This window comes from Paraburkholderia sp. BL27I4N3 (assembly GCF_003386115.1).
Taxonomy (GTDB): Bacteria; Pseudomonadota; Gammaproteobacteria; order Burkholderiales; family Burkholderiaceae; genus Paraburkholderia.
In genome coordinates this window covers 6,551,697-6,609,233 of sequence record NZ_QREJ01000001.1, presented here as the reverse complement: position 1 = coordinate 6,609,233, position 57,537 = coordinate 6,551,697, and the positions used below count along the sequence as shown (strand labels likewise).

54 protein-coding genes (2 of these 54 running past the window's edge) are annotated in these 57,537 nt (G+C 60.1%); 30 read left to right on the top strand and 24 right to left on the bottom strand.

What is annotated here, in order from left to right:
• Positions 1-695: the 3' portion of a sigma-54-dependent Fis family transcriptional regulator gene (locus B0G71_RS30020; protein WP_116146336.1), read on the top strand. 661 nt of this gene lie to the left of the window's left edge; 695 of the gene's 1,356 nt are visible here — the last part of the coding sequence; the start codon falls outside the window, past its left edge; its stop codon occupies positions 693-695.
• 24 nt (positions 696-719) lie between these two features.
• Here B0G71_RS30020 and B0G71_RS30015 read toward each other — a convergent pair whose 3' ends face one another.
• Together B0G71_RS30015 and B0G71_RS30010 are read right to left on the bottom strand one after the other, a co-directional pair.
• Positions 720-1,490, bottom strand: a complete 771-nt coding sequence (locus B0G71_RS30015; protein ID WP_116146335.1) for a PP2C family serine/threonine-protein phosphatase — start codon at positions 1,488-1,490, stop codon at positions 720-722.
• 5 nt (positions 1,491-1,495) lie between these two features.
• Positions 1,496-1,783 (bottom strand): hypothetical protein, encoded by a 288-nt coding sequence (locus tag B0G71_RS30010; RefSeq protein ID WP_116122949.1) that lies wholly within the window; start codon positions 1,781-1,783, stop codon positions 1,496-1,498.
• 470 nt (positions 1,784-2,253) lie between these two features.
• Between B0G71_RS30010 and B0G71_RS30005 the strand changes: the two genes are divergently transcribed.
• Together B0G71_RS30005 and B0G71_RS30000 are read left to right on the top strand one after the other, a co-directional pair.
• Entirely contained in the window at positions 2,254-2,751 is a 498-nt protein-coding gene (locus B0G71_RS30005) for a lecithin retinol acyltransferase family protein (protein ID WP_116146333.1), read from the top strand.
• A gap of 68 nt (positions 2,752-2,819) precedes the next feature.
• The gene (locus B0G71_RS30000; RefSeq protein WP_012425909.1) at positions 2,820-3,077 is read left to right on the top strand and encodes a hypothetical protein; all 258 of its coding nucleotides are present in this window, start codon (positions 2,820-2,822) and stop codon (positions 3,075-3,077) included.
• A 2-nt stretch (positions 3,078-3,079) separates the two neighbouring features.
• On the opposite strand, the gene B0G71_RS29995 is transcribed toward B0G71_RS30000, so the two are convergent.
• Entirely contained in the window at positions 3,080-3,952 is an 873-nt protein-coding gene (locus B0G71_RS29995) for a LysR substrate-binding domain-containing protein (RefSeq protein WP_116146332.1), read from the bottom strand.
• Positions 3,953-4,050: 98 nt separating this feature from the next.
• On the opposite strand from B0G71_RS29995, the gene bla reads away from it, so the two are divergent.
• Both bla and B0G71_RS29985 read left to right on the top strand, forming a co-directional pair.
• Complete coding sequence (gene bla / locus B0G71_RS29990) at positions 4,051-4,998, top strand: class A beta-lactamase (RefSeq protein ID WP_116146330.1); 948 nt, start codon at positions 4,051-4,053, stop codon at positions 4,996-4,998.
• Positions 4,999-5,232: 234 nt separating this feature from the next.
• A complete protein-coding gene (locus B0G71_RS29985) occupies positions 5,233-5,736 on the top strand; it encodes a hypothetical protein (RefSeq protein WP_258875694.1) in 504 nt (167 codons plus the stop codon).
• A gap of 15 nt (positions 5,737-5,751) precedes the next feature.
• Here the strand turns inward: B0G71_RS29985 and tehA are convergent, their stop codons facing one another.
• The gene (tehA, locus tag B0G71_RS29980; protein WP_116146329.1) at positions 5,752-6,768 is read right to left on the bottom strand and encodes a dicarboxylate transporter/tellurite-resistance protein TehA; all 1,017 of its coding nucleotides are present in this window, start codon (positions 6,766-6,768) and stop codon (positions 5,752-5,754) included.
• A gap of 280 nt (positions 6,769-7,048) precedes the next feature.
• On the opposite strand from tehA, the gene B0G71_RS29975 reads away from it, so the two are divergent.
• Entirely contained in the window at positions 7,049-7,813 is a 765-nt protein-coding gene (locus tag B0G71_RS29975) for an IclR family transcriptional regulator (protein ID WP_116146327.1), read from the top strand.
• Between the two features lie 29 nt (positions 7,814-7,842).
• Here the strand turns inward: B0G71_RS29975 and B0G71_RS29970 are convergent, their stop codons facing one another.
• From B0G71_RS29970 to B0G71_RS29930, 9 genes are all read right to left on the bottom strand, one after another.
• Positions 7,843-8,667 carry a citryl-CoA lyase gene (locus B0G71_RS29970; protein WP_116146326.1) on the bottom strand — a complete coding sequence of 275 codons (825 nt, stop codon included), beginning with the start codon at positions 8,665-8,667 and terminating at the stop codon, positions 7,843-7,845.
• Between the two features lie 2 nt (positions 8,668-8,669).
• On the bottom strand, positions 8,670-9,869 hold the full coding sequence (locus B0G71_RS29965) for a CaiB/BaiF CoA-transferase family protein (RefSeq protein ID WP_116146324.1): 1,200 nt from the start codon (positions 9,867-9,869) through the stop codon (positions 8,670-8,672).
• 46 nt (positions 9,870-9,915) lie between these two features.
• On the bottom strand, positions 9,916-11,352 hold the full coding sequence (locus B0G71_RS29960; protein ID WP_116146323.1) for an MFS transporter: 1,437 nt from the start codon (positions 11,350-11,352) through the stop codon (positions 9,916-9,918).
• Positions 11,353-11,555: 203 nt separating this feature from the next.
• Entirely contained in the window at positions 11,556-11,906 is a 351-nt protein-coding gene (locus B0G71_RS29955) for a response regulator (RefSeq protein WP_116146321.1), read from the bottom strand.
• 6 nt (positions 11,907-11,912) lie between these two features.
• Positions 11,913-13,388, bottom strand: coding sequence for an ATPase domain-containing protein (locus B0G71_RS29950; RefSeq protein WP_116146320.1), 1,476 nt, complete (start codon positions 13,386-13,388; stop codon positions 11,913-11,915).
• A gap of 374 nt (positions 13,389-13,762) precedes the next feature.
• Complete coding sequence (locus B0G71_RS29945) at positions 13,763-15,496, bottom strand: tannase/feruloyl esterase family alpha/beta hydrolase (protein WP_116146318.1); 1,734 nt, start codon at positions 15,494-15,496, stop codon at positions 13,763-13,765.
• A gap of 10 nt (positions 15,497-15,506) precedes the next feature.
• A complete protein-coding gene (locus tag B0G71_RS29940) occupies positions 15,507-16,646 on the bottom strand; it encodes a porin (protein WP_116146317.1) in 1,140 nt (379 codons plus the stop codon).
• A gap of 60 nt (positions 16,647-16,706) precedes the next feature.
• Entirely contained in the window at positions 16,707-17,936 is a 1,230-nt protein-coding gene (gene mhpT, locus B0G71_RS29935) for a 3-(3-hydroxy-phenyl)propionate transporter MhpT (RefSeq protein ID WP_116146315.1), read from the bottom strand.
• Between the two features lie 349 nt (positions 17,937-18,285).
• A complete protein-coding gene (locus B0G71_RS29930; protein ID WP_116122962.1) occupies positions 18,286-18,786 on the bottom strand; it encodes a MarR family winged helix-turn-helix transcriptional regulator in 501 nt (166 codons plus the stop codon).
• 137 nt (positions 18,787-18,923) lie between these two features.
• On the opposite strand from B0G71_RS29930, the gene B0G71_RS29925 reads away from it, so the two are divergent.
• The 6 genes from B0G71_RS29925 (at position 18,924) to B0G71_RS29900 (ending at position 25,711) form a co-directional block, all read left to right on the top strand.
• Positions 18,924-19,751, top strand: coding sequence for a p-hydroxycinnamoyl CoA hydratase/lyase (locus B0G71_RS29925; protein ID WP_106278740.1), 828 nt, complete (start codon positions 18,924-18,926; stop codon positions 19,749-19,751).
• Positions 19,752-19,832: 81 nt separating this feature from the next.
• Positions 19,833-21,284 (top strand): aldehyde dehydrogenase, encoded by a 1,452-nt coding sequence (locus B0G71_RS29920; RefSeq protein ID WP_116146314.1) that lies wholly within the window; start codon positions 19,833-19,835, stop codon positions 21,282-21,284.
• A 36-nt stretch (positions 21,285-21,320) separates the two neighbouring features.
• Positions 21,321-23,222: a feruloyl-CoA synthase gene (locus B0G71_RS29915; RefSeq protein WP_116146312.1), complete on the top strand. Its 1,902-nt coding sequence runs from the start codon at positions 21,321-21,323 to the stop codon at positions 23,220-23,222.
• 44 nt (positions 23,223-23,266) lie between these two features.
• The gene (locus tag B0G71_RS29910) at positions 23,267-24,151 is read left to right on the top strand and encodes an amidohydrolase family protein (RefSeq protein ID WP_116146311.1); all 885 of its coding nucleotides are present in this window, start codon (positions 23,267-23,269) and stop codon (positions 24,149-24,151) included.
• Between the two features lie 146 nt (positions 24,152-24,297).
• Complete coding sequence (locus tag B0G71_RS29905) at positions 24,298-25,344, top strand: phytoene/squalene synthase family protein (RefSeq protein WP_116146309.1); 1,047 nt, start codon at positions 24,298-24,300, stop codon at positions 25,342-25,344.
• Between the two features lie 118 nt (positions 25,345-25,462).
• Entirely contained in the window at positions 25,463-25,711 is a 249-nt protein-coding gene (locus B0G71_RS29900) for a hypothetical protein (protein WP_012425929.1), read from the top strand.
• Between the two features lie 347 nt (positions 25,712-26,058).
• Here B0G71_RS29900 and B0G71_RS29895 read toward each other — a convergent pair whose 3' ends face one another.
• The 8 genes from B0G71_RS29895 to B0G71_RS29860 form a co-directional block, all read right to left on the bottom strand.
• Positions 26,059-26,376, bottom strand: coding sequence for a DUF4148 domain-containing protein (locus tag B0G71_RS29895; protein WP_116146308.1), 318 nt, complete (start codon positions 26,374-26,376; stop codon positions 26,059-26,061).
• Between the two features lie 228 nt (positions 26,377-26,604).
• Positions 26,605-27,297: a hypothetical protein gene (locus B0G71_RS29890; RefSeq protein WP_116146306.1), complete on the bottom strand. Its 693-nt coding sequence runs from the start codon at positions 27,295-27,297 to the stop codon at positions 26,605-26,607.
• The gene (locus B0G71_RS29885) at positions 27,297-27,779 is read right to left on the bottom strand and encodes a glycoside hydrolase family 108 protein (RefSeq protein WP_106278723.1); all 483 of its coding nucleotides are present in this window, start codon (positions 27,777-27,779) and stop codon (positions 27,297-27,299) included. Before B0G71_RS29885 ends, B0G71_RS29890 begins: the two co-directional genes overlap by 1 nt.
• An 82-nt stretch (positions 27,780-27,861) precedes the next feature.
• Entirely contained in the window at positions 27,862-29,295 is a 1,434-nt protein-coding gene (locus B0G71_RS29880) for a tetratricopeptide repeat protein (RefSeq protein WP_116146305.1), read from the bottom strand.
• Positions 29,296-29,628: 333 nt separating this feature from the next.
• Positions 29,629-29,895: a hypothetical protein gene (locus B0G71_RS29875; RefSeq protein ID WP_116146303.1), complete on the bottom strand. Its 267-nt coding sequence runs from the start codon at positions 29,893-29,895 to the stop codon at positions 29,629-29,631.
• Between the two features lie 452 nt (positions 29,896-30,347).
• Positions 30,348-31,211 (bottom strand): ABC transporter permease, encoded by an 864-nt coding sequence (locus B0G71_RS29870; RefSeq protein ID WP_116122971.1) that lies wholly within the window; start codon positions 31,209-31,211, stop codon positions 30,348-30,350.
• A 16-nt stretch (positions 31,212-31,227) separates the two neighbouring features.
• Positions 31,228-32,022 (bottom strand): ABC transporter ATP-binding protein, encoded by a 795-nt coding sequence (locus B0G71_RS29865; protein ID WP_012425936.1) that lies wholly within the window; start codon positions 32,020-32,022, stop codon positions 31,228-31,230.
• A gap of 40 nt (positions 32,023-32,062) precedes the next feature.
• Positions 32,063-33,082 (bottom strand): ABC transporter substrate-binding protein, encoded by a 1,020-nt coding sequence (locus tag B0G71_RS29860; protein ID WP_106278713.1) that lies wholly within the window; start codon positions 33,080-33,082, stop codon positions 32,063-32,065.
• Positions 33,083-33,331: 249 nt separating this feature from the next.
• On the opposite strand from B0G71_RS29860, the gene B0G71_RS29855 reads away from it, so the two are divergent.
• From B0G71_RS29855 to B0G71_RS29835, 5 genes are all read left to right on the top strand, one after another.
• Complete coding sequence (locus B0G71_RS29855; protein WP_116146302.1) at positions 33,332-34,009, top strand: response regulator; 678 nt, start codon at positions 33,332-33,334, stop codon at positions 34,007-34,009.
• On the top strand, positions 33,999-35,393 hold the full coding sequence (locus B0G71_RS29850; protein ID WP_116146300.1) for a sensor histidine kinase: 1,395 nt from the start codon (positions 33,999-34,001) through the stop codon (positions 35,391-35,393). Before B0G71_RS29855 ends, B0G71_RS29850 begins: the two co-directional genes overlap by 11 nt.
• A gap of 152 nt (positions 35,394-35,545) precedes the next feature.
• Positions 35,546-36,586, top strand: coding sequence for an ABC transporter substrate-binding protein (locus tag B0G71_RS29845; RefSeq protein WP_116146299.1), 1,041 nt, complete (start codon positions 35,546-35,548; stop codon positions 36,584-36,586).
• A 66-nt stretch (positions 36,587-36,652) separates the two neighbouring features.
• Positions 36,653-38,035 (top strand): sensor histidine kinase, encoded by a 1,383-nt coding sequence (locus tag B0G71_RS29840; RefSeq protein ID WP_116146297.1) that lies wholly within the window; start codon positions 36,653-36,655, stop codon positions 38,033-38,035.
• A gap of 25 nt (positions 38,036-38,060) precedes the next feature.
• Positions 38,061-38,759 carry a response regulator transcription factor gene (locus B0G71_RS29835; protein WP_116122975.1) on the top strand — a complete coding sequence of 233 codons (699 nt, stop codon included), beginning with the start codon at positions 38,061-38,063 and terminating at the stop codon, positions 38,757-38,759.
• A 238-nt stretch (positions 38,760-38,997) separates the two neighbouring features.
• Here the strand turns inward: B0G71_RS29835 and B0G71_RS29830 are convergent, their stop codons facing one another.
• Positions 38,998-39,276, bottom strand: a complete 279-nt coding sequence (locus B0G71_RS29830; protein WP_106278699.1) for a transposase — start codon at positions 39,274-39,276, stop codon at positions 38,998-39,000.
• Positions 39,277-39,724: 448 nt separating this feature from the next.
• Between B0G71_RS29830 and B0G71_RS29825 the strand changes: the two genes are divergently transcribed.
• The 13 genes from B0G71_RS29825 (at position 39,725) to B0G71_RS29765 (ending at position 56,273) form a co-directional block, all read left to right on the top strand.
• Positions 39,725-40,498 (top strand): EAL domain-containing protein, encoded by a 774-nt coding sequence (locus B0G71_RS29825; RefSeq protein WP_241974831.1) that lies wholly within the window; start codon positions 39,725-39,727, stop codon positions 40,496-40,498.
• 610 nt (positions 40,499-41,108) lie between these two features.
• Complete coding sequence (gene wecC / locus B0G71_RS29820; protein WP_116149000.1) at positions 41,109-42,347, top strand: UDP-N-acetyl-D-mannosamine dehydrogenase; 1,239 nt, start codon at positions 41,109-41,111, stop codon at positions 42,345-42,347.
• A 187-nt stretch (positions 42,348-42,534) separates the two neighbouring features.
• Positions 42,535-43,659, top strand: a complete 1,125-nt coding sequence (locus B0G71_RS29815) for a glycosyltransferase family 4 protein (RefSeq protein WP_116146294.1) — start codon at positions 42,535-42,537, stop codon at positions 43,657-43,659.
• Complete coding sequence (locus tag B0G71_RS29810; protein ID WP_116146292.1) at positions 43,656-44,879, top strand: aspartate-semialdehyde dehydrogenase; 1,224 nt, start codon at positions 43,656-43,658, stop codon at positions 44,877-44,879. Before B0G71_RS29815 ends, B0G71_RS29810 begins: the two co-directional genes overlap by 4 nt.
• On the top strand, positions 44,876-45,640 hold the full coding sequence (locus tag B0G71_RS29805) for a WecB/TagA/CpsF family glycosyltransferase (RefSeq protein ID WP_116146290.1): 765 nt from the start codon (positions 44,876-44,878) through the stop codon (positions 45,638-45,640). Before B0G71_RS29810 ends, B0G71_RS29805 begins: the two co-directional genes overlap by 4 nt.
• A gap of 938 nt (positions 45,641-46,578) precedes the next feature.
• The gene (locus tag B0G71_RS29800; protein ID WP_116146289.1) at positions 46,579-47,952 is read left to right on the top strand and encodes an undecaprenyl-phosphate glucose phosphotransferase; all 1,374 of its coding nucleotides are present in this window, start codon (positions 46,579-46,581) and stop codon (positions 47,950-47,952) included.
• A gap of 296 nt (positions 47,953-48,248) precedes the next feature.
• The gene (locus B0G71_RS29795; RefSeq protein WP_116146287.1) at positions 48,249-49,277 is read left to right on the top strand and encodes a polysaccharide biosynthesis/export family protein; all 1,029 of its coding nucleotides are present in this window, start codon (positions 48,249-48,251) and stop codon (positions 49,275-49,277) included.
• Positions 49,274-49,726 (top strand): low molecular weight protein-tyrosine-phosphatase, encoded by a 453-nt coding sequence (locus B0G71_RS29790; RefSeq protein WP_116146286.1) that lies wholly within the window; start codon positions 49,274-49,276, stop codon positions 49,724-49,726. Before B0G71_RS29795 ends, B0G71_RS29790 begins: the two co-directional genes overlap by 4 nt.
• Before the next feature lie 39 nt (positions 49,727-49,765).
• Positions 49,766-52,012 carry a polysaccharide biosynthesis tyrosine autokinase gene (locus B0G71_RS29785; RefSeq protein ID WP_116146284.1) on the top strand — a complete coding sequence of 749 codons (2,247 nt, stop codon included), beginning with the start codon at positions 49,766-49,768 and terminating at the stop codon, positions 52,010-52,012.
• 8 nt (positions 52,013-52,020) lie between these two features.
• Complete coding sequence (locus tag B0G71_RS29780; RefSeq protein WP_116146282.1) at positions 52,021-53,370, top strand: flippase; 1,350 nt, start codon at positions 52,021-52,023, stop codon at positions 53,368-53,370.
• Positions 53,371-53,378: 8 nt separating this feature from the next.
• Positions 53,379-54,194 carry a glycosyltransferase family 25 protein gene (locus tag B0G71_RS29775; RefSeq protein WP_116146281.1) on the top strand — a complete coding sequence of 272 codons (816 nt, stop codon included), beginning with the start codon at positions 53,379-53,381 and terminating at the stop codon, positions 54,192-54,194.
• On the top strand, positions 54,187-55,470 hold the full coding sequence (locus B0G71_RS29770; protein WP_116146279.1) for a hypothetical protein: 1,284 nt from the start codon (positions 54,187-54,189) through the stop codon (positions 55,468-55,470). The genes B0G71_RS29775 and B0G71_RS29770 overlap by 8 nt, the downstream gene beginning before the upstream one ends.
• Positions 55,467-56,273 (top strand): heparin lyase I family protein, encoded by an 807-nt coding sequence (locus tag B0G71_RS29765; protein WP_116146277.1) that lies wholly within the window; start codon positions 55,467-55,469, stop codon positions 56,271-56,273. Before B0G71_RS29770 ends, B0G71_RS29765 begins: the two co-directional genes overlap by 4 nt.
• Positions 56,274-56,507: 234 nt before the next feature.
• Here the strand turns inward: B0G71_RS29765 and B0G71_RS29760 are convergent, their stop codons facing one another.
• Together B0G71_RS29760 and B0G71_RS29755 are read right to left on the bottom strand one after the other, a co-directional pair.
• Complete coding sequence (locus B0G71_RS29760; RefSeq protein ID WP_258875693.1) at positions 56,508-56,759, bottom strand: hypothetical protein; 252 nt, start codon at positions 56,757-56,759, stop codon at positions 56,508-56,510.
• A gap of 520 nt (positions 56,760-57,279) precedes the next feature.
• Positions 57,280-57,537, bottom strand: the 3' portion of a protein-coding gene (locus B0G71_RS29755) for an isoprenylcysteine carboxylmethyltransferase family protein (RefSeq protein ID WP_116146274.1). The gene runs 1,011 nt beyond the window's last position; only the last 258 of its 1,269 coding nucleotides appear in the window; the start codon falls outside the window, past its right edge; it ends in the stop codon at positions 57,280-57,282.

Here is a 57,537-nt window from a genome sequence, read left to right as displayed (position 1 = left end):
AACGCGTCGGGTCCGATGAAACGATTGCGGTGGACACACGCATCGTCGCGGCGACCAATCGCAATCTGCGGCAGCTCAGCGAAGAGGGCAAATTCCGCGAGGATCTGTTCTACCGGCTTAGCGTGATTCATGTGACGTTGCCGCCGCTGCGCGAGCGTCGCGACGAAATTCCGTTGCTGATTTCGTGGTTCGGCGACGAAGCCGCCGGCACGTTAAAGCGCAGGCCCGTGCGATTGACGCCGCGTTTGCGGGACTTTCTGCTGAACTATGCGTATCCAGGCAATATCCGCGAGTTGCGCAACGTGATGTATCGCGTGTCGTGCCTGGCCGGCGATATGGCCGACGTCGATCATTTGCCTGTGGATATGCGGCCGGCGGCGCCCGGGTCGGCGGCGGCGTCCAACGCCGCGACCGCAAGCGGGCAGGAGCCGATCAGCGTGGCGAACCTGATGTCGCTGAGCGACGCGAAACGCGCCGCCAGCGACGACGCCGAAAAAGCCTTCCTTGAGCGCGGCCTTCGCGAAGTGAGCGGCACCGTCGCGGAACTGGCCCGTCGTATCGACATGAACCGTTCGCATCTGCAAATGCTTCTGAAGAAACACGGCTTGCATTCGAAGGATTTTCGCAATCGTAATCAGTCGGCCGCGAACAAGAACGGCGCTGAAGACCGCGACGATGAAGACAACGAGACCTGAGGCCGCGGCGTCACGCCAATAGGTTCATGGCGCCGGGTTGAGCAGCGTTTTGTCGGCCGCATTGGGGTCTTCGGCGCGCACGACCACGGCGGTGATGTTGTCGCGGCCGCCACGCGCGAGCGCCATGTCGACGAGTTCTTCAGACGCGTTCGCGCTTGCCGCATTGCTCAGCACAGCGAGCATGTCCTCTTCGCTGACTTCGTTGCTCAGGCCGTCGCTGCAGAGAAGGAAGACATCGCCGTCCGCGACCTCGATCGCATCGTCGTCGAGTTCGAGCAGATCGGTGGCGCCGACGGCGCGCGTGATCATGTGTTGCGCCGGATGATGCCGCGCCTCTTCCTCGGTAAGCACGCCAAGCGACTTCAGCGCTTCCACCTGACTGTGGTCGCGCGTGAGTTGCCGCAGGCTGTTTTCGCGCAGCAGGTACAGGCGGCTGTCGCCGGCCCAGATGTAGCCGCAGAAGCGATCACAGGCGAGCAGCACGACGACCGTGCTGCCGATACGCTGCACCTGGCGGCGCGCGGCTTCTTCCCGCAATTGGCGATTGGCGGTTTGCAGGCGCGCGCGCGCATCGGCGACGAAGGATTTCATGCTGACGGGCGGCGTCAGCCCGCTGAGCGCGTCGATCACCAGACGGCTCGCCAGATCGCCGACCGCGTGTCCGCCCATGCCGTCGGCGACGGCCCAGCGTCCGAGCGCGGACTGGTCGAGGCACGAATCTTCGTTGATTTCGCGGACGCATCCGGCGTCGGAACGCGCGGACGACGTCCAGCGAAATTGGCTCGCACAGGTCACAACGTTTACACCATGTCGTTTGTGCTGCGTGCGTCGGGAGAGACACGGATGTTCGAGTTCGCGCCGGTGTTGCGTACATCGACCGACTGGAACGTGTTGATCATCTGGTTAGCATAGAAGTTGTTGGTGACGTCGTACAGGTTCACGACGGGTCCAATGCTCGGCGTATCGCGCACGTAGGGCTGAATCCAGCCGTACACCCACGGGGCGCCGCCGCCGCCGCGGATCGCCGCCATCGCTTTACGGTCTAGCGCGAGGTTCAGCGAGAGGTCGCTCACTGTAATAGAAGCCATGTCGTTTCTCCGGTTGGCCGCGTGTGTAACGCGCGCGGTGACGCGCGGTTAAGATGTATCTGGCCGTTATAGTGCAAGTGCTATGCCAATTTGCGAATGATTCGTGCGCTTTGTCGTAGCGCCTTGATTGCCGGGCGATTCCGAGCGTCTGCTTATGCAGTGCATGGACGCGCATGAATTCATCGGTCGGCTGGCAGCCAACATGCCCGCACTCGAACCGATGCGCGACCCAACACATTTCTGCTGTTCGTCACACCTCTTCAACCCGAAGTACTTTCCCCATCTACAGCGCTAAAAATGAGCGCCGCTCGCCGACACTTCGGCGGGATTTCTGTCGGGCCGCAACGCACACTCGTCGCTTCCAGAATCCCGCCATTTCCCGCGAAGCCCTTTAAATGAAGGCTTTCGCGCACATGGCCCGGATGATGCGAAAGATCTCGCAACAGTGTTGGAATCGAAGCGAGACAGCCATGAACACGAACCAAACCAGCAGCGAACACAGTGCAGACCGCTGCGACGCCGCGTCCACCATCGACCTGCCGATCGGCGCGCATCTCGTCACGCAACGTCGCGGTTACGAGCACCACGGCATTTATGTGGGCAATGGACGCGTGGTTCATTACTCGGGCTTCGCGGGTTCAGCGCATCGCGGCCCGGTTGAAGAAGTAGAACTGGAACGCTTCGCCGCCGGCCATCCGTTGACGATTCGTCCGACCCCATCCGCCCGCTACGTCGGCGACGAAGCCGTACGCCGCGCACGCTCCCGTCTCGGCGAAAACCATTATCGGCTGCTAACGAACAACTGCGAGCACTTCTGCGCATGGTGCCTGATTGGCGAAAGCCGTAGCGAACAAGTGCATTGCTGCCTGCGCCATCCGCGTACCGGCATGCATGCGCTGGTGTGCCTCGTGAAGGCCTTTGTGGAAAGCAGCGCGAAGGGCGTTCACGGCGCCGCTCAGTTGGCGTGAACCGACAGCGTCGAACTTCAACGACTCGTTTCAGTAATTCAACCGTTCAAGGATTCAAGGAGAACATCATGGCCGCAGCGGAAAAGACCTTGCATTGGGCCGTAGACAAATGGCTTGCCCCGACCCCGTCGATGCCCGCACGCGTCGTGCAGTTCTGCCACCGTGCGTCGCAACATCAGCGCTATGTATGCGTGGAGGCCTTGCGTCCGGGTGGCATGCTGTCGATCTTCTTCTTCCGTCACGACGACGGCTCGTGGAATGTGTTTCCGCCGCAAGCCGAACGGCCTGCCATGAACGGACATCGCCGCGCATTGCTGGCTGCCTAGTTCTACGTCTGCGCAGACGCTTCCTTGATGATCCATTGATTGAACAGCAGCATCGCCGGTGTCATGGTTTTGCCCTTCAGCCATGTCAGCCAGTAACTGCCGGCATGAACCTCCACGTCGAACGGGCGCACCAGCCGGCCTGTGTTGATCTCGTGATCGAACATCAGCGCGGGCGCGAGCGCGATACCCGCGCCCTGCATCGCCGCTTCCACCATCAGCCGCGACGAATCGAACACCGGTCCGCGAATCGGCCGAGGCGGAATGCCCGCGGCGCTGAACCAGCTCATCCAGTCATCGGTGCGATAGGAGCGCAGCAAGGTTTCGTCGACGAGATCCTCCGGCTTCGACAGGCGCGCGGCGATCTCCGGTGTGCACAGCAGCGCGAGCGGTGCGTCGAGCAGGCGCGTCGCGAGCGAACCGGGCCACGTGCCGTCGCCGAAACGGATCGCCAAGTCGAGGCCTTCGGTGGCGAGATCGACCAGGTTGTTGTTGGTCAGCAGCCGCAGTTCGACGAACGGATGCGCGTCGCGGAACGACTTGAGGCGCGGCATCAGCCAGCCGACCGCGAAGGTGCCCACCACGCCCACCGTCAGGACCTCGTGAAAGTGGCCGCCTTCGAATTGTTTGAGCACCGCTTCGATGCGATCGAATGCATCGGTCAGCACCGGACGCAGCGCGAGGCCCTCGTCGGTCATGGCGAGGCCGCGCGGCAGACGCTTGAACAGCGTGGTGCCAAGCCGCTCCTCCAGGGTTCTGACCTGCTGGCTGACGGCGGCCTGGGTGACGTTCAGTTCGAGTGCCGCGCGCGTGAAGCTCAGATGCCGCGCGGACGATTCGAAGGCGCGCAGCGCGTTCAACGGAAGGTACGGTCTCATGGCGAAGGCATAAGATTTTCTTGGGAGTAGGCTAACTTATCATCGTTTGTCAGCGACCGGCGGAAAACCGATAGTGGCGGCTTCACAAAGGAGCGGCGATGATCACGAGACGGAAGTTCGCGGGTGCGATGCTGGGTGTTTCGATAGCTGGGCTTGCGGTTGGCAGTGCGGGCGCGCTTGGCAAGGTATCCGGCAAAGTGGTGAAAACGGGCACGGCGGAGCAAGGGGCCGAGTTGGCGAAGGCGGATGCGGTCCGCCGGCGGCTCGTTGAAATCGAAGCGGCGAGCGGCGGCCGGCTGGGGGTGTCGATCGTCGATACGATGTCCGGCTTGCACGCCGGCTTGCGGACCGACGAGCGCTTTCCCATGTGCAGCACCTTCAAGATGCTGGTGGCGGGCGCTGTATTGGCGCGTACGGATCGTGGCGAGGAAGACTTGCAGCGGCGCGTGGTGTTTTCACAGAGCGACGTGGTGTCCAATTCGCCGGCCACGAGCAAGCACACGCGCGAACTGACCGGCAATGCGGGCATGAGCATCGCCGAACTGTGCAAGGCGGCGATCACGCTCAGCGACAACACCGCGGCGAATCTGTTGCTGGCCACGTTTGGCGGCCCGACGGGCTTGACCGCGTTCGCTCGCAGTCTCGGTGACGGCGTCACGCGGCTGGATCGCATCGAGCCGATGCTGAACGAAGGGACTCCCGGCGATCTGCGCGACACCACCACGCCCAACGCCATGCTCGGCAATCTGCGCGAGCTGCTGCTCGGCGAGCGGCTGTCGTCATCGTCGCGGGCGCAACTGTTGGCGTGGCTCGCCGCTAACGAGACCGGCGGCGCGCGGATTCGCGCCAAGCTGCCGAAGGATTGGGGCGTGGGCGACAAGACCGGCACCGGCGATCACGGCACGGCCAACGACGTAGCGATTCTCTGGCCGCCTGGACGCGGTCCGGTGCTGGTGACCGTGTACCTCACCGAAACGGATGGCAAAGCGGCGCGCAGCAATGCGGCGATCGCGGATGTGGGCGCCTTGGTGGTGGCGTCTATCTGATCCCGGCGGGGACAGGCACACACGCGTTCCACGCAACGCGATGCGAGGACGAAGCGCCGATCGAAGTGTGCGACACTAGGGCCACACCGAAAGGAGCCAACAGCGAATCGGCCTCGATGGATGCGGTGAGAAGTTGACTGTCCATGGAAATGCTCGACACCTTCTGCCGACGTTCGTCCAGGTAAGCCGTCGGCTTGATCAACCACGCATCGCTGCCTTGATTCGGAGTCCCCTATGTCTGTCTATGTGCTGGCATTGCTGATCGGCGTCGTGGCGGGTCTTCGCGCGATGACCGCGCCCGCCGCGGTCAGTTGGGCGGCGCATCTGGGCTGGTTGCCGTTGCAAGACACGCCGCTGGCCTTCCTCGGCTTTACCGCCACGCCGTATATCTTCACGGTGCTGGCCATCGTCGAACTGATCACCGATCAACTGCCGAAAACCCCTAGCCGTACCGTGCCGATGCAATTCGGCGCGCGTCTCGTGCTTGGCGGCTTGAGCGGCGCGGCGATCGGCGCGGCGCATTGGCGGAGTGGGGAACGGCCTGATCGCGGGATTGATCGGCGCCGTGATCGGCACCCTGGGCGGCGCGAGAGTCCGCGGCGCGTTGGCGCGTGCCTTTGGGCGGGACCAGCCGGCCGCGTTGATCGAAGACGCGGTGGCGATCGTCGGCGCGGTGCTGATCGTGATGGCGTTGCGTTGATGCGCTTCGGCGAGACGGGACGCGCCTCGTCTCGCTGACGCAGTTCGGGCGCTTCAACCGACCCGTGCAATGCGTGAATCGGCGGATGCCTGCGGTGCCGGCAGGGCACTTGTACCCGCAGTGGCGGGAATCAGCTTGCCGCGCGCTAGCAAGCCCAACGTCTTCCCCGCCAGAATCGCGATGATCACATTCGCCGCGATGAACAGAACCGGAGCGGCGTATTCGACCGGACCCGTCGCACCTCGTTCGACCATCCGGAGCGCCATCGTCGGCAATGCGGCGACGCCGAAGCTGAAGGCCCAGTAAGCCGGCGCGAAGGCCTGTTGGCGAATCCACGGCAGCAAACGCAGGAGCAGCAGAGCCTGGTACAAGCCATAACCGAGCAGAATCGTGGCGAACAGGTCAGGAGTACCGCTGCTCAGACTCAGATAGGTCACGCCCCCGACGACCGGCGGTGCGAGCTGGATGCCGAGCACCGGGCGCAATGCGTCGGGCAGCGGTTCATGCACGGCGGCGCGGTGCAGGATCAGCGATTCGATCGCGAGCCAGGACAGCAAACCTGCTCCGAAAAAGAGTTCGCCCAGTTGGTGAAAGCCGAACGCGGCCGAAGCCGTGCCCGCCACGAAGCTCGCGCCCACGGTCGGCAGATAGATGGCGGGCGTCACCAGTTCGGGCTTGCGGCCGCCTTGCCAGAGCCGTCCATGCAAATACGCTCCGAGCGCGAGTTGCGCGACTACGGCGACGCCGAACAGCGCGAGCGCCAATGTATGCGCGTAAGGCTGCAGAAGCTGGGCCGCGAGCAGGCTCGAAATAGGAGCGAGCGCCGCAAACGACGATTGCACCGGATGCTGCATTTCCGCTCGCGCTTTGTCGGCATGCGTTAGCCATTTTTGCCCGTAGGCCGCCAGAATCACGAGCCACACGACGAGCGCGGCTACCGTCATCACGTCGCCTATCACCGTGGGCAGGTGCCAGAGCCTGATCGCCACGCGCCACAAATTGGCGAACGCCAACACGCCCACCGCGATCCCGAAGAAAGCAACTGGAATCGTGCCACGATTGCTGTTCATCACCGATCCTCCGAAAGTTGCGTCGCGCGCCGTTGTTCCGGCTCTGCGCGATCGATGACGTACTGTAAAAGGCGGCGGCCAAACGCTGAATGCTGGGAGCGCTCAACAAATCGCGCGATCGTCTCAAGATGCAACGTGATGCATCCGGCCGGCGTTTGCGCAGCGGTGGCCGCTCGAGTTCGGCATTCCGCGCGGAATCAGCGCCAAAGCGCCTGTGGCGGGTATGACAGCCCCGCTTCATGGCGTAAAATTTCCGCTTCCCTATGAAGTCATGCCATCCATGCCAACGCCTGCGGACAAATCGAACACGAAGGAAAGCGAAGGTGTGGCCGTCATCGATCGTGCTTGCGCCATCCTGTTCGCGTTCCGGCCAGACGACGACGCGCTCACGCTCGCCGAACTGGCGGCGCGCACGGGGCTTTACAAGAGCACGTTGTTGCGGCTCGCGGGCTCGCTGATCCAGCACCGCTTGCTGCTGCGTCTCGACGACGGCCGCTATCAGCTCGGGTCCGCCACCTTCATGCTGGGCGCGCTATACCAGCGCAGCCTGAACCTCGGCGATATTGTCGTGCCGCTCATGCGCGATCTCGCGGAAACCAGCGGCGAAAGCGTGTCGTTCTATGTGCGTGACGAAGCGGTGCGTGTGTGTTTGCATCGGGTGGATTCGAAGCACGCGGTGCGTTTTCACGTGCGCGAAGGCGACGTGCTGCCGCTGGAAAGCGGTTCGGGCGGCCTTGCATTGCTCGCCTTCGGTGGCATGCCGGGCGCACCGTACGAGAAGATTCGCGACGACTTCTACTGTGTGTCAATTGGCGAACGCGACCGGGAGACGGCGGGTATTTCCATGCCGGTATTCGGCGTGCGCCAGAGCCTGCGTGGCGTGCTGACGCTGGCCGGTCCGAGCTCGCGTATCGATCAGGCATTCCTCGAACGCAATCTTGGCGCGCTATTCGATTGCGCCGCGCGCGCCACTGATGCCCTGGGCGGCGATTCGCGTGCCATGCGCAATGCGCAGCGGCGTGCGGCCGAAGTTCAGGACAAGTAGTTCAGGGTGATCGGTTCAACGCGGACGGCTCAAGGCAAATGCCGCTCGGGCTTGCCGGTGTACGTGTAGGCCATCTGGCGCGGCATCGGACCTTTGTTGCGCTCCTTGCGGCCGCGCTGTTCCCATGCATGCGACAGAATGCCGACCGCGCGCGACAGGCAGAACACGCCGCGCGCCAGTTCCGGCGCAAAGCCGAGTTCGGCATAGATCACAGCGGTGGCGCCGTCGATGTTCATCGGCACGGGCTTGCTCTTGCGGCTCATCAGCAGCGCTTCGATGCCGCGCGCAATCGCGGCATAGCGTCCGCTGATGCGCTCAGTACGCACGTTCTCGTCGACCAGCGCAAGAAGCCGCGGCGCGCGCGGATCGACCGGATGAAAGCGATGCCCGAAGCCGGGCAGATATTTGCCGTGCGCCGCGATGAACGTATCCACACCTTGTACTACGGCGTCTTCCAACACGGCGCCCGCCTGTATGCGCGCATCGATCGAGTCATACAGTTCGACCGCCTGTTGACCGGCGCCGCCGTGCACGTCGTCCAACGCGTTAATCGCGGAGGCCATCGCGCCGTTTAGCGGCAAACCGCAACTGGTCGCCATCCGCGAGATCGCAATCGAGGGCGCATGCGGCCCATGATCCACCGACGACACCAACGCCGCTTCGAACAAACGCGCCTGCTCGGTGTCGGGCAATTCGCCGCGCAGCATCAGCCAGATCATTTGCGGAAAGCTGATGTTGCCGATCAACTCCTGAATCGGGAAGCCGCGCACGTTGATCGAGCCTGGGTGAATGTCGATGATCGAGGTGCTCCAATAGTCGGCAGCGAGCTTCGCTGCGTCGAGTGCATGCGTCATGTTCAGATCACTCCTTCGGCGCGTAGTTGATCGATGTGTGCGTCGTCGTAACCGAGTGCGGCGAGCTGTTCATGTGTGTGGGCCGAGAGAACCGGCGCTGGCGTGCTCGGCGCCGTGTCAGCATCGTGCAGACGAAAGCCCGCGCGAGTCACGCGCTGACGATCCGTATTGGCATCGGCGGCAAATTCGCGGATGAAGCCGCGCGACTCCAGATGCGGATGCGCGAGAATCTCCGGCACCGACATCACGCGGCCGGCCGGCACGCCGGCTTCGAAGAAACGGGCCTCCCAGTTCGCGGCGCTGTCACGCGCGAGTGCCGCTTCGATTTCCGCTTTCAACGCGGCGCGATTCAACTTGCGCGCGTTGCGCTCGGAAAAACGCGGATCGTCGAGCAGATCCGCTCGGTCGATCAACTGACACAAGCTCGCGAACTGTTTGTTTTCGTTAGCGGCGATATTGAGCGGGCCGTCGCCGGTTTTGAAGGTGCCCGAGGGCGCGGCGGTGAAGTTCTCGTTGCCCATCGGCGTCGGCGTGACGCCGGCGTTCAGGAAGTTCGAGACGACCCAACCCATCGTCGCGAGCGTGGCTTCGAGCATGGATACGTCGAGCATGCGGCCATGTCCCGTGGTGCGCGCGTCGAGCAGCGCGGCGCAAATGCCGAACGCCGCCGTGAGGCCACCCACCGTGTCCGACACCGGATAGCCGACGCGCAACGGGGCGCTGTCGGCATCGCCGGTCACGCTCATCACGCCGGAAACGCCCTGAATGATCTGATCGTAAGCAGGGCGTTTCGAAAACTCGCCGTCCATGCCGAAGCCGGAGATCGCGCAATACACGAGCTTCGGATTGACCTCGCGCAGCGCGTCGAAATCGAGGCCGAGACGCGTCATCACGCCGGGCCGGAAATTTTCCACCAGCACGTCCGCGGTTTTCACGAGATCGCGCAGAATCGCCTTGCCGCGCGGGTCTTTCAGATTGAGCGTGACGGATTGCTTGCCCGCGTTCACGGCGACGAACGAGGCGCCCATGTTGCGCGCCGACGCCTCCTTGTCGGCGCCCAGGCGCCGCGCCAGATCGCCGCCTTCCGGATGCTCGACCTTGATCACTTCGGCGCCGAGCAACGCGAGTTGATACGCGCAAAACGGCCCGGCCAATACATTCGATAAGTCCAGTACGCGGATTCCAGCCAACGGCAGCGTCATGTTCAAAACCTCTTGTTCAGAATGCGATGCAATGCGTTCAATGCCTTCAATGTGAAATCTCGTCGAGATTGCGATGGTTGGTCCGCGGCCCGAAGATACCGATCGCGCCCATCACCATCACCATCGACGCGCTGATCAACGCGAACACACCGCTTACGCCGAAGTGACGCAGCGCGAACGCGATCATGAAGCCGGAGAACATGGCCGACAGACGCGACATCGAGTAGACGAAGCCGACAGCCCGCGCCCGCAAACGCGTCGGGAAGAGTTCGGTCTGGTACGCGTGATAGCCGACCGAGAGCAGCGTGCCGCTCAGCGTGATCATCACGCCGAGCGTCATCAGCATGGCAGGCGAGGTTTGCGTTGCGAACAGGCTGCCGAACACGGCAATGCCGAGTGCCGACAGCACAATCAACGTCTTCCGTTCGATGCGGTCCGCGATCGCCATGCCGATCAGCGGTCCGAACGGATTCGACACCGCGATCACGAACGAGTACAGCAGACTGTGTGTAATCGTCACGCCTTTGGAGACGAGCAGCGTCGGCACCCACGAGGCGAAGCCGTAAAAGCCGATTGCCTGGAACAGATTGAAGACGAGCATCGTGATTGCGCGTTTGCGATACGGCGGTTGCCAGATTTCGCGGAAGGCGGCCTTGGTGGTCGCCGGTTCGACGGTCGGCACGGCGGGCGGCAGCGGCTTGCCGTATTGCGCGGCGACTTTCGCTTCCAGCGCCCGCAGCACCTGCTCGGCTTCGGCGGCGCGGCCCTGTTGCGCGAGCCAGCGCGGACTTTCCGGCAGGCGTCGGCGAATCGCCCACACCACCACCGCGCCCAACGCGCCGATGATCACAACCCAGCGCCAGCCGTCGAGTCCGAACGGCGTGAGCGGCACCAGCCACCACGCGAGAAACGCGACCGACGGCACCGCGGTGTACTGCACCAGATGCACGAATGCAAACGCACGTCCGCGCAAATGTTTAGGCACGAGTTCGCTGACGTAAGTGTCGATTGTCACCAGTTCGACGCCCACGCCGATGCCGGCGATCAGGCGCCACAGATTGATGGCGGGCGCCGTGCTTTGCAGCGCCATGATCAGCGTCGCGGCGGAGTACCACAGCAACGACACGGTGAACACAGTCTTGCGGCCGTAGCGGTCGGCCATGCCCGCCAGAAAAAACGTGCCGATGAAGAGCCCGGCAAATGAAGCCGCCACGAACGCGCCAAGGCCGGACACGCCGAAGAACGACGCGGTGGTCGTCGAGTAAACCCCGCTTTTGACGAGGCCGGGCCCGACGTACGCGGTGAAGAACAAATCGTAGAACTCGAACCAGCCGCCGATCGACAGCAGGAACACCAGCATCCACACCGCGCGCGTCGCGGGCAGGCGGTCGATGCGCGCGTTGACGCCGGGCGCGAGCGCCGGCGCGTCGGCGCTTGAGTGGGGCGACGCGCCTGACGCGTCGTCGATCGGCAGGCTTGACATGGAATTCCTCCTTCGGTGTCTCTCGTCAACGTCGTTCTACTAGATAGAACGACGTTCTGTTTGATGGGTGTGCCGAGAGTAGTCGGTGTGGCAAGTGCCAGGAATTCGGGGTTTTACCTAGAGGGAGGAATTAGCGTTTGCGGATGGACGCTTGCGCCGGTCTGTCGCACGGGCGTTCCGGCGCTCCTACTCCGCTCCTACTCTTACGCGCCCATACGCTGAAGCATGGCCAGCAAGGCATCGAATGAAAGCGGCTTGCGCGCATATTCAATTCGAGGATTCGGCTGCACGGGGATATCCGCAGCAGCGCTGCACAGGATGATTGGAATGGCGCGCAGATCGGAATCGGCATTCAGCTCCGCGCACAACTGCAGCCCCGACATGACCGGCATCATGCAGTCCGACACGACGATGTCGGGCCGGGTCTTGCGTATCTGCTCGAGCGCGGCGGCCCCGTTCGACGCCGTCAGCACGGTATAGCCGTGCCGCTCCAGCAGCAGCCGCCAGACTGTCAGGATGTCGAACTCGTCGTCCACGACCAGAATGGTTTTCATGGTCGGCTAGGTATTTCGTCGCGGCTGGAGTGTGGCCGAAAGGCCGGCCGGCGCATGCAGGCTGGCCACACTCGCCGGGTTTTCGTTGACATCGAGACCTTGAGACGAAATCACTAGCTCGCGCAAGGAAGTGTCGTGGGCGCTTTCACGCTGCTTGACCACCGAAATCATGCGGCGCAGACCCGTTTCCGTTTCGGCGTAACGCAGCAGCACGAGGTTTTCGGTCAGCGCCGAAACGCGCACGCTCTTCGCGTGGCCGGGATCGGCGTAAAGCGGCAACTCTTCGGTGAGCAGCGTGGTGATGCAGGCTTCGCGAAGCTGGTGTAGCAGCGCATTCAGGAACAGGCCGAAGCGCTCGGTGCGCAACGCGGAATCGCGGAAACCTTCCACGCCGTCGATAACGATACGCGACGCGCCGATTTTCTTGACCGTTGCGAGCGCGGTGGCGGCGAGTTCGTCGACGGCGAGTTCGACGGCCGGCTGCCATTGAATCAGGAGGCGGCCGTCCGCATACGCGTCCGCGAGTCCGATCGACACGGCCTCAGCTTTGCCGACCAGCCGCTGCGGTCCTTCGTAGAACCCGAGGTACACGCAACGCTCGCCGCGCGCGATGCCGGCCGCGAGAAACTGCAGACAGAGGAGGGTCTTGCCGACGCCCGACGGCCCGATCAGCGTAGTTGTAGAGCCTTGCGCAAAGCCGCCGCCGAGCAGGGCGTCGAGATGCGGCAGGCCGAAGCCGAGCCGCGTTTTCAGATCCACCGGACCCGGCGGCAGGGCGCCCTGCGCTTCCAGGCGGGGGAACATCAGGAGCCCGCTTTCGGCGATGCGGAAGAAATGCTTGCCCATCAAATGATTGCGCGCGCGCATCTTGTGGACTTCGATTTCGCGCGCGCGGCGCATGCCGTCGCTGTAGCGGTTCAGTTCGATCAGGCCGTCGACGAGCGTATGTTCCGGATGCGGTTCGTTCCCGGACAGCGGCGCGAGCAGCAAGGTCGTGCAATCCATGGCCGCGACCAGTGCATTCAGTTCGTGGATGAACTTGGACAGCGACAGCTCGGTCTCGCTAAACTCGCGCGCGCTCCGAAACCCGTCGATGATCATCAGGCTCGGGCGGTAATCGTAAATGATCGAGGCAATCAGCTTGAGGAAGCCGTCGAGGCCGTCGTTCATCAGTTCGTGATAGCCGGACACGAACAGCATCTGCTGGGCGACCGCGCTTTCGTCGAAGAAGCTGAGACCCTTGAGATGACCCAGCAACTTGTCGTGCGATTCGGCGATCAAGGTCATGTACAGCACCTTTTCGCCCTGACTTACACGATGAAAACCAATCTGGCTCGACAGGATGGTCTTGCCGGCGCCGGCCATGCCTTCCAGCAGATACACGCCGCCGCGGACCAGACCTCCGCCCAGGATCTCGTCGAGACCGGGGACACCCGTTTCCACGTTAGATCGGGGAGACGTCTGAGATTCGTGGTTAGTCATTGTCGAAGAGTCGTTCAAAGTGCTGAGAAGCGATGGTTCGCACAGGAACCGTCCATTGCTCAAACTACCATTGTCAGCAATTCGCGTTCCCGCTCCGGGCGGCGACGCTGTGCGTCGGCATGAGATGCAGGGGATTCTAACTGGCGCCGAGGCGCTTGGCGAACCGTAAGTCGGGCATAGGTGCGAGGCGCGCGAGGAGAAACAGTGCCGACCGCCGAATCGCGGTGATTTTTTCAACGCGATGCAGGGATGAGGAGAGACGGGGCCGCGCCTCGCGCAGGCGGTAGTACACAAGCACATTGCATGCGCGAGGCGGGACAGCGAGGCGGGACAGTGAAGCGGACCGACGGCCCGCTCCTGATTCAGCTACAAACTCAGCTGCAAGCGAAACTACTCGCGGCGTTGACGTCGCCGCCCTGATAGCGCGCCACTTTCGGATACGGGCAAAGCGGCCGCGTGCGTCCCGCGCCCCAGGCGGCGGGCACGTCCGAGTTCGGCACGACATTGGCTGCGTCGCGCGCGGTGGCGACCACGCTGTCCGGCGCCTTGCCCTGTTCGACCCATGCGACGAGCGGCGTGAGCATGTCGAACTGGTCGGTGCTCGGACCGCCGCTGCAATGGTTCATGCCGGCAATCGTGTAAAGCCGCGCGAAGTTCGACGCGTCGCCGCTATTGGCGGCTGTGAGCCGCTGATACCAGTCGGTCGTGTCGTTCGATGAAAACACCGGGTCGCTCGTGCCGTGATAGACCATCAGCTTCGCGCCGCGCTGCTTCAATGCGCTCAGATTGGTTTCGTCGGGCGGCGTCATGAACGACCAGGCCGACTCGCTATACGCGCCGCTGGTGGCGAAGATCTTCGGCGCGTCGGTGTCCATGCTGAAGTTCAGCGCGTACGCGGACAACTGGCTCAACACCGAAGCGGTTTGCGGCGGCGTGGTGAACGTGAAGGCCGCCGCGGCCGGGTCGAGTGTGATCGAGTTGCCCTGCTTCCATGCGGACCAGCCAGGGCCGAGTCCCGCGTCGTATGGGAAGCTTGCATAGAGGGCCGTGCCCGCACTGTTGCGCGCGCCGGAGAACACATTGCCGACGGCGTCCTTCTGCGCGCTCGTCAAACACGTGCCGTCGCGGACGTTGTTCGTGCAGGTGGGGACATCGGTAGCAAGGCTGAAGTTTGCCTGGCATGCCTTGATATCCTGAATGAGGCCGTCGCTGACGCCGTCGAGCGCATCGCACTTTGACAGTATTTTCGACGCCACCGTTTGACGTTCCGCGGCGGTGAAGCCGGTCGTGATATCGGGCAGGCCGTTCGAGGTCGTCGCTGTTGCCACTTTCGCGAGCTGCTGCGCGCTCCACATTTCCCCGACGGCCGCCTTCGGCAAATGAAAGCCCGGATCGCCCGCAATGATGCCGTCATATTCCGCCGACGAGCGTGCCGCCGCGACCATTGCATGACGTCCGCCGTTAGAACAGCCGTCGAAATAGCTGCGATCCGGCGCCTTGCCGTAAGCGAGCTTGATGACCTGCTTGGCCATCGGCGTGAGCGTGGCGACTGCGTTGTAGCCGTAGTCGATCCGCGCCTGCGGGTCCAGACCGAACAGCGGATTTTGCGCCGAGCTATGCCCCGCATCGGAGCTGATGACTGCGAAGCCCATGTTGAGCGCGTCGCTGGTGGGACCGCCGCCGCCGATCTCGCCGGTGGCCGTGACCACATTGCCGTCGAGACCGCCGTTGGCCTGATAGAAGAACCGCCCATTCCACGCAATCGGCAGGCGCATCTCGAAGCCGATCGCATAGGTCTTGCCGTCGACGCTGCTGACCCGCTGGTTCATGCGGCCTTGAATCAGGCAATGTTCGGCGATCGGCTTGCCGGCTACTTTGAGCGTGCCTGCCGCGACATCCGACACGGTGGTGAAGACAGTATTGGCGAAGCTGAGCTTCGCGGCGAGTGCGGCGCAATTGCCCGCAAGCGTACTTGGCGTGGCCGCGCTCAGTTGCGGCAACACGGAGCTGTTGGCGCTGCTGTTGGCGGCGCTGCCCAGATCGTTGCCGCCGCACGCGGCGAGTGTGAGCGCTGCGGCGGCCGCAAGCGCGATCGAGGTGCACTTCATGCTCTGTCTCCTAGAACGAATGACGAACGCCAACCATCACACCTGTCTGGCCGTTGCCTGCTGAGGGCGTCGTGCCGCCGCCGCCGGCGCTGACGGAGTAGCGCGCCTTCGCGCTGTTGGCGAGATACGAGCCTTGGGCATACACAGCGGTGCGCTTCGAAAGCAGATAGGTGGTGCGCAGCGTGCCCATCGTGGCGCGCGTGTCGTGCTCGCTATTGGTGATGTGATAAACCTCGCCGTCGACGATGAAAGCGGGCGTCACGTTGTACGACGCGGCGACGAAGAACAGATTCGAGCGCACGCTGGCAATCGTTTCCGCCCCCGGTTCGACGCGGCGGTTGAGCCATCCCACGCCGAGCTTTCCTTTGCCGAGGTTCGCGTAGGCGCTCACATGCGTGCGGATGTCCTTGTCGGCGGCGCTGGTGAGCGGAGTCGGCGCGATGCCGTCGAAGAAGTTCGCCGCCGCGGTGCTGCCGCCACGCTGCTCTTCATACGACGCCGCGACGCCGAACAGCGGCGCGTCGTACTTCAGCATCACGGACCATTCGCGGCATTGAGTCGCCTGTCCGGCGACCGACCCCGTACACGTGCCCTGGCCCGGCGAGTTGCCGGTGCCGGCCGAGTCGCGGCCGAACGAGTAGTTCGCACCGAACGTCACGCCCGCATAGCTGCCGAGGTACACCACCGAGTTGTCGGCGCGGGCATTCGGCACGTAGGCGTCGAGCGAACCCAGGCCGTAGATGTCAGGGCCGATCAGGTCCGCGCCCATCAGCGCGAGGTACGTCATCGTGTACTGACGGCCGAACGAGACCGTGCCGTACGGACTCTTGATGCCGACGAACGCCTGACGTCCGAACAGCCGTCCGCCCTGACCGAGATCGCCGGCGCGCACGTTGAAGCCGCTTTCCAGCGTGAAGACCGCGCTATAGCCGCCGCCCAGGTCCTCGTTGCCGCGCAGGCCCCAGCGCGAAGGCAATTCGCCCGTGACCGACGGCATGCGGAACACGCTCTTGCCCGCGGCGTTCGCGTGCGAAACGTATTCGATGCCGGTATCGATAATGCCGTAGAGCGTCACGCTCGATTGGGCCGCTGCGGCGCCGCTGACGGTGCACAGTGCGCCGCAGAGTAATAGACGTGCGGATGCTTGCATGAAGGGTGTCTCCGAACCGTTGAATGAATGTGTTGTTGTTGGGTCTTCTTGTGCCGACGGTCAGTCGTCGGCGCGTGGGCGGCGCAACAGGAGCAGCGCGGCGGCTGCCGCGATCAACGTGACGGGGATGCTCGCGCCGATCACGGTCGACGAACTGCGGCCCATCGCCAGCAATTGGCCCGCCGCGAGCGGCCCGACTACCGAGCCGATGCGGCCCACCGCCACCGCCGCGCCCACGCCGGTGCCGCGCATGGCCGTCGGATAGAACGCGGCGGAAAGCGCATACAGCACCGATTGGCCGCCGATCACGAACATCCCGGCGAAGAATGCAGAGGCCGCGAGCGCGCCGAAGCCGTGCGCCGTCGAAAGCGTCGCGAGCGAAGCGATGATCCCGACATACATGCCGGCCACTACCACGCCCGAGCGCATGCGATCCATCAACATGCCGATGCACAGCGCGCCGATCCCGCCGCCGATGTTGAAAAAGATCTGCACGTAGCCGACTTGCGCGCGCGTCAGACCGCTCGCGGCCATCAACGAGGGCAGCCAGTTGAGCAGAAAGTAGAGGACGATCAGCGTGCAGAAGTAGCTGACCCAGATCTGCACGGTGGAGAGCCCGCGCGTGCCGCCGAACAGGATTTCGCTGACCGGTGCGGGCTTGGCTTGTCCGTCGCGCGATGCCCTGGTGAACGCCTTCGAATCCGCGAGGAATGCGAGCAGCAGCGGCACCAGCACGAGCGGCCCCGCACCGCCGACATAGAAAATGTGACGCCACTCGGTGTCGCCCGCACTCAACACGCCGATCACCGACGCGATCACGCCGCCGAACGGAATGCCGCAATACATCACGCTCACGGCTGTGCTACGCGAGCGCGGTTCGACCGCTTCCGACGACAACGCGATCAGATTCGGCAACGCACCGCCGAGTCCGATACCTGTCAGCACTCGCACGATCACGAGCGTGTGAAAGTCGCTCACCAGCGCGGTCATGATCGACAGCAGGCCGAACAGGCAAGCGGATATCACCAGCACGCGCTTACGGCCGATGCGATCGGCGAGCCGTCCGCCGAACATCGCACCGGGCAGCAAACCGAAGGTGCCGGCGCTGAACGCCAGTCCCATTTGCGCGACAGAAAGGCCGAACTCGCGTGCCATGCGCGGCGCGGCGACGCCGACCGACTGCAGGTCGAGTCCTTCGAGCAGGGCGATGGCAAAGCACAATCCAAGGGTGACGAAGGCGCCTGTCCGGCTCGGCGTCGCCGGGACCGCGGTGGCTTCGGTCGAATTCAATATTCCGGCTCTTTTCACGTTAGTGATCCTTATTAAATGGCGTGGTTTCCCGGTTTCGCTGAAAGACAGCAGATGCCGAGTCGCTGTCCTGCGCGACAGACAGGTTCGGCAAGCGGGCGTCAGATCATCGGCGAGGCCGCGATGGAATGCCCGGCAGCAGCGCAGCGAACCCCGCCGCGCGCGGCGCATCGTTTCGATGGCCAGACGACGGTGCATTTGCTTCGAGGCGAGGCGGCGCGTCTCCACACGCTGCATCGTGGACTGGATTTAATATCAGGTAGGCTGATAACACAAGCGCAAATCGTTCGGTGAAAACACCTAGCGACTCGGCGGCGTGGCGTGCGCGGATCTAGCCGCGCAGATTACGAACGAAAGTTTCGAGGTGAGTTTGAACCGCGCCGGCGGCGTCGAGTTCGATGCCTTCCATCATCTGCTTTTCGATGGTTTTCACGGCCTGCTCGCATTCGCGCAATACGGCGCGCCCTTCGTCCGTGAGTTGCAGCAGCACGATGCGGCCGTGCGTCGGATCCGGTTCGCGGCTCACCCAGTTGCGGGCGGCCATCGCGTTCATCACTTCATTGGCCGATTGCGGCGTGATGAACGAACGCTCGGCGACCTGCGCATTGGACGCCTGCCCTTTGGCTTCGAGCACGGAAAGCGCGGTGAATTGCGCGAGCGTCAGGCCGAGCGGCGCGAGCGCTTCCGTCATGCGGCGTCGCAGGATGCGGTCGAGACTGCCGATCACATAGGTCAGGCGCAGGCTGGAACGGCGAGTGCGTGTGGCGGCAGGCTCGGCAGGCGTATTTTGATTTTTGCTCATCGTGGGCAGGAGGTTCGGTCTATCCGGCATCTTAGCGTGCCTCGACCCGAATTTCGCTGCTAGGGGTTTGCACCGAGCTTACGAATTTCCACTTTACATATCAGGCAGCCTGATATTAAATGCGTTCATCAGGCCGCGGTCGCGGCCAACGTTCACGGAGAAAACAGATGAGTTATGAAGGCCGTTGGAAAACCGTCAAGGTGGATGTCGCGGAAGGAATCGCATGGGTTTCGTTCAATCGGCCCGAGAAGCGCAACGCCATGAGCCCGACGCTGAACAAGGAAATGATCGAGGTGCTCGAAGCCGTTGAACTCGACGCCGAAGCGCAGGTTCTGGTGCTCACGGGCGAAGGCGACGCATGGACAGCCGGCATGGACCTGAAGGAATACTTCCGCGAAGTCGACGCCGGCCCCGAGATCCTGCAGGAAAAGATTCGCCGCGACGCGTGCCGCTGGCAATGGCAACTGCTGCGCATGTACGCGAAGCCGACCATTGCGATGGTCAACGGCTGGTGCTTCGGCGGCGGCTTCTCGCCGCTGGTGGCATGCGACCTGGCGATCGCCGCCGACGAAGCCACGTTCGGTCTCTCCGAAATCAACTGGGGCATTCCGCCGGGCAATCTGGTGAGCAAAGCAATGGCCGATACCGTCGGGCATCGTCAGGCGCTGTATTACATCATGACGGGCGAGACCTTCACCGGTCAGGAAGCGGCGCAGATGGGCCTCGTCAACAAGAGCGTGCCGCGTGCCGAGTTGCGCGAGGTGACGCGTGCGCTCGCCGGCAAACTGCTCGAAAAGAATCCGGTGGTGTTGCGCGCCGCCAAGCATGGATTCAAGCGTTGCCGCGAATTGACGTGGGATCAGAACGAAGACTACCTGTACGCCAAGCTCGATCAGGCGCAGCTGCGCGATCCGGAAGGCGGCCGCGAGCAGGGCCTCAAGCAGTTCCTCGACGACAAGGCGATCAAGCCGGGTCTGCAAACGTACAAGCGCTGATCGGTCGCATCGGCGTGGATTTCAATTCACGCAGACTACGGCGAGAGATGCAGCAAGACAGACAGCGAGGAGACGACAGACATGCATGAAGTGACTTTGTTGATTGACGGCGAAAGCCGTGGCGCAGCGGACGGCAAGACCTTCGAGCGGATCAATCCCGCGAGCGGCCAGGCTGCGTCGCGCGCGGCGGCGGCCACGCTGGCCGATGCCGACGCCGCGGTCGAAGCGGCGTCGCGGGCCTTTCCGGCCTGGTCGGCGCTGGCGCCGACCGAGCGCCGCAAGCGTTTGCTGGCAGCGGCCGATCTGATGGATGCCCGCACCGCGCAGTTCATCGAAACCGGTGTCGCCGAAACCGGCGCGATGCCGAACTGGTACGGCTTCAACGTCATGCTCGCCGCCAACATGCTGCGCGAAGCCGCGGCCATGACCACGCAGATCGACGGCGACGTGATTCCCTCCGACGTACCTGGGAATCTCGCGATGGCGGTGCGCCAGCCATGCGGCGTGGTGCTGGGCATGGCGCCGTGGAACGCGCCGGTGATTCTGGGCACGCGCGCCATTGCCATGCCGCTCGCGTGCGGCAACACGGTCGTGCTCAAGGCATCCGAAGGCTGTCCCGGCGTGCATCGACTGATCGGCAGCGTGCTGCAGGAAGCCGGTCTCGGCGACGGCGTCGTCAACGTGATCACGCATTCCGCTGAAGATGCGCCGGCGATCGTCGAGCGGCTGATCGCGCATCCGGCGGTACGCCGCGTGAATTTCACGGGTTCGACGCGAGTGGGGCGCATTGTCGCGCAACATGCGGCGTCGCATCTGAAGCCTGCGTTGCTCGAACTCGGCGGCAAGGCGCCGGTGGTCGTGCTCGACGACGCCGATCTGGACGCGGCAGTGGCCGGCATCGCGTTCGGCGCGTTTTTCAACCAGGGGCAGATTTGCATGTCGACCGAGCGCGTGATCGTCGACGGGAAGATTGCGGATGCGTTGGTGGAGAAACTCGCGGCGAAAGCGCTGACATTGAAAGCGGGCGATCCGGCCGCTGCGGATTCCGTGCTCGGCTTGATCGAGAGCGCAGCCGCCGCGCAACGCATCAAGACGTTGATCGAGGATGCGCACGAGAAGGGCGCCAAGTTGCCAGTTGGCTGCACTGTGGAAGGCGCCGCGATGCAGCCGGTGATCGTAGATGGCATCACGCCTGCCATGAAACTGTATGCGGAAGAATCGTTCGGGCCGGTAGTGACGGTGCAGCGCGTGGACGGCGACGAGGAAGCGATTCGAATCGCCAACGACAGCGAATATGGACTCTCGGCAGCGGTATTCAGTCGCGATGTGTCGCGCGCGTTGAACGTGGCGAAGCGTATCGAATCTGGCATCTGCCATATCAACGGTCCGACGGTGCACGATGAAGCGCAGATGCCGTTCGGCGGTGTGAAGAAAAGCGGTTACGGGCGATTCGGCAGCAAGGCGTCGATTGCAGAGTTCACGGATCTGCGTTGGATCACGATTCAAACCGGACCTCGGCACTATCCGGTCTGATCGTTGCGATCGGGCTTTTCACAGAGGAGACAGGCTTTGCATTCCGAGCCGATACAACCGAACACCCCCGATGCGCCGAAGCGCTACCGGGCGACGACGATCGGCGCTTCGTCGTTGCACACGCAGCGGCAGGGCGACACGTGGTATTTGCGTGCGGCCGAACCGCTCGGCGCGCATCCGCAACGTATGACCGAACGGCTCGTGAGCGGCGCGCAGGCGCATCCTGAACGATGGCTGGCGGCGCGTCGCGGCAGCGATGGTCAATGGATCGGCCTGAGCTACGCGAAGGCTTTGCAAAGCGCGCGCGCAATCGGCCAGGCGCTGCTCGCACGCGATCTGTCCGCTGAGCGGCCCGTCGTGATTCTGTCGGGCAACGATCTCGAACATCTGCAACTCGCGCTCGGTGCGATGTGGGCGGGCATTCCCTACGCCGCGATTTCGCCCGCCTATGCGCTGGCTTCCGGCGACTTCGGCAAGCTGCGCCATACGATCGATTTGCTGACACCTGGTCTCGTGTTTGTAAGCGCCTACGATACGTTCGCCAAGGCAATCGACGCAACCGTGTCTTCCGATGTCGAAGTGATGGCCGCGAAATTGCCGCGAGAACAGCCGGCGGCACGCAACGTGACCTCGTTCGACGACCTGCTGAACACAACGCCCACCACGGTCGACTCCGTTCACGCCGCGGTGAGCCCGGACGCCATCGCCAAATTTCTGTTCACCTCCGGTTCGACCAAGCTGCCGAAGGCGGTGCCGACCACGCACCGCATGCTGTGCAGCAATCAGCAGATGCTGCTCGAAACGTTTCCCGAGTTCGCGAAGGAGCCGCCGGTGCTGGTCGACTGGCTGCCCTGGAACCATACGTTCGGCGGCAGCCATAACGCAGGTATCGCGCTCTACAACGGCGGCACCCTCTATATTGACGACGGCAAACCGGTCAACGGAAAATTCGAGGAAACACTGCGCAATCTGCGTGAAATCGCGCCGACCATCTACTTCAACGTGCCGAAGGGTTGGGAGGAACTGGCGATCGCATTGGAACGCGACGAGCAATTGCGCGAGACATTCTTCTCACGCGTGAAGGTCTATTTCTTCTCAGGTGCCGGCCTGTCGCAAGCAGCGTGGGACAGGCTCGAACGCGTCACTGAAACATATTGCGGCGAGCGCATACGCATCATGGCCGGACTCGGCATGACGGAAACCTCGCCTTCGTGTCTGTTCACCACGGGTCCGATCATGCGCGCGGGTTACGTGGGACTGCCGGCGCACGGCTGCGAAGTCAAACTCGCGCCGGTGGGCGACAAGCTCGAGGCGCGTTATCGCGGGCCGCACGTCATGGCCGGATATTGGCGCGCCGACGCGGCGGAGTTGGAAAACGCGTTCGACGAAGAAGGCTATTTCCGCAGCGGCGACGCCTTGCGCTTTGTCGACGTGACGCGACCCGAACTCGGACTGCTGTTCGACGGGCGTATCGCGGAAGACTTCAAGCTGAGTTCGGGCACCTTCGTGAGCGTGGGTCCGATGCGGGCACGCGTGATCTCCGAAGGCGCGCCTTACGTGCAGGACGTGGTGGTCGCCGGCATGAATCGCGACGATGTGGGCCTGCTGGTCTTTCCGCGCGTCGACGATTGCAAGCGGCTGGCTCGCTTGCCCGCTTCGGCGAGCGCGCAAGAGGTGGTCGAAGCACCCGCCGTGCGCGCGCACTTCGCCGCGTTGCTTGACGCGCTCAATCGCGGCGCCACGGGCGGCGCGACGACCATCGCGCGCCTGCGGCTCATGGATGTCGCGCCGTCGCTCGATCTCGGCGAGATCACCGACAAAGGCTCGATCAACCAGCGCGCGGTGTTGACGCACCGTGCGGCGCTCGTCGAGGCGATGTATGACGCGGGGCCGCGCGATCCCGCGGTGATTGTCGCGAGCGCATGCGGCACGACGTGACGCAACGTGACGTGCTCGCCTCGGAATCACACAGGGAAAGGTGGATGAATCTCGATCAACTCGTCGCAATCGACACGCACGTGCACGCGGAGGTTTCGTGCTGCCAGCCGCCGGATCTGTTCGGCAAGGAATTCGACGATGCCGCCGACAAGTACTTCGGCACCGTGCTGAAACTCGGGCGGCGGCCGACGATTCCCGAAACCATCGAACACTATCGGGAGCGCAAGATCGGCTTCGTGATGTTCACCGTGGACTGCGAAGCGAACCTCGGGCGGCGTCGCATACCGAATGAGGAGATCGCCGAATTCGCGCAGAAAAACAGCGACATCATGATCGCCTTTGCCAGCATCGATCCGCACAAGGGCAAGATGGGTGTGCGCGAAGCGCGCAAGCTGATCGAGGAACACGGCGTGCGTGGTTTCAAGTTTCATCCCACGATGCAGGCTTTTTTTGCCAACGACCGGCTGGCTTATCCGCTGTACGAGCTGATCGCCGAACATCGGCTCACGGCGGTTTTTCACAGCGGCCATTCCGGCATGGGGTCGGGCATGCGAGGCGGCGGCGGGCTGCGTCTGAAGTATTCGGAGCCGATTTATCTCGACGACGTCGCGGCGGATTTCCCCGACATGAACATCGTGATCGCGCATCCGTCGTGGCCGTGGCAGGAGCAGGCGTTATCGATCGCCTTGCATAAGCCCAATGTCTATATCGACTTGTCCGGCTGGTCGCCGAAGTATTTCTCGCCCGAGTTGATCCGCCACGCCAATACGGTGCTGAAGCGCAAGATGCTTTTCGGTTCGGATTTTCCGCTGATTCAACCGGACCGCTGGCTGGAGGATTTCAAGCAGGTCGGGTTCAGGGAAGAGGTGCAGCCGTTGATTCTCAAGCAGAACGCGATCGGCGTGCTGGGACTTCAGCAAGACGCCTGAGTGGCGAGGAAACAATAAGAGGGCTGATGGGGCAGGACAGGTCTACCGCGCACGGCAGAGGCGCTTCGCCGTATACAATTCGGCAGCGCCCGTTTTTTGACCGTTTTTTTGCCTGCTTCCTGCACAACTCCGACCCGATCCCATCCATGCCGAATCCGACCCGGGCCTTCCTTCTCGGCCCGCTCCTGAAAGGCGTTTCACGCTCCTTCTATCTCACCCTGCGCGTGCTGCCCGTCGGGATGCGCGATCCGATCGGACTCGCTTATCTGCTGGCGCGCGCGGCCGACACGATTGCGGACACCTCGCTGATCTCGCCGGAACAACGCCTCACCTTGCTGTTGTCGCTGCGTGCTCAGGTGAACGGCGCAACGGACGACGGCGCGCTATTCCAACGCATGGCCGCGGAAGTGGCGGGACAGCAGGACCAGTCGGACGAGAAAGTGCTGCTCGAATCGCTCGGACCCGCGCTCGCTGTGTTGTCGCAACTGAGCGAATCGGATCGCAAGGCCGTGCGCGAGATTGTCTCGACGCTGACCGAAGGCATGGAGTTCGATCTTCGCACTTTCCCCGACGAACGTTCCGGTCAGATCGCGGCGCTGCGTGAATACGATGAACTGGACCGCTACACGTATCTGGTGGCGGGTTGTGTCGGCGAATTCTGGACCACGATGACCTACGCGCACATGCCCGGCACGCTGAAGGAGCGGCCCGAGACGATGGCACGGCGCGGCGTGCGCTTCGGCAAGGCGCTGCAGATGACCAATGTGCTGCGCGACTGCGGCAAGGATTTACGGATCGGCCGCTGTTATCTGCCGCAGACCTTGCTCAACCGATATGGTCTAAGCGCGCAGGATTTGCTGGTGCCGGCCAATTCGGTGCGTGCCCGGCCGTTGATGGTGGAGCTTTTGCGCAAGACACTCGATCATTTCCGCGAAGCCCTCGATTACACACTGGCGATTCCCGCATTTTCCGTGCGTTTGCGGCTCGCCTGTTTGTGGCCGATCCTGATCGGCCTTGAGACACTGCTTCTGCTCGCGGAGAACGATGCCTGGCTCGATCCGCGGAGAGTGTCCAAAGTGCGGCGGAACAAGGTGTATCAGATCATCGCGTCGTCACTGTTGCTGGTGCCTTCGAATGGACTGGTGCGCAACGCTATTGAACAGCGAATCAGGCAAATCGAAGCCCGGCTCTGAAGGTGACGAGACAAGCAGAGCTGATTTAATCTGCATCATGGAATAGCCATCAATCGGGAAACCCCTAGGACCGTGTATGCATGGTTCGCGTTAGTCTCTTCTAAAGAGGAGGCGAACCATGAGACAAGCGTTCAATATTGCCGTAGTGCTGCTGCTCGGCTATCTGATGGCGGATAGAGCGCTGATGCGCGCGCAAGCGGGCGAGATGGGGACAATAACGTGTCACCAGGGCGCGGAAATGGTCAAATCGAACGCGCTGAAAAAAGGCTTTGGAGACATCGGGGCCAGCAGCCAGGGCGAGAATTTTCTCTCGAGCTGTCTCGTCACCGGGCGCGGTCAAGTGGGCGATCTCATCGCACGGGACTGACGCGAGTCGCGTGCCCATTATCTGAAACCGGCCTTTGTCCGCCAATGCGGGCTTCGTTTCGATACTGACAAAGGCGCGGCGGAACGGCAGCGCCAATAAAAAGCGCCCGGACCGTAAAGGGTCCAGGCGAAGCCATCGGGAGGCCGATGACGGAGGTAACCAATAGACAACTGGCCCGCGATCGGAGATACCGGTCGCGGGCCAGTTTGTTTTTGAATCATCGCGCACCGGTTACTGGTGCGCCAGGCGGTTGATCGTCGCACAAGAAGGCTTCGTGCCTGTGCCGTTCAACTCGCCGGATAGCTGGTTACGGTCGGGTTACTGCCTGATTACCGCGCAGCTACTGCTTAGTGACCGAAATAAACCGACTGCGGACCATTTGCGGGAACCGGGCGGCCTGCTTGAGAAGCGCCGCTCACCGTACCACCGTAGCCACTTTCCGCTGCCTGTGCCGTGCCGTTTTCACGAGCGACGCGAGCTTGGGCGGCCTGAATGTCGGCCGGATAGTACGGATCGGCGGCGCCGGGTTGATAGCCTGCTTTTTCGAGTTGAACCAGTTCGGCGCGCACTTGGGCGCGGGTCACGGGCTGATTGGACTGCGCAAACGAAGCAACCGGAGCGGCTAGCACGGCAGCGATAACAACAGCTTGAATGAGTGATTTCATGATGAACTACCTCCAATTCGGTTTTTATCTTGCTACGAACGGTGTTGTTCGTATTCAGTGATTACATTGTAGTTTTGCGAACTGGAGAGAGTAATCATCGTTCCAGGTAATGTTTGTTGCTGGATTTGAGACAAAGCACGCGGATGCGGGAGGGGGATACGGGCGACGCAGCACGCATCGAGCCGTTGTCTCGTTGCGTGCCGCATCTGGTCCGTGAACGAATTGCCATCAACTGCCCGAGAAAATCGGGCCCTGTCCACCCGGCGTGAATTGCTGGAATGCCTCGCTGTGCGACGAAGCCGGCGCCGCTTGTGGCCGCGCCGTTGAAGCCGTGGCGGGTTCGCGCAGCGTGAGCGCGCTGTCCGGGGTGATGGGCACGCTGGGCTTCGCGAGCAGTTCGGTCTTTCGCATCGATCCCACCGACGTGCCGAAGTAGTAGCCGATGATGCTGATCCACGCCGTACCCAATGCGCCGACGATCACGTTGACGAGATCCTTGTTGGCGCCCGGCAGTGGCTGAAAGGCCATGAGCAGCAGAATGCCGAAGAAGCCGGCGGTGACCGCCATCGCAAGGACTTTGGGGACCCAGTCCTTATTGCTGATACCCATTGCACGCGCGTCGGCCCGATCGGCGGCCTGGATGCGCGCCATATCGCTTTCATGCGCGAGGCTCGCCTGGGCGGCGGTGACCATCAACTGTTGCAACTGCAACGAGTTCGCGCTCTCGGCTTGCCGGACCTTTTCGAGTGCGCCGGGATCGTTCAACGCGAGTTCCACCACGCCCGGGTCGCTCGGCGTGCCGAGCGCATGCGAAATGATCGCGGCGGCGGCGCTCACGCCTACGCCGATCGGACCACCCACGAGGCCGGCGAGAAGCGGCGCGCTGCTGCCGATGTTCGACGCTACTTTAGACCAGTCCATCATGCTGCTCCCAGGAGAAGATTAGCGGCCATTCTTTCGGTCCATCCACGGCTGAAATTGGGCCATGCGTGCAGGTTGCGCAGGTAACGCAAGCGATAAGCGGCGAAGCGCATGACAAACTTCAAGGGGTCGGCGCTCTTGATTGCATCGAGTGTGTCAGGGCCGAACTTGCCGTCCTCTTTCGCACCGGAAGCTTTTTGCATCCACAGCACCACCAGGCCGCCGTTGTAGTTGGCGTCGAAGATCTGGAAGGCGACGCGCGGGTCGAGTTCGTCGAGGTGCAGCGGGTCCCAGTATTTCTGTTTGGCGATCTGTCTGGCGGTATCCAGCGGCAGGTCTTTCATGGCGCCGGCATAGCCCGCGCTTCGTGCCACGCGCGCCGTGACGCCCCACATCGTTTCACCGCCAGGGTCGTGCGGATTGAAGGAGTAACCGCCTTCACTGCCGATCAGAGCCTTGAACGCATCTTCGAAACTGTCCATCGAACATCTCCTCGTCAACTGGGTGTATTACTGCAACGGTTGGGTGCTGCGGGGCTAAACTTTCTGCATGGCCGGGTGTGCGTTACGCGGTTTGCAATGCAAGCGAGGCGGGTGGATTCGAAACGGGTCTGACTCCCCCGTCTGGTGTTGACGCATCTGGGCGGTTGCCTCCCTGCGCCGCTCTGGCAAGCCGCGCCAGATGAGTTTCCCGAGTTGACAAAGTGCCCGCGTCGAGTTGCAACGCTTGCGCGTATTTGCGCGAGGCGCCGGACAGATCGCCTTTGCGATCCAGTGCCCGGCCCCATTCCGCGTAAGAGGGCGCCAGGTCGGGGCGCAGTGCGACGGCGCGAGAGAGCTTTTCGATTGCTTCGTCGTAGCGGCCGGCAGTGACGAGCGCTTCGCCCCAATCGTGCAGATTGTCGACAGAGTCCGGCTTCATTCTGTCGGCCTGCTTGAATGCATCGAGTGCTTCGGAATAGCGATTCGCATGCAACAGCACGTCGCCGAGAAGACGCAGATTTTCAGCCGTCTTCGACTTCTCGCTCGCGCCGGTTCGCAGGGCTTCGAGTGCGTCGTCGATGCGATGCTGCTGTTCGAGTGCAATGCCAAGGCTTGCGTGCAGCACCGCTGAATGCTGGTACACGGTCAGTGCCTCGCGGGTTTGCTGTTCGGCCTCTTTGGACAGCCCCTGATTGGCAAGCAGCCACGCTTTGCCGGCGAGCGCCCATTCGCCTTGCTCGGAGGCGGGCAGTGCGAGCACTTCGTTGTAGATCGTGACGATCTCGCCGTAGTCGCATTGCGCGAGCGAACACTTGGTTCTCTGCACTTGCGAATAGAGATGACTGGCGAGAATATTCGGCTCCGCCAGGCGCATGGCTTTGACCGCAATGTCATGCACGAACTTCTCCAGATCGCGACCTTCGAATGACACCGTGCTTTCGCGGGAATCAAACGGACCGCCTTCAATCTGCACATGCGCCACGTAGGAATCCGCGCTGTCGTTGACCTTCGTGATGCCGACATGAACGACAACGTCCGTGTGTTTGATGACGCCTTTAATGAAGCGCACGGTGGTCGCATACGACATCTCCTGACCGGGGATCTGGATGTCCGGTTGTGCGTCGTTGTCCGTCATGGTGTCGTGCGGAATCGACTCGGCATCCTGACCGATCGCCCGCATCGAAGACATGATGCGTTCCGCGAGGAAGTTCGATGTATAGCCGCGTTCCACCAGCGACTGCGGCGTCTCGACGGGTGGCACCAGCAATTGCCGAGTAAGTACGCCGCGTACGACGAGGCAGAAAAAACCGATGGTGAGCACCGCGAACACCCACGGTAAAACATACGGCCACAATTGTTTCGGACCTCGCCCGATGAAGCCGGCGGTCCGCAAGCCGAACGGCACCAATCCCGCTGAGAAGTTGCGGCTTGCCGGATGACGCTTTGAACGGCCGTCCGTGGAAAAAGGCCGGCTTCGCCAATTCACTGGCCGACGTTGGCTCTGCACACTCGACATGACGCACCTCGATTCAACCGATGTTGGTAAGTGCACGACTGGGTGGTGGTTATTACGCATCGACCGTGCCATTGCGCACAGTGCCTTATGCAACGGGCGTGTAGGCAATCGCGACGGGTGTGAGCGCGGGAATGTGTTGCGTGGCGGCCAACGAATGACGAGCGTGAGTTTGCCGGCGGGAGACAGGCTGCGGGGGAGGGGCGGGGAAGTGAGGTGTTTCGATCAGACGCCGTATTTGTCCTGTCGGGCGACAGGACAAATACGCGTCATGCATGCAGCGGAGCCGGCGGCAAATTATTCAACCAGGCGGCCGGCCCCATGCCACAGCACAGTTTAGTTGCCTCCCTTGAACAGATCTTGCAAGCGCGCTGCTTCGCCGCTTTTTTGCGCTTGAATGAGCTGCTGGTAGACGTCCGCACGCGTGAGTCCCTGTGCTTTTGCCGGCCCGCCGGACATCGAAGTGGTGGAGGGCTGCCCGCCCATTGCGTCGGCCGCTGTCGGTTGAGCTTGCGCGGTACTCTCCGTGCTGGCGTCCTGAGCGTACGCTTGCCATGCGAACCCGCAAAGCAGTCCGCCTGCGATGATCAGAGCCTTCTTCATGTCCCTCTCCTTCAAACCCTTGGCGCCGCCCTTGCGGCACCTCATTGCGGAAGTTCCGCCAGGCTTGAACGCGACACTTGCCGGACAATCTGGCGAGACACAGGGCGGAGACGATCACCGGCTTCCTTGTCGAATTCTGCGCAGCGCACCAGAGATGTGCGTTATCGAAAAGCTTCGTATTGCAAGGAAAGGTGCATGCTAGGGCTTTGTCGTTCGGCGTCGGTTCAGAGAGTCGGACTTGCCTCCACCATGTGAAGGAGACGGATGGGTTGCATTCAATTTCAAGTATTAATCAGCCATCCTGAATGCGCGGATGGCGCTTTGCTTGAAAAAATCCAGCCAGGTTAATTGGGCCTTACTTTAATCTTCCATTCCCCCAAAAAAAACGCCGTTCAGCCTGTGACTGAACGGCGTTTTTTAAACGGAGCTTCCACTCGGCTAATGCCGCTCGCTCAAACCGCGGCCGGCCGCCACTTCAACAGCCGCTGTTCGACCGCAGTCAACAGATAGTCCGCTGCCAGTGCGACCACGGCCAACACAATCATCGCGGCGAACACCCCGCTTGCATTGAACGCGCCTTGCGCAGTCGAGATCAGCAGTCCGATACCTTGCTTCGAGCCGAGGAATTCGCCGACCACCGCACCGACCAGTGCGAACCCGAAGCTCACGTGCAAGCTCGCGAGAATCCAGCTCAATGCCGACGGGATCACCACCGAGGTCGTCACCTGACGGCGCGACGCGCCGAGAATCTGCGCATTTGCGATCATGTAGCGATCCGCTTCACGCACGCCCTGGAAAGCGTTGGCGAACACGACGAAGAACACCATCACCACCGCCAGCGCCACCTTCGATGCCATGCCCAGTCCCAGTGCAATCACGAACACCGACCCGAGCACCACGCGCGGAATGGAGTTGGCGATCTTGATGTAAAGACTGAAGACGTCGGAGAGCAGCTTGTTGCGGCCCAGCACGATGCCGCAGAACACACCGGCCACCGAACCGATAATGAAGCCGAGCCCGGTTTCTTCGAGGGTGACCCACACTTGCGTCAGCAGCGGACCTTGCGAAGTGCCGTTCACGAACCAGTCGACGATCTGTTCGAAAATGGCGCTCGGCATCGAGAAGAAGAACGGATCGATCCACTTCAGGCGCGCGGACAGTTCCCAGCCGCCGAGCACGACGACCAGCACGACGATACGCAGCGTGATTACCAGCGCCTGACGTTGCCGGATGCGTTTTTGCGCCACACGTTCGACATGAGCGAGCGAGGCGGCGTCGATGCCCGAAGGCATCATCTGTTGAGGGGTAGTAGACATGTTTGCCGTTCCTTGATTAACCGATCTGCACTTCTTCGCGCAAGTCATGCCAGATGTCGCGCGAGATTTCGATAAAACGCGGCTCGTAGCGAATTTCCGAGGTGACCCGCGGACGCGGCAGATCGATTTCATACACCTTCTTCAACGTCGCCGGGCGCGCGGTCAGCACGAATACGCGGTCGGCGAGTGCAATCGCTTCTTCCAGATCGTGTGTGACGAACACCACTGAGCCGGCGCCGCCCCACAGTTGCAGCAGTTCGTCCTGCATCAGCGTGCGGGTCTGCATGTCGAGCGCGGAGAACGGCTCGTCCATCAGCAGGATTTCCGGCTTGTTGATAAAGGTCTGCGCGAGCGCCACGCGCTTTCTCATACCGCCGGACAGTTGATGCGGATAGTGTTTGCCGAACTTGTCGAGGCCCACCCGACGCAGCCATTCGTTGGCTTCGTCGTACGCGGCGGATTTCGAACGGCCGCGATACAGCGGACCCGCGGCGACGTTGTCGAGCACCGAACGCCACGGGAATACGGCGTCGGCCTGAAAGACGAAACCGATACGCGGATCGATGCCGTCCACCGGCGCGCCCATCACGCGAACTTCGCCCGTGGTGGGCTTCAGCAGGCCGGTAATCATGCTGAGCGTGGTGGACTTGCCGCAACCCGTGGGTCCGACCACGGCGACGAATTCGCCGCGCGCCACCGACATGCTGAAGTCGCGCAACGCGATCGTCGCCTTGCCATCAGGGGAAATGAAACGGCACGACACATTGCGCATCTCGATGGCTGGCGTGTCGCGTGACAAAGGTTGGTTCATCGGCTGGTGCCTCGTTGTTCGCGTGATGTTGAAAAAGGCGCTATTTCGCCGCCGTCTTGACCGGTGCCGACACGTAGTCGTTGGTGTAAGTCTTGGCGAGGTCGATATGCTTACCCTTCACTGAAGGATTGAACGCCGACAGCACTTTCAGCACGGTATCCGGACCGTCGGCGGGCATCTTGCCGTCTTTCGTGAACATTGGCAGCGACGCCTTCAGCGCGCCGACATACAGGTCTTTGTTGTTGCCGTAGTAGTCTTTCGGCATCTTCGCGGCGATCTCTTCGGCGCTATGCGTCGCGATGAAGTTCAGCGTCTTTGCGAAAGCGTGCGAGAGCTTCGCGGCGTCGTCCTTGTGCGATTCAGCCCACGCGCGCTGAACGTAGAAGCTCGAAGCCGGATAGGTGCCGCCGAGCGCGGCACGCGTGCCTTCCAGCGTGCGCATGTCGACCAGCACCTTGGCGTCGCCGGTCTTCAGCAACTGCGAGACGGTCGGCTCGGTCGTCATGCCCGCGTCGATACGGCTCTGCTTGATTGCCGCGATAAAGCTGTTGTCCGCGCCAACAGGCAGCAGCGTGTATTGCGTGGACGGCACGCCCGCACGTTGTGCGAGGTATTGCGTGAGGAAGCTGGTCGACGAACCGAGCCCCGTCACGCCGAGCGTTTTGCCCTTCGCGTCGGCCATGCTCTTGAAACTGTCCGCAGCCTTGGTGGACACCATTTCCACTTCGCCCGGCACCTGGCCGAAGATCACCAGCGCCTGGACTTCCTTGCCCTTGCTTTGCAGGTCGATGGTGTGGTCGTAGAAGCCCACCACGCCTTGCACCGCGCCCGCGAGCAGTTCGTTTTCCGCATCGACGCCGGCCGGCTGCGAGAGGATTTCGACGTCGAGGCCTTCGTCCTTGAAGTAGCCGAGTTGCTCCGTCAGCTTGGCGGGCAGATAGATGATCTTGGTGGCGCCACCGACCATGATCGTGAGCTTTTCCGCGTGAGCGGCGGCCGAAGCGGCCGCAAGGGTGAACGCAACACCTGATACAGCGGCAATCTGGCGCAAGGTACGCATGAAGCAGTCTCCTTAGGTTTGGTCGCCGCTGGGTGCTGCATGCGGCGCTTTCTGGGTGAATGACGGCGATTATAGAAATTGGAAACCTTCTGGCAGCTTTCGGAGGTGTGGCCAAATCATGGGTGTTAACCCGCAACGTTCCGCCGACCCTGCCTAAAACGTCGCGACGGTTCCCGCACAACACACAGCACGCGCGCAAACCCCTTTTTTTACGGCACAATCGACGGCCTGACTTTTGCCGTTCCCGCCATGAAGCTGCTGCTCATCGAAGACAACCCCACGCTGGCGCACTGGCTCGCGAAGATGCTGGAGCAGGAGGCGTTCGCGCTCGACGCCGTGCAGGACGGCGACGCCGCCGACCAGCTTCTGCGCACCAATCACTACGACGTGATCCTGCTCGACCTGAATCTGCCCAAGCTGTCGGGCAAGAACGTGCTGCGGCGTCTGCGTCAGCGCGGCGACGCGACGCCGGTGCTGATTCTGACGGCGAGCGGTTCGATCGACGAAAAGGTGGAACTGCTCGGCGCCGGCGCGGACGATTACCTCGTCAAGCCGTTCGAAGTGCGCGAGTTGATCGCGCGGATCAAGGTGGCGATCCGCAGGCAGTCACCTTCCAAGGCGAGCGAAGTGGTGTGCGGCGATCTCGCGTTCGACATCGACACGCGGCAGTTCACGCTGAAGAACGCGCCGCTGAACGTCACGCCACGCGAGCGTTCGGTACTCGAAACGTTGATCCTGCGTCTGGGCAAAACCGTCACGAAGCCGGCGCTGGTCGACGCTATCTTCACGCTCGCCGACGAGCCGAGTGAAGATGCCGTCGAAATCTACATCTCGCGTCTGCGCAAGAAACTCGACGGCAGTTCGGCGGCGATCGTCACGTTGCGCGGGCTGGGTTATCTGCTGCGCAAGAAAGAAGATGACCAATAGTCTGCGCGTGCGCCTGCTGTGGTGGCTGCTGGTGCCGCTCGCGTTGTACGTATTCGTGACCGGCAAGGCTGAATACGACAATGCGCGGCGCACGGCGGATCTGGTGCAGGACAATCAGTTGATTTCATCGGCGCGCATGATCGCGGGCGAAGTGGAATGGGTGGACGGCTTTCTGCGTGTGGATGTGCCGCCCGCCGCGCTCGAAGTATTCGTCTCTCCCTACCGCGACCAGGTGTTCTACAGCGTGCAGGTCGACGACGGACGCCTGCTCGCCGGAATCCCCGATTTCCCCGCGCGTCCGGCGCAGGCAGCCGATACGCCGGATCACTACGACACCCATCTGCAAGGCCACAATGTGCGCGCGGCCGGGCTCGTGCGTCTCATGTACGACAACGGCGCGACGCGCCGCGTGCGCGTGACGGTCGGCAAAACCGTGCGCTCGCGTGACGCCATGGCTCAGCAATTGTGGCAACCGCAACTCGTGCGGCAAATCGAAATGATCGTGCTGGCGGTCGCGCTGGTTTGCATTGGTCTCACTTTCGAGTTACGGCCTCTGATGAAAGTGAAAGAGGAGGTGGCGGATCGCGACCCGATGCAGCTGGAGCCGATTCGCGTCGAGCGTCTGCACACCGAGTTGCGGCCGATCGTGGAAGCGATCAATCAATGCATCGCGCGGCTCGGCGTGCAGGTGGCCGCGCAACGCCGCTTTATCGCCGACGCCGCACATCAGTTGCGTACGCCGCTAACGTTGCTCGGCACGCAATTGCAGTTCGCGCGGCAACAGGACGACTTGAACCCCGCGCTTGACGAAGCACTGGCCGCCATGCATCGCAGTAATCGTTCGATGGTGGGTCTCACTAACAAGCTGCTTCTGCTTGCGCAGGCCGAGGCCGCCGACAACACGCAACTCGCCGTGGAAACGGTGGACCTGGTGCCGCTCGCGTTGGAAGTCGTGGAGGACCTCGCGTTGCTCGCGCAGGCCAGAGACATTGATCTAGGCGCCGAGCTGAACGGTGCCGCGCCGGTGGCGGGCCATCGCGGGCTATTGCAGGCGTTGATTGCCAATCTTGCGGAGAACGCGATCCGCTATACGGGCGGCGGCGGCCATGTCACCGTGGGCGTGAGCGCCGACGCCGATACGGTCACTGTAAGCGTGCTGGACGACGGTCCCGGTATTCCGGCCGAGTCGCGCAGCCGCGTGTTTGAGCCGTTCTTCCGGGCGTCGGCGGATACGGAGGGCACCGGCCTGGGACTCGCTATCGTGCGTGAAATCGCGGACGCCCATCACGGCGAGATCGCGCTCAAGCCGGGCGAGGGTGGCAAAGGCGTGCACATCAGCGTGACGTTTCCGCGAGCCACGGCAGAGCGTTTTAAAGCAGGTTAGAGCCGTTACTCCAGCACGACTCAGGACAAACCCGCAGTTAGGGCAGCAAAGCCATTGGCGAAAGCTTTGAGAAGGCTTCGCGTGCCTAGAATTTTTGCAGGCGGTCCCCCTGGCGCCCACCGCGGATGCGGAAAACAACGGAGACATCCACCATGCCTCATGCTGTGACGCGCGTTGCGCACGCCGTCCACGCCGCCGTCGCGGCGTCGCTCACGATCTTGCTGCTCGCCCAGCCGGCGGCGCCCGCGCAGGCGGACTCGCCGGAAAAAATCGTCATCATGGTGGGCGGCATTACCAAGCTCATCTATCTGCCCGCACGCCTCACCGAACAGCTAGGCTACTTTAAGGCAGAGGGGCTCGACGTCGAACTGCAATCGCAGCCGGCGGGCGTCGATGCGGAAAACGAATTGCTCGCGGGCGGTGTGCAGGCCGTGGTCGGTTTCTACGATCACGCGATCGATCTGCAAGCCAAGGGTAAGGAAGTCAAGGCGATCGTCGTGTTCGGCCAGGTTCCCGGCGAAGTGGAGATGGTCGCGGCCAGGGCGGCCGGTTCGATCAAAAGCATGGCCGACGTGAAGGGTAAAACGCTCGGCGTGACGGGGCTCGGCTCGTCGACCAACTTTCTCACGCAGTACCTGGCCAGCCTCAAAGGTGTGCCGCGTTCACAATACACGGTGCTGCCAGTGGGCGCGGACAACAGCTTTATCGCCGCGATCCGGCAAGGGCGGATCGACGCCGGCATGACCACCGAGCCGACCGTTTCGCAGTTGCTCAAATCTGGTGACGCCAAGGTACTGGTGGACATGCGCAATGTCGAAGGCACGCGCGCCGCGCTCGGCGGAACGTATCCGGCATCGAGCCTGTATGTGCAGAGCGAGTGGCTCGACAGGCATCCGCAGGAGGCGGCAAAACTCGCACGCGCGTTTGTGAAGACGTTGCGATATCTGAATACACATAGCGCTGACGAGATTGCCGCGAAAATGCCGAAGGACTACATCGGCAATGACAAGGCGCTCTATGTGAGCGCGTTGAAGGCCACGCTGCCCATGTACACCGCCGACGGCAAGATGCCCGCCGACGGGCCGGAAACGGTGCTCAAGGTGCTGGCGGGTTTCAACCCGTCGGTGAAGGGTCGTCATATCGATCTGTCGAGGACGTTCACTAATCAGTTCGTCAATGAAGTAAAGCCGTAAGGCGGAAGCTGGGCGCGCCTCTCTCGACGAGGCGCGCCGGCATCCTTTAGAGAGGGGCGACGCATCGTGTTTTCAGGCAGCTTGCGCGGACGCTTGCTGTGGTGGCTACTGCTGCCACTGGCGGCATTCGTTTCCATTTCCGGCGTGATCTCCTACCGCAATGCGCAGACCACTGCGGACCTCGTGCAGGACAATGCGTTGCTCTCGTCCATGCGCATCATTGGCGAGGATATCGATTGGGACAACGGCAATGTCTCGATCCAGATTCCGCCGGCTGCGCTGGAGCTGTTCGAGTCGCCGGAACAGGACAGCGTGTTCTATCGTATCGAGGCGAGCGGCCAGCGCCTGGTAGCCGGCAGTCTGGAGTTGCCACTGCCGCCGCACACCGGTGACAACCCAACGCTCTACGTCACCCGTCTTGAAGATGGCCGCATCGTGCGCGCCGCTGCCTACGTCCGGCAACTTTACGACACGGGGCGTACGGAGGAAGTCATAGTCGCGGTTGCAAAAACCGAGGGCTCGCGAGACGCGATGGTGTGGCGGCTGCTGCGTCCGCAGCTATTCGGCGAGGTGCTCACGCTCGTGCTCGCGATGGTGTTCGTGTACCTCGGATTGACTTTCGAGTTGCGTCCCCTGATGAAAGTGAAAGACGACGTCGCCGATCGCAATCCGTCGCAGCTACAGCCAATACGTGTTGCGCGCTTGCATGTCGAACTAAGACCGATTGTCGATGCAATCAACCAGTGCATCGCGCGCATGGGTCAGCAGGCCGCGACTCAGCGGCAATTCATTTCAGATGCCGCGCACCAGATGCGCACGCCGCTCACGCTACTGGTGGCGCAAATCCAGTTCGCGCGCCAGCGTGAAAACCACGACGCGCCACTTGCCGAAGCGCTGGCGGGCATGCATAAGAGCAGCCGCAAGCTGACCACGTTAACCGACAAGCTTCTGCTGCTCGCACAGGCCGAGTCCGCCGCGCCCGTGAGTGCGTGCGAACGCGTCGATCTCAGTGCGTTGATCGCCGGTGTTCTGGAGGAGTTGATTGCATTTGCGCAGTCTCGTGAAATCGATCTGGGCGCCGAGCTGGAAGACGGAATGATCGTCACCGGCGACGAGGCATTGACCGCGGCGCTCGTCACCAATCTCGTCGACAACGCCCTGCGTTATACCCAACCGGGCGGCCGCGTCACCGTGCAGACCGAGCGCCGTGACGACATGGCTATCGTGCGTGTGATCGACAACGGACCGGGTATCAAGGCCGAGGCGCGGGCGCGAGTGTTCGAACGCTTCTATCGCGCGTCGAGTCACGCAGACGGCACGGGCCTCGGCCTGCCGATCGTGCGGGAGATTGCCCATCGCCAGGGTGGTACCGTCACGCTCGAATCCGGAGCGGATGGTATTGGCCTTGTCGCCACGGTGGGAATGCAAATATGGACTGCCGCCACATGACGCGCGACTACATGAGGGAAGAACAATGAAACTGCTGCTTGTAGAAGACGATGCGGAACTTGCGCGCTGGGTGATGAACCTGATGCAGGTCGAGCAGTTTGTGATCGACTGGGCAGAGAACGGCGAACAGGCCGAGACGCTGCTTGGCCTGCAATGCTACGACGCTGTGTTGCTCGATTTGCGTTTGCCCGGCATTGGCGGCAAGGATGTGCTCGCGTGGCTGCGTCGCAAACGCGACAACGTGCCGGTGCTCATGCTGACCGCGAATGGCTCGACCGACGACAAGGTCGCCTGCTTTTCCGCCGGCGCCGACGACTATGTCGTCAAACCCTTCGACGCACGCGAACTGCTGGCGCGTATCAAGGCGTTGATCCGCCGTCAGGCGGCTGGCGACAAGGGCCAGTCGATCGAGTGCGGCGACTTGCGCTATCTGTTCGACTCGCGTGAATTCATGCTGCAAAGCGAGCCTTTGCCGTTGCGTCGGCGTGAACATGCCATTCTCGAGACGTTGATGCTGAAACAGGGCAAGACAGTCTCCAAAGCGACGCTAATGGACAAAGTCTTCACACTCGACGACGAACCGAGCGCCGATGCGATCGATATCTATATCCACCGTTTGCGCAAGCATCTCGCAGCGTCGAGCGCGAAGATCATGACTTTACGCGGGCTTGGCTACATTCTGCGTGAAGAAGAACCGCGCGAAGCGTTTGCTGTTGCGTTGTAGCGGTTCAAGGGCGAATTGAATCGCGTGACTGTACATTGTGGATGCCTTGCGTTTAGTGTTTTCACCGACGCCGAGAGCTTTTTTATTGGGCTGCGGTGCTGGTCACGTTCGCGCTGGGCACGCCGGCTGGCGATCTCGCAACCGGTGCGCTGGGATGGGTTTTGTCATCGGCGTGACCAGCTAGATCGCGCCTCACTTCCCCGTCGTTGCGGGATTTGGGCAAATGAAAACGTATTAATCAAACGTTCGAAATATCCGGATCGTGCAGAGGAAGGCGTTCGTTCACCTGTTCCAGCACACCGGTCTTTTTCCATGCCATGTACCTGAGATAGCAAGTCTGTTGCGGCGGGAAAGTCGCAGGAAGTCTGTGCCATTTTTCTTTTCGTTGTTGCAGCCAGAGTATCGCGTTGAGGATATCGCGATCGCTGCGGCGAGGCCGTCCACGTGTTGATGAAAGCACTGGGAAGAGACTCTGGACGCGGGCCCAATTGGCGTCTGAAAGGGGAATTTCTAGCATCGGACTCGTCTGAGTACTGTGGATGTTATTAGTTTTACATGCTGCTGTTGACAGTGATACTAGTCAATCTATTTCACTCGGTCAAATTGTCTTGTTGGATGTCTTCGCACACAATCACGTAGCGAGCGAAGCAGCGTAACGTCACGCGGAATGCTACGTTACGCGCAGATTCACGCAAACGTTTGGCGAAGTGGATTCGCCCCACTGCGGAATTTGTTCTTTTCCTCGAGAACGCTTGTGCGGCATGGTTCTCTGTTCTTCTTCCACTTCTCTTTACGCATTGAGCCGGGTACTTGGCACGACATGTGCATACGTGGACGGGGTTGGATAACACATTTCCGCCATGCACACGCTCGACTATGCACAACCCGAATCGTCTGCAAACACATTGGACTCACGCATCGACCATGTTGCGCAGAATGACGCGGCTACTTCCGGCGATGCTTCCTTGGGCCTGAGCGAATTCGAAAGGCGCGTCGGCGACGGACTGCGCGCAGGCGAATTCCATCTCGTGTTTCAAGGCGCTTATCGCGCCGCGAGTGGCGTATTGGCACGCTGTGAAGCGCAAGTTCGATGGACGCATCCGGACTACGGCTTACTGCTGCCGGGCATTTTCATGATGCCGCTCGAACATCCGAACGTTGCGCGCGAGATGTTCTCTTTCGTCGTGGACGACGTGTGCCGTGAATTACGCGGCGCTCTCGTCGCGAAGCTGCCGGTGCAGCCGGTCGCGATCACGGTGCCTGCTCAAGTGGCGCTGCTCGATTCTTTCGCAGAGGAACTCATGCGAGTCGCCGATTCGTATGGCGTGCCGGCTTCTCTGCTTGAAATTGAAGTTACCGATAGCGCGGAAGCAGCAAAGTTATTGTCCTTGCGTACGCTGACTGAGGGTCTTCGGGAAGCAGGTGTCGGTCTTTCGATAGGCAAGTGGGGTAATGGCGCATCGTCGCTCGCATTGCTCGGGTCACTCGATGTAGACACCGTCGTTGTCGCGCGCGAGTTAATGGCGAAAGTGCCGGGCGATAAGCGTGGCGCGGCGGTGATGACCGCGATCATGGACCTGCTGCATGCGCTCGATGTGCGAGTGGTGGTGAGCGGTGTGGATACTCAAGAACAGTTTCAGTGGGTGAGCCGGTGGCCCGACGCATTGGTGCAGGGGTTCTGGTTCGCGCGTCCGCAGGCTGGGTTGGGAAGTGTGTTGGCGCTACGGCAGAAAGGGTGACAAGCGCTCGCGACGTTACGTAACGTCGCGCGGTGCATCGCAATTTAACCGAAGCGGGCGGACAGTCCATCGTGATGATCTTATCTCAACAGATCAAGCGTGGACGCACTCTTCAAGGAGTAGCCGCTGACAATTACAAGAATATAAATGCAATTGGCACGCATGGTGCTTTATAGGTTGCGCGCTGCCCGAATAGCGCAGGAAGTAGAGACATAAGTTGCAGCGAATTCTGTTTCAAACGATCGCCTGACCGGGGGTTATGCTTTCGGTGCAACTGACATTGACGGTCGAACACATTACTTCCGCTCGAAGTATGGCGTCATGTCGCAGGGTTTGGCCCCGCAATACCGGTGCTACGGGGGGAACCGGCGGCACCGGCACGACCACGAAATAGCGCCGGGGGCTAGCTATGCGAGACACGACCAAGCGGCCCACGCAATAGAGATAAGGACCGTTCGGTTGGGTTGTGGCCGACCTGAGCCGAATCATGTCGGCATCGACGACGCTGGTTGCTCGCGAGCACCACCATTGCGCTTTCGAGCCCGTAGTGCGGCGGCAAGCAGTTGAAGCTTCCCAGAAAAAAGACTTATTAAGCGACGAGACCAACGCTATGTCATTCGATGTCATCTCCATTATTGGACTTGGGTATATCGGCTTGCCCACTGCCGCAGCATTTGCCGCACGCCGGAAGAAGGTTGTCGGCGTCGACGTATCGCAAAGCGCGGTCGATACCATCAACAAAGGCGAGATACATATCGTCGAACCTGAACTGGACATGCTGGTTCATGCGGCCGTTACCCAAGGCCATTTGCGCGCGACACTGATCCCTGAACCAGCTGACGCGTTTCTCATTGCCGTCCCGACACCGTTTTGCGACGGCAATAAGCCAGACCTGAGTTACATAGAGGCGGCAAGCCGTTCGATTGCCCCGGTACTTAAGAAGGGAGATATCGTCGTCCTCGAGTCGACCTCGCCGGTGGGCGCGACTGAAAAGATGTCGGCATGGCTCGCTGATTGCCGCCCCGATCTGACGTTTCCACAACATGCTGGCGAGCAGTCCGACATACGAATCGCCCACTGTCCGGAGCGCGTTCTGCCGGGACACGTGATTCGAGAACTCGTGCAGAACGACCGCGTGATCGGCGGCATGACGCGCCGCTGTGGCGAGTTGGCTCGCGATCTATACCAGATCTTTGTTCAAGGGGATTGCATCTTGACAGACGCTCGTACTGCGGAGATGTGCAAGCTGTCCGAAAACGCGTTTCGTGACGTCAACATTGCCTATGCAAATGAACTGTCGATGATCTGCGATCGACTCGACATCAACGTGTGGGAACTCATTCGTCTCGCCAATCGCCATCCGCGTGTGAGCATTCTTCAGCCTGGTCCAGGTGTCGGCGGACATTGCATTGCAGTCGATCCCTGGTTCATCGTCGATTCCGCACCTGACGAGGCGAAACTGATTCGAACCGCGCGCGGAGTGAACGACGGCAAGTCTCACTACGTAATCGAGCAGACGAAACAGCTGGCGGCACGTTTCAAGGCTCCAGTGATTGCCTGTCTCGGTCTTGCATTCAAGGCCAATATCGACGATTTGCGTGAGAGTCCGGCCATAGACATTGTCAATCAACTAGCCGACGAGCGCGTGGCAGACATTGTGGTGGTTGAGCCAAACGTGGCGGTCCTACCAGAGGCGCTGCGTGGGAAGGTTGAGCTAACTAGCCTCACTAGCGCGATCGAAGCGGCCGATATAGTTTTGCTGTTGGTCGATCACCGCGAGTTCAAGGATATCAACAGACGCCGATTGCAGTCGAAGCTTCTCGTCGATACGCGAGGGATCTTCTCGTGACACGGCGAAAATCCACGAGCTTGGGTATTCGACATGTCGGGACCGATGGTCTAGACGACGCAAGATCGGCTGAGGGTATGCAGGCAGTCATTGATACGCGACACACTTACACCTATCGCTGCGTTGTTGCAATGAGAGTCTGCGGTCTGGGGGAGAACGGCCGGGTGAGCTTACCGGGAAATTCGTGATGAGCATTCGCATCCTTCATGTCGGGCCCGGTCGCGGGCAAAGAGGCGGCATTGCGTCGGTCCTCTCGCAGTTGGCAATGCTACGAAGCACGTTCGAACAAGCCGGCGTGTCCACTTCGTTCTTTGAAACGCGCGGGTTCCGAACCGTTGGCGGGATATTGGCGTTTGCCTTCATCGACGTTCCAAGTTTCGTATTCGCTGCCAAAAAAACTGATGTCGTGCATTTCCATGTATCCGAGCGAGGCTCGCTGTACCGGAAATTTGTCCTTTTTCTCGTCGCGGCGGTGTTAAGGAAACGTACGGTTTTTCATTTGCATTCTGGGAATTTCGAGCGCTTCGTTGAGAACGCCGATCCTCTCACGCGCTTCCTATGCAGGTCGTTTCTACAGAGGGTCGATTGTGTAATCGCCGTTTCGACACCTTTGGCTAATTGGCTGCAAAGTCAGCGAGGTACCGATGCGGTCCACGTGGTCGGAAATATGGCCCTCGGCGCCGAACAGCGAGTTTTCACACATCGATCGCAGGCATGCGAGCGGCCATACATTGCTTTTGCCGGACGACTGAGCGAAGCGAAAGGACTGGAAGATCTGTTTCGCGCAGTCGCCGAGCTAACGGGAAAGGGCCGGGATATCCAGGTACGAGTGGCCGGAATGGGTGACGTTGAGTGCTGGAGGCGTATAGCATTTAAGCACGGCATTGCTGACCGCGTGATCTTCGAAGGCTGGCTGGAGGGCGACGCGAAACTTGCGTTTTATCGCGGAGCGAGTCTGTTCTGCATGCCGAGTCATTTCGAGTCTTTCGGCATTGCGACACTGGAGGCGATGTTTTGCAGTTCGCCAGTTGTCGGAACGCGATTAGGCGGGTTCCTCGACCTGGTCGTGGAAGGAGTCAGCGGATATCTGGTCGATGTGCGTGATTCCCGAGCACTGGCGGATGCGATATCGAAGCTACTCGATGATCCTGGGCATGCGCGCAAGATGGGTGTCGCCGGCTTAGCGCGTGCATGTGCCCTTTATCGTTCGACGTCGATTGTGCAGCGGTATGTTCAATGCTATCGCAACGCTCATGTGTTTGGCGCCGGAGAACTAGTATCAACGGCTAAGCACTTGGAGCAAAGCAAATGACGGACCGCCTCGATGCCGACTCGCTGGCTGACATACTGATTGCACAATGTCGCGCGAGCGATTATGCCGGATACGACCCGTTTGATGGCCTCAACAGCTCGTTCTTCAAACAGCTAAAGCTTGGCGCTCTGCCTTTCGCAAAGATTGCGTGGCTGCAGCTTCATAAGCGCAGCCTCTGGAACCTGAGGCCGTTTGTCGGTGTGCCGCGCCGCCGCAATCCGAAAGGAATTGCGCTGATCATTCTGGGACTTATCGAGCGTGAACGACGATTGTGCGACGGATGGAGTATTAAGGAGGCCACCCGACTAGCGGAATGGTTATTGGAGCAACGTTGTGACCGCGAGAAGTGGAAGCACAGTGCCTGGGGATATCACTTTGACTGGGCCGCACGCGCTTTCTTTGTCCGCTCTGGTACGCCCAATGCAATTACTACCTGCTATGTAGCGCGCGCGCTTGCCGCGCTCGGACTTGAGACGGGCGAGCCGCGATTGCTGGAGGCCGCCACGGACGCAGGTCTCTTCGTAGATTCGCTTTTCCGGGCGGACGGAGGATATTACGCCTATATCCCCGGCGAATCCGCGTTCGTGCACAACGCGAACCTTTGGGCCGCTGCGGTCGCTGGAGAAGCTGCAAATCGCTTAGGGGACGACGCGATGATGCATCGGGCGATCAGCGCCGCGCGCCGCACAGTGACGATGCAACGCGCGGACGGTGCATGGCAATATGGTACGCGGGACCACCACTCGTTTGTGGATGGGTTCCATACGGGTTACAACCTGGAAGCGCTATCAGCCCTGCAACGCACTGTGAAGTTCGATGAATTCGATGAAGCGATACGCCGAGGAATGGCTTACTACCGGGACAATTTTTTTCTCCCGGACGGCACAGTCAAATACTACGACAACTCAGTCTGGCCGCTTGATACGCATTCGGTTGCTCAAGCGTTGCTTACGTTGCAAAGCGTTGATTCCGGCGATGATGACCACCTCCTTGCGACCAGGATCTTTGAGCGTGCAGTAGACACGCTCTATATGCCACGCGAATGTCGCTTCATGTACCAGAAAGGGAAACTGACGACAAACCGAATCAACTATCTTCGCTGGACGCAAGCTTGGGCGTTTTACGCGATCGGGGCATACGCTAATCGCGTTCGTTTGAAAGGTGAACTTCAAGAGCAAAGACAACGACGGTTTGAGTACCTACCGGGGATGACACAATGAAACGGATCGAGCTTTTTGGATGTCCGATGGATGTTGCCACAATGCATGAGACCGTCAACATGATTGGCGATCGAATTGAACGCAAACAATTTACTCAGCATGTGGTGGTTAACGTCGCGAAACTTGTTGGCATGCAGACCGACCCAGTACTCGACGCGTCGGTCCGGGCGTGTGACATCATCAACATTGACGGGATGGGCGTAGTTTGGGGCGCGCGATTATTAGGCCATTCTGTGCCGGAGCGAGTTGCGGGAGTGGATCTCTTTGAACGACTTTTGCAGATGGCCGCGACGCGCGGTCTGCCCGTGTTCTTCCTGGGCGCGATGGAAGCGATCGTGGCAAGGACGGCATCATTGACAGCGGCACGGTACCCGGGCCTGCAGGTCGTTGGTTTTCATCACGGATACTTCTGGGACAACGAGGAGAAGGTGGTTGAGCAAATTCGACGATCCGGCGCAAGACTTCTTTTTGTCGCCATTACTTCGCCGAAGAAGGAAAGCTTTATTAATCGCTGGCAGGATCGTCTCGGTGTCGACTTTGTAATGGGAGTCGGCGGGACTTTCGACGTCGTCGCTGGAAAAGTACGTCGAGCCCCGCAGTGGATGCAGCGCAACGGGCTGGAATGGGCCTTTCGGGTTGCGCAGGAACCGAGACGCATGTGGAAGCGATATTTAATTACGAATAACCGGTTTGCCGTCATGCTGCTACGAGCACGTATTGCTTCGGCAATTCAAGGTGCAGCAGGCCATCCGAACGAATAGGCCTGCGCCGCGGGTGATAGATAGTGGGTCACCGGCGAACTCTGGTCGACAAATGTGCCGGCCTTTCGCGGTGACGGTGTTGGCCGAACTCGGGCCGTCCGAGGCGCGGCCGCTCGCTGCCGCCGTGTCAGCGACGTTTCAAGCTATACAAAGCTTCCGCAGACCGTCAACGCTCTTCGGCATTGCCCAACCCCCGCGTCCTCTCTTTTAATGTCTCAGTCGACGTCGCCCCCAGCCAACTTGGAATCTGGTTGGATGGAGCCCAAAGACACTTGCAGTGACGCAACGATGAGATTCTTGATGGCTTGAAAGTCGATTCTGTTCCTAGCCACCCGCTGGGTCGTTTGGCTCGCCGCAGCCGTTCGAGACAACGCGCCTCCTATGCCGTCAAGACGTAACGTCGTTGCCGTGTTACGTGACTCTCGACGTAACGCTCTTTCCACACAGCGCCGCACAGTTCGTTTTCTACGCCGAAATGTGCCGTACACACGGGAAACGGCGCCGCCGGAGCGGTGAACCCTCTTTAACGACCATAGAAAACGACTCTTTTTATGATTGGCATGATAGCTGCTTATAGAGGGTCGCTGACACGAATTCACTAATGGTAGGGAAGACAGAAGTATTCTCGTCTTCGCGGTTTCGGGAAGCGGCTACCACATAGTCTTCTTCACGTACCACGCGAGTGTCTCGGCGAAGGTGATTCGGTTCGATTTTCAGTTCGATCTTCGAATGAAGCGCGTGCGGGTTGGGCCAGCTCGCACGGTGTTAGGTTAAAGGAGGCTTCAGCCCGTTTCCGAAATGTCCGGATGGTCGGGCGTTGCGGAAAATTGATTCGCGCGTAAATTGCGCCGAATTCGATATTTCCGGCTTCAAGCCATGTTAATAAATTGGATCGCAGGTCTGAGAACGATCGCAGATCCAGCGATGCCGGGGTCATCATGATCGGAATCCGATCAATTGTTGCACGTATTCTGGACGGACTAGTAGTGGTTATCGGTGCGATCGTGGCGTCGGACGTCCGCCTTGACAGCAACGCGCTCGAGCGGCCCGATTTCATACTCGTGTCGTTTGTCACCATGCTTACGCTTGTAGCATTTCCAGCATTCCAGATTTACGTGTCGTGGCGCGGGCGGTCGTCGATCGCGATGATCAGCCAAGTGTGCTTTGCATGGATTTCCGTTCAGGCCGCAAGCCTCGTGTTGTTGTTCATGATGCATCGGACAGACCACGTGTCGCGGTTGTGGTTCGCATACTGGACCAGCCTCACCGGCATCGGTTTGATCGGCATTCGTACGATCGCTTACCTGTTGCTTGGGCGTGTTCGCCACGCAGGGCTTAATCTGCGCAAGGTCGCTGTGGTTGGCAATGGCGAGCATGCCCGCTATGTCATCGACCAACTCGCCCAGTCGCCAGCGAGCGGATTCCGGGCCGTCGCGCTTTACACGCCCGAGCAATGTGTTGTGTCATCTGCCGTATCGACGTTTGCGGACGTTGATGCATTCGCTACGTTTGTTCGAGCGGAAGACATCTCAGAACTTTGGCTAGCGTTGCCGTTAGCGGAAGCGCTCACGATTCAGGCTGTCCTCAAAACGTTTGGTGACGATCTCGTCAATATCCGCTTGATGCCGGACATGGGAAGTATCGGGCTCATCGGCGGCGCCGTAACAGTTCTTATCGGCCTGCCGACCATCAATCTGATGGCGTCGCCTTTGTCGAATGCAGCAATGCTGAAGAAGGCGCTATTCGATCGGCTATTTTCTGCGTTCGTCCTCACCGTGCTTGCGCCGGTACTAGTCGTCATTGCCATCATGGTGAAACTATCATCGCCAGGCCCCGTAATCTTCACCCAGCTCCGAAAAGGCGCGGACGGGCGCGTCTTCCGCATCTACAAATTCAGGACTATGCGGCTACACGACGAGCAGGCAGGCGCGCTACGCCAGGCTACGCGCGGTGACGCTCGCATCACACGGGTGGGTCTGTTCCTGCGACGCATGAGCCTCGATGAGTTGCCGCAGTTCTTTAATGTCTTGAGAGGCGACATGTCCGTCGTCGGCCCTCGACCGCACGCGATCGAGCACGACAATCACTATAAGCCGCTTGTCGACGGATATATCCACCGATACCGCATCAAACCAGGAATTACTGGCTGGGCGCAAATCAATGGCTTTCGTGGCGAAACAGATCATATCGACAAGATGATCGGACGAGTGCAGCACGATCTCTTCTACCTGCGAAACTGGTCGTTCTGGCTCGACATGCGGATCGTTGCTGCGACCGTCGTCAAAAGTTTCGTTCATCCGAACGCCTATTGAACCAGTGGGGCTAGTTGTCGAAGTCGGCTCACTTGCACGCGTTGGATTCCTGTCGTGCACGTATGCAGATCGAAGTAGACGAGTGGCGTCCGCCAAATCGAAGATCGCTATAAGAAGAAAAGCGGCACTGTAGCGGACATTTGCTTGATGTTCACACGTAATCAAAAATAATGAGAAATTCAAAAACCTATCTTCCCGATTTCGCCGCGTCAGGCCTACGCGGCAGTCGAGTGATTGCATTTGTCCTTGGGATCGGTGTAGTCCTGTCCGGATGCACAGTCGCTCCGGGGATGCGAATGAGCGAGCCAGCAACCCTCGCGACATCGGATAACACGTCGATGCAGGTGCCGATTGCGGAGATCAATGCGACGCTGATTCAACAACTAAAGATGTCTTCTGCGGCGATTGACTCAGAGGAGATCAAAGGGCTATCGGACAAGCCGTCGCCGTACACGTTCGGCACAGGGGACGTACTGCAGATTGTTGTTTGGGATCATCCTGAGCTTGCAGACGCGCAAGGTCCGCAGCAGCAGTCGAATGGCCGCCCCTACGATCCGCCGCAAGGCTTTGTGATCGATCATAACGGCAACATCCAGATTCCATATGCGGGCGATGCACATGTTGCCGGGTTGACTATGGATGAAGCGCGCTCGGTTGTAACCAGTGCATTGTCTCGATTCTTTATCAAGCCGAAGGTCTCCGTACGGGTAACGTCATTTCGCGCCAAGGAGATTTTTGTTGATGGCGAGGTCCGTGCCCCTGGCACTGTGCCCATCAATGACATTCCGATGACGCTGTTCGAAGCAGTTAGCCGCGCCGGCGGATTTGCGCCGACTGCGGATCAGAGTCATCTAATTCTTGTACGAAAAGGCGTGTCGCATTCGCTTGATGTTCCAGGCATGCTGGCCCGCAATGTCAATCCCGCTAGCATCTTGCTCCAGGACGGTGACCTGCTGCGCGTTGTGTCGCGTGAGGAGAGCGGCGTCTACGTGATGGGTGAGGTCAACAAGCCGATGACGGCGTTACCGCTGCGTACCGGCAAATTGAGTTTGAGCGAGGCGCTTTCACAAGCCGGTAGCCTTAATAGCGGCAGTGCGGATGCCGCGCAGCTTTACGTGATCCGTGGCGCGCAAAGTAGCGAACCCAGAGTGTTCCATCTGGATGCACGTTCTCCAGTGTCGATGGTACTGGCCAATCAGTTTGAATTGTTGCCTAAGGATGTCGTCTATGTGGACGGTAACGGCCTCGTTCGTTTCAGCCGCGTATTGAACCTCCTGCTACCTGCGATCAATGCCAGCCTTACCGCGGCGGTTGTGACGAAATGATCCGGCGCCTTCTCGTGGTTTGTCAGGGCAATTTATGCCGGAGTCCGATGGCGCAGGGTTTGTTTCAGCGGCTGTTGCCTGATATCTCGGTTTCATCGGCGGGCTTAGCTGCCAGACAAGGCATGACGATCGATCCGGTGGCCGGGCGCATGCTCGAGTTACGTGGGATCGACATGTCGTCACACCGCGCCGTGCGGCTCGATGAAGGTATTTGTCGCTCGGCCGACTTAATCCTTGTCATGGAGCTCGAGCAGCGCAGGGCTATTGAACGCTTTTATCCGGTCGCACGAGGACGTATCTATCGCGTCGCGGAAGTATTTCCGTCTGATGTGAAGGATCCGTACCAGCGTTCGCAGCGCAATTACGACTACGCAATGACGCTGATTGAGCATAGTGTCAATGATTGGGTCGAACGCATCTGCCAATTAGCCGAGAGCAACCAGCGCTAAGCGAGCGCGTCTCGCTTCAAAAGGATATCTGAAGTCGACATGAACTCTTCCAAATCGAATTCTCAAAACTTTCGCGACTCGGATGAAATCGATGTTCGCGGAATCGTTGACATGATCGTCAAGAACGTCAGGCTCATCGTCGTGGTGACGGGCGTCTTTTTCGTGCTTGGCACGTTGTACGCGATCGTTGCGGCACCTGTTTATGGCGTAGACGTCGTCGTCCAAGTTGAAAGCAGCGGCGCCGATATGATGGGAGGGGCAGAAGGAGGTCTGGTTGGCGGCCTGAGCACTCTGTTCGACGTGAAGTCGACCGATGACGGCGAAATGGAGATTCTTCAATCACGCCTTGTCACAGAGTCTGTCGTCAAAGACAAGCGTCTTTATATTGATGCACATCCTAGGTATTTCCCGCTTATCGGGAGCGTAGTTGCTCGTCACAATAAGAAGCTGTCGACCCCTGGACTGCTCGGCATCGGTGGTTTTGTTTGGGGACGTGAAAGCATCACGGTATCCTCATTCGACGTGCCGCGAGACTTCTGGGAAGACCGGTTCGTTATCACGACTCTTCCAGATGGACGCTATCGGTTGTCAGGAGATGACATCGATAACGATGCTACCGGACAAGTCAGCGTGCCGTTGCGCGTGCAAACTGCGTCAGGCAACGTAAATCTGGTTGTCGATCACATCGAGGGGCGTCCAAATGCACAATTCATTGTCCGGCGTTTCTCCGCGCAAAAGATGCTCACGCAGCTTCAGAAAGATCTGGTGGTTACTGAGAAGGGTAAAGACCAGTCAGGAGTGATTGGCGTGAAATACGAGAGCATCGACCCCGTTCTTGGCGCAGGAGTGGTCAACGAAATAGCTGATAATTATGTGCGTCAGAACGCCGACAGAAAAGCCGCCACAGCAGAAAAATCTCTGCAATTTCTGACCGCTCAATTGCCACAAGTCGAAGGGCAATTGAGGGTTGTGGAGGATCGACTGAATGGATATCAGAACAAACACCAGATCGTCGATTTGAGCGAACAGGCAAGTGCAATGCTTGGCCAGGCAGTGAGCGCACAGACTGCACTCTTCGAATTGGAGCAGAAGCGAAAAGCACTTGGATCGGTATTGACCACCGAGCATCCCCAACTTGCTTCGCTGGACCAGCAAATCGCTGCCGCGAGACTCAATATCTCTTCATTCGAGAGCGCGATCTCGCGCTTGCCAGATGCGCAACAGAATGTCGTGAGACTTCGACGCGACGTCACCGTTCAGACGGCGATCTATGTTGGACTTCTGAACAGCATTCAGCAACTGCGGCTCGCAACGGCCAGTAAGATCGGCAACGTGCGCGTGATTGACCACGCGGTTGTTCCGGACGAGCCCGTGCGGCCAAAGGTTGCCTTGATCGTGGTGCTGGCAACGATCATCGGGTCGCTGGTCGGGATATGCGTGGCAATTGCCAGAGCCGTGCTGCACGGTGCTGTCACGGATCCGTCGGAGATCGAGCGGGACACCGATCTCGAGGTGATTGCAACGGTCCCGAGGAGTCCGGCCCAGAAGAAATTGGCGGTCGTGGGAGCCGCTCAAGCGCGCTCCATTCTTTCTCTTGCACGCCCGCACGAGCCTGCCGTAGAGGCGCTGCGCAGTCTGTGTACCGCAATGCAGTTCCTCCTACTTGATAAGCCGAAGAACAATCTCGTACTTATCACTGGGCCGTCTAGCGATATCGGGAAATCCTTCACCTCGGCTAACGTTGCGACACTTCTCGGCCAACTGAATAAGCGCGTGCTGTTGATCGACGGTGACTTGCGGCGCGGTCATCTGGCTAAGGAATTTGGCGTTCGCTCGCAAAATGGCCTTGCGAACGTGCTGCGTGGCGAGGTTCAGGTGAAAGACGCCATCGTTCGGGATGTTTCTGCGCACGTCGATTTTCTTCCCGCCGGTCCGCGGGTGGGGCAGCCGGTTGAACTGTTCCAATCGAACAACCTGTCGAGCTTGCTGTCGGATGTTTCGCACCATTACGATCTGGTGCTGATCGACGCGCCTCCTCTTTTGCCCGTGACCGATGCAACAGTGTTTGCGGCATTTGCAGGGACGATTTTGCTGCTGGCGCGTTCTGGTGTCACGAGTCTCGGCGAGATTCGAGAGTCGGCGAAGCGTATTGGTCGGGTTGGAGCAAAGGTCTCGGGCGTCGTTTTCAACTGTTTCAGTCCTGGATTGAGATCCGCTCAATACGGCAATTACGGTGCTTACGCATATGAAGGCGCGGATACCGCAAAGCGCCTCAAGCACGAGTGACGGTGATAATGGAAAAGGCGACATTACCGCCAGCGCAAGATTCTGAGCACGATCGCATCCCTCGCGGTCGCGGATCGGTACGCGTGGCGGCCGGACTCGGCCGAAACTTTGCGGCGATGCTGGCGTGGCAGGTCGGAAATTACCTCGTGCCTCTTGCCACGTTTCCATATCTGACACGCATTCTCGGGCCGTCGCAGTTCGGCGTTGTGAGCTATGTGATCGCGATAACGGTGTATGGCACGGTGTGCACCGAGTGGGGATTCAATCTAAGCGGGCCCCGCATGGTCTCGAAGTGCCGTCAGGACCGGGCCAGGCTGAATGAACTGATCTGGTCGATCATCGGAGCTAAGGCGAGCTTGTGTGTCATTTCGTCCACCGCTCTGTTCGCGGTTGTTCGTTTTGATCACCACATACAGGAGTTGGGAGCCGCGGTCTGGATCGGCTGGCTGAGCGTCCTGGCAAACGTATTTACTCTTAACTGGCTCCTTCAAGGTCTCGAACGCTTTTCGCTGTTCGCGACGATCGCGCTCGTCGGGCGGTTTGCGACGCTTCCATTGACCTTCTGTGTGGTCACTTCGCCGATTGACGTCAACGCAGCCGTAGCCGTCCAGTCGGCGGCATCCTTGATCGTCGCAGTGGGTTCAATGTCTGTCGCTTACCAGCAAGGCCTACTCGCGGCTCCGCTATTTTCCTGGCGCACCATTCGCACGCAGCTGGTTGAAAGTACGGATATGTTTATTTCGGCGGCGTCGGTCAGCTTGTTCAGCGCAACCAATGCGGTCATTCTTGGCGGTATTTCTGGGCCGTATCAGGTCGGTCTATACGCGGCGGCTGACAAGCTGAAGACCGTGGGAAACATGGTGCCGGCTCAGATCAATACTGTGCTCTACCCCCGTGTCGCTGCGTTTTTTTCCCAGCAAACAGTGGAAGGGGTGAGGATGGCTGCAATGCTGACGGCCGTGGGCCTTCTCGCGACCGCGGCGACAACGTGTATTGGTTTGATCGTGTGCTTGTCGCTGTCAGACGTTCTCACCCGTATTGCACTCGGCCAAAATTTCGTGGGGGCGGCGCCGATCGTCGACTTGCTTTGCTTGTCGACGATCTTCGGCAATCTGGCCTATTTTCTTGGTTTGCAAGTGCTTGTGCCATTCAATGGATCTGCACGGCGCGCGCGCGCGATGCTCGGAGCAGGCGGGTTCAATATTCTGTTGGCGTTCCTACTTGCGCCACGATTCGGTGCGTACGGCGCAGCAGTGGCGTATCTGGCGGCGGAGGTCGCATTGCTTGGCGTATATGTGATGTGGATTGTTCGCTCCACGGAAATGCGCGCTCACTTTATGCAGCTAAAGACATCCTGAGACTGACCATGTTTGACATTTACGTAATTTCACTTCCGGGATCACCGCGCCGCGCTTCGATTGAGAAAGTACTGGCAGATCGTGGGGTGGAATGTCAATTCGAAAACGCGTTCGATGCGCGGAGCCTTGACGGTGATGCGTTTGCTGAGCTTTGCGATCCGATAGAAGCAACGATGCGCTACGGGCGTCCACTCAGTCGCGGCGAAGTGGGATGTTTCTACAGCCATCGATCGCTGTGGCCGAAGATCGCGCGATCCGGGCGTGCGGCAATCATATTGGAAGATGATGCGATGCTGGACGACGCTTTTTTTGAATCAGTGTTGCACACATCGGAGAGTGCTTTATCGGTACGTGCCGACGTTGTTCTGCTCGGACGCTCCAAGCTAGCGCGTCGGCACGCGAAGGTAACCTATGTGTACGAGCCGCTGATGCGCGCGAGCCGTGTCGGCAGGTTATGGATTGGCGTACCGTTCAAACAATGGACGAGCGGTTCGGTCGGCTACTGGATCAGTGCCGGTGGTGCTCGCAAGGCGCTTGATCATGCATGTGGACGAATTGGGAGGCTTCTCGATGACTGGCCATGGCATCGCGACCATGGCGGTTTGCGTATTGCCGAGTTGCGGCCATACGTCGTTTGGGAAGCATTTGAGACGATGCCGAGCTCAATTTCATCAAGTCGGGATGTGCTATCAAAGCGCCGGTCTTTCGCCTATGAGATGGCGCTTAAGCCTCTAAGAGTCATACGTACGGGTGGTCGATGGCTAGTGGTGGCGTTGCTCGTGGCAACGGCTTCCCGCGAGAAGATGTATCCGCACCATGAATAGCCGCTATTTGCCATACGGGGCGGGTCCGGCCGCAGGTTTTCCGGAGTCGAACACGCGGGTCGCCACGACGCTCGCGTGGACAGTTCTGGTCATTGGTTTGGGGCTTTTTCCGATTGGGGATTTTCTGTCTGTCTATGCAGCAAGGGGCGTGCCGTCTCACGCCGCTGATGCGCGAGTATCGCTATTGTTGAGAGGCGTGACTATTGTCGGTCTTATTGCTTCGCTGACGTATGGGTTTCGATTAACTCAAACTGGACTGTGGCGAGCGATCGCATTTGCATTTGTGCTATGTGCGACGCTCGGTTCCTATGTGTTCGGAGTGTTAACAAGGCACGAGCTTCAGGAACAGGTGATATTTGTACTGAAGGTGTTCAGTTTTTTTGTCTATCCTGCTGCGATGAGCATGCTAAGCGATCGGCGCCTGAAGCAAATCGAGTCGGTTGCATTCATATCGCTAATGGTTTATGGCGTTTCGATAGTGATGGGCGCTGCGCTATCAATTGACATGTTTCTCAGCTACCAGGCAGACACTCACATTCGATCCGGATATAAAGGCATTATTTACGCGCAAAACGAAGCGGCGGCTCTCGTTGTTGTGGCCATTGGGTTCGGCTACCTTCACGCGCTGCTGCGCGGTTGGTCGTGGCGCTCTGTCCTGCTGATCGGATGCATGCTGGCCGCGGCCGCTCTGACCGGCACGAAGGGTGCAATCCTCGGAGCGCTTGCTGGGACGTGCGCGTATTTCTACTCACGCCACAACGCAGTCAAGGCAACGTTTTACACGAGCCTGATTCTGCTGGCTCTGACAACAATGGCTGCGTCTGCTTACCTCTTCATACCGAAGGTCAATGCGGCTGTTGATCTAAGTTTGCGTTATTTTCAGCACCAGGGTGGGCGAATCGGCGACGATAAGATTGTGACGCTTCTGCTGTCGGGACGAAACTTAAAGTTCGCCAACGTTTGGGCCGAGGTTCAGAAGGATAACTTCATTGCGTTATTAACTGGCGGGCATCCCGTCGTTCGATACATGGTGGAGATCGACATTCCAGATCTGATACTCGCCTTTGGCTTTCCCATTTTTATAATCTATTTTGTCGCGTTGGCACGGACCTTTGCTTGCGGCGGTTCAGACCGCAAAGCTAGTCGGTTTGGCCGGATATTTTTCTGGATCGTTGTTGCAATGGCGTCGTCGGCAGGTCACGTCTTCGTGTCGGCTGTCGTCGCTCCATACCTCGCGTTGGTTGCGGTTATGTCTCAGCGAAAAAGAGATATATGAATAGGAAGCCGTCCTTGTTCAGAGCGTTGGTGTCGATGCTTGGACTAATCTTTACGCTTTCGCCGGCAGAGGCAGTCGGTCCGTCAGGCCAGGCAGTCCCAAGCAGCAGTACTTATCTTGCGGCTTACTCAATTGTTTCAGGAATTGGATTTGGAGGTTTGCTAATTCAAGCAGGCCAAGCGACCGACGTGGCGTTGGCTAACGACCCCGCTGCCCCGGGCCGGCATGTCATTCGCGTACAAATCCACAAGAACAACGATTTTTTGAAGGTGGCCAACGGCGCACCGCGCAGTGAGTTCACGTTGCCCCGAAATGTTTACATGAGCCCGGGCCAAGAATATCTGATCCGCTGGCAGACATATCTCCCGCGTGATTTCGCATTTGATCGGCAGCAAATGGAAATCATCACGCAGATCCATCAGAGTGAATCAAGCGGGCCGCCGCCGTTCATGCTGACGGTGCTCGGTGAGGACTACACGTTTTCCGTGCGCGGGGGGTTAAATACAGAGCACGGGTCAGGTGGCCGCGTTTGTTGTGCGCGCAGCGATCTCGGCAGGTGGGTTAATTGGACGTTACAGTATGCGCCAGACGCCAGCGGGCGGGAGGCGGTGACGCGCCTCTGGAAAAGCGGGAAGCTTGTGCTCGACGGAAACGGCATGGCGAATGCATATCTTGGCGACCGACGCGCATATCTGAAGTTCGGAATATACAAACCCGGTTGGTTAAAGCAGCTTTCAGACGTCGATGCACTGGAACTCTATTTTGGTGACATGTCCGTTTTCGCGAGGACGGTTCACCGCTAGATGCACAGAGTTGTGCGTGCGCGTATCGCAGTTACTGCGGTATGATACTGATGTACTGCATCGCGCTTAGATGAGCGTATTGCAGGTATGGACAATGCCGCGGACGCCGCTGATTCGCAGTCAACGGGAATGGTTGGTTGTGTGGCTATCGCATCTGAGGGCGAGGAAGACGTGACCCCTGTCAGCCTGCCGCGCATTGTCACTCCACTCAAAGAAACACGTAGATGTGCCTCGTCACCGCGGGCTCCATGGCGCTCGAATCCGACCACCAACCCCCTTTTTCTTCGCGCCCTTTTCCGCCTCAAACCTATCCAGATCCCCCAGCAAATGCTGGATCTGCGAAGCTTGCATTTCAGTCAACCGGAATTCGCTCTGTATCCGTTGAAGCCGCCTCCGCCAATAAGCCGGCTGCAACACGGGCTCGCCGCGAAACGCGCTCAGCGACGGCACCATCACACGCGCCACGTGCGCGATGTCTTCATCCATTGTCATGCCATAACCCCGATGACCTCACTGTTCATTTAGTAGTGGCCCTATTCATATGTTGCGGGTGGACTGAATCTATCAGGCAGTGCGTGTCCGATTGCGGCGGCCATCATCCTACAAAGCCGGAATCCCCCGGTCAAGGTTTCCAATTCCCGATGACGTAAGAACGGCCCGACCCAAACGGGCCGTCACGTGGTCTGTTCAATCCGACATGGGCTTGCTGCGCTGCATGATCTGCTGTTTCGTCATCGGTTCCCCGGCAATCGTGTAGTCGCGATTGACGCCGATGGTGATCCGGCTGCAACGATGACCAATGCTGAGAAAGACACGCTAGCCGGGTTGAAAGCCGGCGAATTCGAGCATGGTGTCGGTGATGTGCATCCATGGAAAGGCGACTCGCTTACGGTTTTCTTGCAATGTGTCCGATGACGCTGCTTGCTCAATTGGCGTTAGCCATGAGCAACTCCTGATTGAGCTGGTTGTGGGTATTGGAGCGCAGGCTTTTCTCAGACTTCGCTGCTCAATCAAACACTCGCGATAACCGGGCAAAGACGCCATTCCTTGCAATCCACTCCGCGTATTCCCGGTACTCCGGATCATTCATCAAATGCTTTTCTTCCGTCTTGGCCCGCAAGAAATAAAGCATGTTCACCACCAATAGCGCCGCGCAATGCGTCACCGCTGCTCGCCATCCCAGCGGCTCGATAAACGGCACTGTGACCATCCAGTAAGACAGATTCTTCGCGATATAAGCGGGATGCCTGGTGAACCGATAAGG

Bases quoted from the DNA above. Each gene is read 5' to 3' on its own strand.
- B0G71_RS30010 (WP_116122949.1), bottom strand. From the start codon at position 1,783: ATGGCTTCTATTACAGTGAGCGACCTCTCGCTGAACCTCGCGCTAGAC.
- B0G71_RS30005 (WP_116146333.1), top strand. From the start codon at position 2,254: ATGAACACGAACCAAACCAGCAGCGAACACAGTGCAGACCGCTGCGAC.
- B0G71_RS30000 (WP_012425909.1), top strand. From the start codon at position 2,820: ATGGCCGCAGCGGAAAAGACCTTGCATTGGGCCGTAGACAAATGGCTT.
- B0G71_RS29995 (WP_116146332.1), bottom strand. From the start codon at position 3,952: ATGAGACCGTACCTTCCGTTGAACGCGCTGCGCGCCTTCGAATCGTCC.
- bla (WP_116146330.1), top strand. From the start codon at position 4,051: ATGATCACGAGACGGAAGTTCGCGGGTGCGATGCTGGGTGTTTCGATA.
- B0G71_RS29985 (WP_258875694.1), top strand. From the start codon at position 5,233: ATGTCTGTCTATGTGCTGGCATTGCTGATCGGCGTCGTGGCGGGTCTT.
- tehA (WP_116146329.1), bottom strand. From the start codon at position 6,768: ATGAACAGCAATCGTGGCACGATTCCAGTTGCTTTCTTCGGGATCGCG.
- B0G71_RS29975 (WP_116146327.1), top strand. From the start codon at position 7,049: ATGCCAACGCCTGCGGACAAATCGAACACGAAGGAAAGCGAAGGTGTG.
- B0G71_RS29970 (WP_116146326.1), bottom strand. From the start codon at position 8,667: ATGACGCATGCACTCGACGCAGCGAAGCTCGCTGCCGACTATTGGAGC.
- B0G71_RS29965 (WP_116146324.1), bottom strand. From the start codon at position 9,869: ATGACGCTGCCGTTGGCTGGAATCCGCGTACTGGACTTATCGAATGTA.
- B0G71_RS29960 (WP_116146323.1), bottom strand. From the start codon at position 11,352: ATGTCAAGCCTGCCGATCGACGACGCGTCAGGCGCGTCGCCCCACTCA.
- B0G71_RS29955 (WP_116146321.1), bottom strand. From the start codon at position 11,906: ATGAAAACCATTCTGGTCGTGGACGACGAGTTCGACATCCTGACAGTC.
- B0G71_RS29950 (WP_116146320.1), bottom strand. From the start codon at position 13,388: ATGACTAACCACGAATCTCAGACGTCTCCCCGATCTAACGTGGAAACG.
- B0G71_RS29945 (WP_116146318.1), bottom strand. From the start codon at position 15,496: ATGAAGTGCACCTCGATCGCGCTTGCGGCCGCCGCAGCGCTCACACTC.
- B0G71_RS29940 (WP_116146317.1), bottom strand. From the start codon at position 16,646: ATGCAAGCATCCGCACGTCTATTACTCTGCGGCGCACTGTGCACCGTC.
- B0G71_RS29930 (WP_116122962.1), bottom strand. From the start codon at position 18,786: ATGCCGGATAGACCGAACCTCCTGCCCACGATGAGCAAAAATCAAAAT.
- B0G71_RS29925 (WP_106278740.1), top strand. From the start codon at position 18,924: ATGAGTTATGAAGGCCGTTGGAAAACCGTCAAGGTGGATGTCGCGGAA.
- B0G71_RS29920 (WP_116146314.1), top strand. From the start codon at position 19,833: ATGCATGAAGTGACTTTGTTGATTGACGGCGAAAGCCGTGGCGCAGCG.
- B0G71_RS29910 (WP_116146311.1), top strand. From the start codon at position 23,267: ATGAATCTCGATCAACTCGTCGCAATCGACACGCACGTGCACGCGGAG.
- B0G71_RS29905 (WP_116146309.1), top strand. From the start codon at position 24,298: ATGCCGAATCCGACCCGGGCCTTCCTTCTCGGCCCGCTCCTGAAAGGC.
- B0G71_RS29900 (WP_012425929.1), top strand. From the start codon at position 25,463: ATGAGACAAGCGTTCAATATTGCCGTAGTGCTGCTGCTCGGCTATCTG.
- B0G71_RS29895 (WP_116146308.1), bottom strand. From the start codon at position 26,376: ATGAAATCACTCATTCAAGCTGTTGTTATCGCTGCCGTGCTAGCCGCT.
- B0G71_RS29890 (WP_116146306.1), bottom strand. From the start codon at position 27,297: ATGGACTGGTCTAAAGTAGCGTCGAACATCGGCAGCAGCGCGCCGCTT.
- B0G71_RS29885 (WP_106278723.1), bottom strand. From the start codon at position 27,779: ATGGACAGTTTCGAAGATGCGTTCAAGGCTCTGATCGGCAGTGAAGGC.
- B0G71_RS29880 (WP_116146305.1), bottom strand. From the start codon at position 29,295: ATGTCGAGTGTGCAGAGCCAACGTCGGCCAGTGAATTGGCGAAGCCGG.
- B0G71_RS29875 (WP_116146303.1), bottom strand. From the start codon at position 29,895: ATGAAGAAGGCTCTGATCATCGCAGGCGGACTGCTTTGCGGGTTCGCA.
- B0G71_RS29870 (WP_116122971.1), bottom strand. From the start codon at position 31,211: ATGTCTACTACCCCTCAACAGATGATGCCTTCGGGCATCGACGCCGCC.
- B0G71_RS29865 (WP_012425936.1), bottom strand. From the start codon at position 32,022: ATGAACCAACCTTTGTCACGCGACACGCCAGCCATCGAGATGCGCAAT.
- B0G71_RS29860 (WP_106278713.1), bottom strand. From the start codon at position 33,082: ATGCGTACCTTGCGCCAGATTGCCGCTGTATCAGGTGTTGCGTTCACC.
- B0G71_RS29855 (WP_116146302.1), top strand. From the start codon at position 33,332: ATGAAGCTGCTGCTCATCGAAGACAACCCCACGCTGGCGCACTGGCTC.
- B0G71_RS29850 (WP_116146300.1), top strand. From the start codon at position 33,999: ATGACCAATAGTCTGCGCGTGCGCCTGCTGTGGTGGCTGCTGGTGCCG.
- B0G71_RS29845 (WP_116146299.1), top strand. From the start codon at position 35,546: ATGCCTCATGCTGTGACGCGCGTTGCGCACGCCGTCCACGCCGCCGTC.
- B0G71_RS29835 (WP_116122975.1), top strand. From the start codon at position 38,061: ATGAAACTGCTGCTTGTAGAAGACGATGCGGAACTTGCGCGCTGGGTG.
- B0G71_RS29830 (WP_106278699.1), bottom strand. From the start codon at position 39,276: ATGCTAGAAATTCCCCTTTCAGACGCCAATTGGGCCCGCGTCCAGAGT.
- wecC (WP_116149000.1), top strand. From the start codon at position 41,109: ATGTCATTCGATGTCATCTCCATTATTGGACTTGGGTATATCGGCTTG.
- B0G71_RS29815 (WP_116146294.1), top strand. From the start codon at position 42,535: ATGAGCATTCGCATCCTTCATGTCGGGCCCGGTCGCGGGCAAAGAGGC.
- B0G71_RS29810 (WP_116146292.1), top strand. From the start codon at position 43,656: ATGACGGACCGCCTCGATGCCGACTCGCTGGCTGACATACTGATTGCA.
- B0G71_RS29805 (WP_116146290.1), top strand. From the start codon at position 44,876: ATGAAACGGATCGAGCTTTTTGGATGTCCGATGGATGTTGCCACAATG.
- B0G71_RS29800 (WP_116146289.1), top strand. From the start codon at position 46,579: ATGATCGGAATCCGATCAATTGTTGCACGTATTCTGGACGGACTAGTA.
- B0G71_RS29795 (WP_116146287.1), top strand. From the start codon at position 48,249: ATGAGCGAGCCAGCAACCCTCGCGACATCGGATAACACGTCGATGCAG.
- B0G71_RS29790 (WP_116146286.1), top strand. From the start codon at position 49,274: ATGATCCGGCGCCTTCTCGTGGTTTGTCAGGGCAATTTATGCCGGAGT.
- B0G71_RS29785 (WP_116146284.1), top strand. From the start codon at position 49,766: ATGAACTCTTCCAAATCGAATTCTCAAAACTTTCGCGACTCGGATGAA.
- B0G71_RS29780 (WP_116146282.1), top strand. From the start codon at position 52,021: ATGGAAAAGGCGACATTACCGCCAGCGCAAGATTCTGAGCACGATCGC.
- B0G71_RS29775 (WP_116146281.1), top strand. From the start codon at position 53,379: ATGTTTGACATTTACGTAATTTCACTTCCGGGATCACCGCGCCGCGCT.
- B0G71_RS29770 (WP_116146279.1), top strand. From the start codon at position 54,187: ATGAATAGCCGCTATTTGCCATACGGGGCGGGTCCGGCCGCAGGTTTT.
- B0G71_RS29765 (WP_116146277.1), top strand. From the start codon at position 55,467: ATGAATAGGAAGCCGTCCTTGTTCAGAGCGTTGGTGTCGATGCTTGGA.
- B0G71_RS29760 (WP_258875693.1), bottom strand. From the start codon at position 56,759: ATGGATGAAGACATCGCGCACGTGGCGCGTGTGATGGTGCCGTCGCTG.